At 38.8% G+C, this 57,671-nt stretch carries 55 protein-coding genes, 2 pseudogenes and 2 riboswitches (1 of these 59 only partly in view); of the genes and pseudogenes, 45 read left to right on the top strand and 12 right to left on the bottom strand.

The annotated features are described in order from the left end of the window. Nucleotides 1-65, bottom strand: the beginning of a protein-coding gene (locus tag ACDF53_RS02105; protein WP_370815337.1) for a GTP-binding protein. It extends 805 nt beyond the left edge of the window; only the first 65 of its 870 coding nucleotides appear in the window; the start codon lies at nt 63-65; its stop codon lies beyond the left edge, outside the window. A gap of 426 nt (nt 66-491) precedes the next feature. After that, nucleotides 492-1,940 (bottom strand): aminoacyl-histidine dipeptidase, encoded by a 1,449-nt coding sequence (locus tag ACDF53_RS02100; RefSeq protein ID WP_370815336.1) that lies wholly within the window; start codon nt 1,938-1,940, stop codon nt 492-494. Nucleotides 1,941-2,252: 312 nt separating this feature from the next. Here ACDF53_RS02100 and ACDF53_RS02095 point away from each other — a divergent pair, with 312 nt between their 5' ends. Genes ACDF53_RS02095 through ACDF53_RS02085 form a run of 3 tightly spaced genes read left to right on the top strand, consistent with a single transcriptional unit; the run spans nt 2,253 to nt 5,503 of the window. Next, nucleotides 2,253-3,704, top strand: a complete 1,452-nt coding sequence (locus tag ACDF53_RS02095) for a nicotinate phosphoribosyltransferase (protein WP_370815335.1) — start codon at nt 2,253-2,255, stop codon at nt 3,702-3,704. Nucleotides 3,705-3,712: 8 nt separating this feature from the next. Next, on the top strand, nt 3,713-4,480 hold the full coding sequence (nadE, locus tag ACDF53_RS02090) for an NAD(+) synthase (protein ID WP_370815334.1): 768 nt from the start codon (nt 3,713-3,715) through the stop codon (nt 4,478-4,480). Nucleotides 4,481-4,525: 45 nt separating this feature from the next. Further along, the gene (locus ACDF53_RS02085; protein ID WP_370815333.1) at nt 4,526-5,503 is read left to right on the top strand and encodes an asparaginase; all 978 of its coding nucleotides are present in this window, start codon (nt 4,526-4,528) and stop codon (nt 5,501-5,503) included. 156 nt (nt 5,504-5,659) lie between these two features. On the opposite strand, the gene ACDF53_RS02080 is transcribed toward ACDF53_RS02085, so the two are convergent. Next, nucleotides 5,660-6,436, bottom strand: a complete 777-nt coding sequence (locus tag ACDF53_RS02080; RefSeq protein ID WP_370815332.1) for an adenosylcobinamide amidohydrolase — start codon at nt 6,434-6,436, stop codon at nt 5,660-5,662. 176 nt (nt 6,437-6,612) lie between these two features. Between ACDF53_RS02080 and ACDF53_RS02075 the strand changes: the two genes are divergently transcribed. From ACDF53_RS02075 to yfbR, 3 genes are all read left to right on the top strand, one after another. Beyond that, nucleotides 6,613-7,542 carry a mechanosensitive ion channel family protein gene (locus tag ACDF53_RS02075; protein WP_370815331.1) on the top strand — a complete coding sequence of 310 codons (930 nt, stop codon included), beginning with the start codon at nt 6,613-6,615 and terminating at the stop codon, nt 7,540-7,542. A 24-nt stretch (nt 7,543-7,566) separates the two neighbouring features. Further along, entirely contained in the window at nt 7,567-8,424 is an 858-nt protein-coding gene (locus tag ACDF53_RS02070; protein ID WP_005387733.1) for a D-alanyl-D-alanine carboxypeptidase family protein, read from the top strand. Nucleotides 8,425-8,566: 142 nt separating this feature from the next. Then, complete coding sequence (gene yfbR / locus ACDF53_RS02065) at nt 8,567-9,157, top strand: 5'-deoxynucleotidase (RefSeq protein WP_227721163.1); 591 nt, start codon at nt 8,567-8,569, stop codon at nt 9,155-9,157. A gap of 466 nt (nt 9,158-9,623) precedes the next feature. Here the strand turns inward: yfbR and ACDF53_RS02060 are convergent, their stop codons facing one another. Continuing rightward, nucleotides 9,624-10,499, bottom strand: a complete 876-nt coding sequence (locus ACDF53_RS02060) for an epoxyqueuosine reductase (protein WP_370815330.1) — start codon at nt 10,497-10,499, stop codon at nt 9,624-9,626. 154 nt (nt 10,500-10,653) lie between these two features. Between ACDF53_RS02060 and ACDF53_RS02055 the strand changes: the two genes are divergently transcribed. From ACDF53_RS02055 to glmM, 12 genes and pseudogenes are all read left to right on the top strand, one after another. Beyond that, a complete protein-coding gene (locus ACDF53_RS02055) occupies nt 10,654-11,436 on the top strand; it encodes a xanthine dehydrogenase family protein subunit M (RefSeq protein WP_370815329.1) in 783 nt (260 codons plus the stop codon). Further along, entirely contained in the window at nt 11,436-11,891 is a 456-nt protein-coding gene (locus ACDF53_RS02050; protein WP_370815328.1) for a (2Fe-2S)-binding protein, read from the top strand. The genes ACDF53_RS02055 and ACDF53_RS02050 overlap by 1 nt, the downstream gene beginning before the upstream one ends. Then, a complete protein-coding gene (locus ACDF53_RS02045) occupies nt 11,891-14,185 on the top strand; it encodes a molybdopterin cofactor-binding domain-containing protein (protein WP_325192149.1) in 2,295 nt (764 codons plus the stop codon). Before ACDF53_RS02050 ends, ACDF53_RS02045 begins: the two co-directional genes overlap by 1 nt. A gap of 41 nt (nt 14,186-14,226) precedes the next feature. Next, on the top strand, nt 14,227-14,985 hold the full coding sequence (yqeC, locus tag ACDF53_RS02040; protein WP_298698333.1) for a selenium cofactor biosynthesis protein YqeC: 759 nt from the start codon (nt 14,227-14,229) through the stop codon (nt 14,983-14,985). Nucleotides 14,986-14,991: 6 nt separating this feature from the next. Then, nucleotides 14,992-15,714, top strand: coding sequence for an NTP transferase domain-containing protein (locus tag ACDF53_RS02035; protein ID WP_370815327.1), 723 nt, complete (start codon nt 14,992-14,994; stop codon nt 15,712-15,714). Continuing rightward, nucleotides 15,711-16,523, top strand: a complete 813-nt coding sequence (gene yqeB / locus ACDF53_RS02030) for a selenium-dependent molybdenum cofactor biosynthesis protein YqeB (protein WP_370815326.1) — start codon at nt 15,711-15,713, stop codon at nt 16,521-16,523. Before ACDF53_RS02035 ends, yqeB begins: the two co-directional genes overlap by 4 nt. Further along, nucleotides 16,507-17,235, top strand: a complete 729-nt coding sequence (locus ACDF53_RS02025) for an XdhC family protein (protein ID WP_039969565.1) — start codon at nt 16,507-16,509, stop codon at nt 17,233-17,235. The genes yqeB and ACDF53_RS02025 overlap by 17 nt, the downstream gene beginning before the upstream one ends. Next, nucleotides 17,225-17,539 (top strand): XdhC family protein, encoded by a 315-nt coding sequence (locus tag ACDF53_RS02020; protein ID WP_024066914.1) that lies wholly within the window; start codon nt 17,225-17,227, stop codon nt 17,537-17,539. Before ACDF53_RS02025 ends, ACDF53_RS02020 begins: the two co-directional genes overlap by 11 nt. A gap of 97 nt (nt 17,540-17,636) precedes the next feature. Continuing rightward, nucleotides 17,637-18,449 (top strand): diadenylate cyclase CdaA, encoded by an 813-nt coding sequence (gene cdaA, locus ACDF53_RS02015; RefSeq protein WP_105090135.1) that lies wholly within the window; start codon nt 17,637-17,639, stop codon nt 18,447-18,449. Further along, nucleotides 18,446-19,366, top strand: coding sequence for a YbbR-like domain-containing protein (locus ACDF53_RS02010; RefSeq protein WP_370815325.1), 921 nt, complete (start codon nt 18,446-18,448; stop codon nt 19,364-19,366). Before cdaA ends, ACDF53_RS02010 begins: the two co-directional genes overlap by 4 nt. Before the next feature lie 192 nt (nt 19,367-19,558). Continuing rightward, nucleotides 19,559-21,157, top strand: a pseudogene (locus tag ACDF53_RS02005) (NAD(P)/FAD-dependent oxidoreductase). Between the two features lie 169 nt (nt 21,158-21,326). Continuing rightward, nucleotides 21,327-22,679 carry a phosphoglucosamine mutase gene (gene glmM, locus ACDF53_RS02000; protein ID WP_295869207.1) on the top strand — a complete coding sequence of 451 codons (1,353 nt, stop codon included), beginning with the start codon at nt 21,327-21,329 and terminating at the stop codon, nt 22,677-22,679. 338 nt (nt 22,680-23,017) lie between these two features. On the opposite strand, the gene ACDF53_RS01995 is transcribed toward glmM, so the two are convergent. Continuing rightward, the gene (locus ACDF53_RS01995; RefSeq protein WP_370815324.1) at nt 23,018-24,400 is read right to left on the bottom strand and encodes a DNA cytosine methyltransferase; all 1,383 of its coding nucleotides are present in this window, start codon (nt 24,398-24,400) and stop codon (nt 23,018-23,020) included. A 124-nt stretch (nt 24,401-24,524) separates the two neighbouring features. Between ACDF53_RS01995 and ACDF53_RS01990 the strand changes: the two genes are divergently transcribed. Together ACDF53_RS01990 and ACDF53_RS01985 are read left to right on the top strand one after the other, a co-directional pair. Beyond that, nucleotides 24,525-25,307: a SinI family restriction endonuclease gene (locus tag ACDF53_RS01990; RefSeq protein WP_370815323.1), complete on the top strand. Its 783-nt coding sequence runs from the start codon at nt 24,525-24,527 to the stop codon at nt 25,305-25,307. Nucleotides 25,308-25,578: 271 nt separating this feature from the next. Continuing rightward, nucleotides 25,579-25,797 (top strand): annotated as a pseudogene (locus ACDF53_RS01985) (hypothetical protein); the annotation flags it as partial. 119 nt (nt 25,798-25,916) lie between these two features. On the opposite strand, the gene ACDF53_RS01980 reads toward ACDF53_RS01985, so the two are convergent. Beyond that, complete coding sequence (locus tag ACDF53_RS01980; protein ID WP_370815322.1) at nt 25,917-27,299, bottom strand: hypothetical protein; 1,383 nt, start codon at nt 27,297-27,299, stop codon at nt 25,917-25,919. A gap of 540 nt (nt 27,300-27,839) precedes the next feature. Between ACDF53_RS01980 and glmS the strand changes: the two genes are divergently transcribed. The 9 genes from glmS (at nt 27,840) to ACDF53_RS01935 (ending at nt 36,260) form a co-directional block, all read left to right on the top strand. Then, on the top strand, nt 27,840-29,672 hold the full coding sequence (glmS, locus tag ACDF53_RS01975; RefSeq protein WP_370815321.1) for a glutamine--fructose-6-phosphate transaminase (isomerizing): 1,833 nt from the start codon (nt 27,840-27,842) through the stop codon (nt 29,670-29,672). Between the two features lie 58 nt (nt 29,673-29,730). After that, a complete protein-coding gene (gene trpS / locus ACDF53_RS01970; protein WP_005387758.1) occupies nt 29,731-30,717 on the top strand; it encodes a tryptophan--tRNA ligase in 987 nt (328 codons plus the stop codon). 36 nt (nt 30,718-30,753) lie between these two features. Continuing rightward, nucleotides 30,754-31,230, top strand: a complete 477-nt coding sequence (locus ACDF53_RS01965; protein WP_005387759.1) for a hypothetical protein — start codon at nt 30,754-30,756, stop codon at nt 31,228-31,230. 203 nt (nt 31,231-31,433) lie between these two features. Then, complete coding sequence (locus ACDF53_RS01960) at nt 31,434-32,246, top strand: amino acid ABC transporter substrate-binding protein (protein ID WP_370815320.1); 813 nt, start codon at nt 31,434-31,436, stop codon at nt 32,244-32,246. Nucleotides 32,247-32,369: 123 nt separating this feature from the next. Next, nucleotides 32,370-33,026: an amino acid ABC transporter permease gene (locus tag ACDF53_RS01955; protein ID WP_005387763.1), complete on the top strand. Its 657-nt coding sequence runs from the start codon at nt 32,370-32,372 to the stop codon at nt 33,024-33,026. Between the two features lie 107 nt (nt 33,027-33,133). Then, the gene (locus tag ACDF53_RS01950) at nt 33,134-33,892 is read left to right on the top strand and encodes an amino acid ABC transporter ATP-binding protein (protein WP_005387765.1); all 759 of its coding nucleotides are present in this window, start codon (nt 33,134-33,136) and stop codon (nt 33,890-33,892) included. An 8-nt stretch (nt 33,893-33,900) separates the two neighbouring features. After that, entirely contained in the window at nt 33,901-35,172 is a 1,272-nt protein-coding gene (locus tag ACDF53_RS01945; RefSeq protein WP_105090143.1) for a hypothetical protein, read from the top strand. A gap of 169 nt (nt 35,173-35,341) precedes the next feature. Further along, nucleotides 35,342-35,788 carry a universal stress protein gene (locus tag ACDF53_RS01940; RefSeq protein ID WP_005387768.1) on the top strand — a complete coding sequence of 149 codons (447 nt, stop codon included), beginning with the start codon at nt 35,342-35,344 and terminating at the stop codon, nt 35,786-35,788. A gap of 181 nt (nt 35,789-35,969) precedes the next feature. After that, entirely contained in the window at nt 35,970-36,260 is a 291-nt protein-coding gene (locus tag ACDF53_RS01935) for a metalloregulator ArsR/SmtB family transcription factor (RefSeq protein WP_227721395.1), read from the top strand. Between the two features lie 146 nt (nt 36,261-36,406). On the opposite strand, the gene ACDF53_RS01930 is transcribed toward ACDF53_RS01935, so the two are convergent. Further along, nucleotides 36,407-37,396 (bottom strand): AEC family transporter, encoded by a 990-nt coding sequence (locus ACDF53_RS01930; protein ID WP_370815319.1) that lies wholly within the window; start codon nt 37,394-37,396, stop codon nt 36,407-36,409. Between the two features lie 286 nt (nt 37,397-37,682). Here ACDF53_RS01930 and modA point away from each other — a divergent pair, with 286 nt between their 5' ends. From modA to ACDF53_RS01915, 3 genes are all read left to right on the top strand, one after another. Beyond that, nucleotides 37,683-38,471, top strand: coding sequence for a molybdate ABC transporter substrate-binding protein (modA, locus tag ACDF53_RS01925; protein ID WP_370815318.1), 789 nt, complete (start codon nt 37,683-37,685; stop codon nt 38,469-38,471). Between the two features lie 104 nt (nt 38,472-38,575). Further along, the gene (gene modB / locus ACDF53_RS01920; RefSeq protein ID WP_370815317.1) at nt 38,576-39,244 is read left to right on the top strand and encodes a molybdate ABC transporter permease subunit; all 669 of its coding nucleotides are present in this window, start codon (nt 38,576-38,578) and stop codon (nt 39,242-39,244) included. Nucleotides 39,245-39,252: 8 nt separating this feature from the next. Then, nucleotides 39,253-39,879 (top strand): ATP-binding cassette domain-containing protein, encoded by a 627-nt coding sequence (locus ACDF53_RS01915; protein ID WP_370815316.1) that lies wholly within the window; start codon nt 39,253-39,255, stop codon nt 39,877-39,879. A 54-nt stretch (nt 39,880-39,933) separates the two neighbouring features. On the opposite strand, the gene cytX is transcribed toward ACDF53_RS01915, so the two are convergent. Next, nucleotides 39,934-41,127, bottom strand: a complete 1,194-nt coding sequence (gene cytX / locus ACDF53_RS01910) for a putative hydroxymethylpyrimidine transporter CytX (RefSeq protein WP_370815315.1) — start codon at nt 41,125-41,127, stop codon at nt 39,934-39,936. A gap of 52 nt (nt 41,128-41,179) precedes the next feature. Continuing rightward, nucleotides 41,180-41,285, bottom strand: a riboswitch (TPP riboswitch). A gap of 81 nt (nt 41,286-41,366) precedes the next feature. Next, nucleotides 41,367-41,461, top strand: a riboswitch (TPP riboswitch). Nucleotides 41,462-41,524: 63 nt separating this feature from the next. Here cytX and thiW point away from each other — a divergent pair. Genes thiW through thiM form a run of 3 tightly spaced genes read left to right on the top strand, consistent with a single transcriptional unit; the run spans nt 41,525 to nt 44,371 of the window. Beyond that, a complete protein-coding gene (gene thiW, locus ACDF53_RS01905) occupies nt 41,525-42,004 on the top strand; it encodes an energy coupling factor transporter S component ThiW (protein WP_370815314.1) in 480 nt (159 codons plus the stop codon). Beyond that, the gene (thiD, locus tag ACDF53_RS01900; protein ID WP_370815313.1) at nt 42,004-42,837 is read left to right on the top strand and encodes a bifunctional hydroxymethylpyrimidine kinase/phosphomethylpyrimidine kinase; all 834 of its coding nucleotides are present in this window, start codon (nt 42,004-42,006) and stop codon (nt 42,835-42,837) included. Before thiW ends, thiD begins: the two co-directional genes overlap by 1 nt. A 13-nt stretch (nt 42,838-42,850) precedes the next feature. Then, complete coding sequence (gene thiM, locus ACDF53_RS01895; RefSeq protein WP_370815312.1) at nt 42,851-44,371, top strand: hydroxyethylthiazole kinase; 1,521 nt, start codon at nt 42,851-42,853, stop codon at nt 44,369-44,371. A gap of 159 nt (nt 44,372-44,530) precedes the next feature. On the opposite strand, the gene rbr is transcribed toward thiM, so the two are convergent. Next, the gene (gene rbr / locus ACDF53_RS01890; protein ID WP_325192130.1) at nt 44,531-45,076 is read right to left on the bottom strand and encodes a rubrerythrin; all 546 of its coding nucleotides are present in this window, start codon (nt 45,074-45,076) and stop codon (nt 44,531-44,533) included. 603 nt (nt 45,077-45,679) lie between these two features. On the opposite strand from rbr, the gene ACDF53_RS01885 reads away from it, so the two are divergent. From ACDF53_RS01885 to ACDF53_RS01855, 7 genes are all read left to right on the top strand, one after another. After that, nucleotides 45,680-45,883: a DUF951 domain-containing protein gene (locus ACDF53_RS01885; RefSeq protein WP_005387793.1), complete on the top strand. Its 204-nt coding sequence runs from the start codon at nt 45,680-45,682 to the stop codon at nt 45,881-45,883. Between the two features lie 9 nt (nt 45,884-45,892). After that, nucleotides 45,893-46,924, top strand: coding sequence for a selenide, water dikinase SelD (gene selD / locus ACDF53_RS01880; protein WP_370815311.1), 1,032 nt, complete (start codon nt 45,893-45,895; stop codon nt 46,922-46,924). Nucleotides 46,925-47,043: 119 nt separating this feature from the next. Next, on the top strand, nt 47,044-47,643 hold the full coding sequence (gene yedF / locus ACDF53_RS01875) for a sulfurtransferase-like selenium metabolism protein YedF (RefSeq protein WP_370816183.1): 600 nt from the start codon (nt 47,044-47,046) through the stop codon (nt 47,641-47,643). A gap of 124 nt (nt 47,644-47,767) precedes the next feature. Further along, on the top strand, nt 47,768-48,025 hold the full coding sequence (locus ACDF53_RS01870) for a DUF3343 domain-containing protein (protein WP_296007578.1): 258 nt from the start codon (nt 47,768-47,770) through the stop codon (nt 48,023-48,025). Nucleotides 48,026-48,127: 102 nt separating this feature from the next. Beyond that, nucleotides 48,128-48,838: an NAD(P)H-dependent oxidoreductase gene (locus tag ACDF53_RS01865; RefSeq protein WP_370815310.1), complete on the top strand. Its 711-nt coding sequence runs from the start codon at nt 48,128-48,130 to the stop codon at nt 48,836-48,838. A gap of 153 nt (nt 48,839-48,991) precedes the next feature. Further along, nucleotides 48,992-49,231 (top strand): GlsB/YeaQ/YmgE family stress response membrane protein, encoded by a 240-nt coding sequence (locus tag ACDF53_RS01860; protein ID WP_004693817.1) that lies wholly within the window; start codon nt 48,992-48,994, stop codon nt 49,229-49,231. 64 nt (nt 49,232-49,295) lie between these two features. Continuing rightward, entirely contained in the window at nt 49,296-49,532 is a 237-nt protein-coding gene (locus ACDF53_RS01855; RefSeq protein WP_008715418.1) for a CsbD family protein, read from the top strand. A 78-nt stretch (nt 49,533-49,610) separates the two neighbouring features. On the opposite strand, the gene ychF is transcribed toward ACDF53_RS01855, so the two are convergent. From ychF to ACDF53_RS01840, 3 genes are all read right to left on the bottom strand, one after another. Next, entirely contained in the window at nt 49,611-50,717 is a 1,107-nt protein-coding gene (gene ychF / locus ACDF53_RS01850; RefSeq protein ID WP_370815309.1) for a redox-regulated ATPase YchF, read from the bottom strand. Between the two features lie 191 nt (nt 50,718-50,908). After that, a complete protein-coding gene (locus tag ACDF53_RS01845; protein ID WP_370815308.1) occupies nt 50,909-51,883 on the bottom strand; it encodes a diaminopimelate dehydrogenase in 975 nt (324 codons plus the stop codon). A 262-nt stretch (nt 51,884-52,145) separates the two neighbouring features. Continuing rightward, entirely contained in the window at nt 52,146-53,375 is a 1,230-nt protein-coding gene (locus ACDF53_RS01840; protein ID WP_005387804.1) for an LL-diaminopimelate aminotransferase, read from the bottom strand. 339 nt (nt 53,376-53,714) lie between these two features. Between ACDF53_RS01840 and ACDF53_RS01835 the strand changes: the two genes are divergently transcribed. The 3 genes from ACDF53_RS01835 to ACDF53_RS01825 all read left to right on the top strand — a co-directional run bounded on the left by ACDF53_RS01835 (nt 53,715) and on the right by ACDF53_RS01825 (nt 57,577). After that, entirely contained in the window at nt 53,715-54,749 is a 1,035-nt protein-coding gene (locus tag ACDF53_RS01835) for a hypothetical protein (protein WP_370815307.1), read from the top strand. A 2-nt stretch (nt 54,750-54,751) separates the two neighbouring features. Beyond that, a complete protein-coding gene (locus ACDF53_RS01830) occupies nt 54,752-55,927 on the top strand; it encodes an MBL fold metallo-hydrolase (protein ID WP_370815306.1) in 1,176 nt (391 codons plus the stop codon). Between the two features lie 465 nt (nt 55,928-56,392). Continuing rightward, nucleotides 56,393-57,577, top strand: a complete 1,185-nt coding sequence (locus tag ACDF53_RS01825) for a multidrug effflux MFS transporter (protein WP_370815305.1) — start codon at nt 56,393-56,395, stop codon at nt 57,575-57,577. Nucleotides 57,578-57,671 lie beyond the last annotated feature (94 nt).

The following is a 57,671-nucleotide window of genomic DNA, read 5'->3' as shown; positions in this document are numbered from 1 at the left end:
ATGTGTTGTAAAAATGTTGTTTTTCCAGACCCTAGAAATCCGGATATGATAACAATAGGGATCATACGTACCTCCTGAGTAATGTAAACACAGTATACACCTATAGGATAACACAGAAAATACACCCTAGGGTATATGCATAGTTATGAAAGCTCTCTTTTTCTTAAAATTCTCATTAAATATATTGGTTATATACCATATATGAGTATAGTGACAGATGTATTTAATATTCATAATTAATTGTGAAAAGTATTGTATATATCGATTTACATATATATGAAGAGATACTCCTCTATGAATAAATATTAATTTCAAGTTTTGGGAGAAGAATATAAAAAAATCCCTCCTATAGAAGACTCAGTCGAGGGAGAGTTGACTGAACTCCTTATAGGAGGGTGAGAAGAGAATTCGTAATATAAATCTCTAATTAGATTACCTTTAGTATACCAAATTATACATAAAGTATATAGTTATTATTTACTGTTTTATGTTTATTGTAACTTAGCTAATAAAGCTTTTAGATATACATATACATTTTCAACAGATGGTAAATGAACGCGTTCCATTGGTGTATGTGGACTTACGATAGTAGGACCAAAGCTGATCATTTGTGTATTTGGTAGTACACCTTTTAACAAGCCACATTCGAGACCGGCATGGATTGCGTTGACATTAGCTGGTGTATCAAACATTTCGTTATGCAAGGAAATAGCTTGCTCTTCAAGTTTGGAGCCTTTGTCATATTCCCATGCTGGATAGCCACCAGTGCGTTCTGCAGATACGCCAAGTGTTTTTGCAAGAAGAAGCATTTTCTTTGCTAAGAATTCAAGGCTGTTACTGTTAGAACTACGAATAGAGATGAGTATTTCAATAGTATGTTCATTTTCGCGTACGATTGCGATGTTGTCAGAAGTTTCTACAAGATTTGGGATAGATTTGCTTACAGAATGAACACCATCTTGTGCAAGATAGATGTAAGTAATGAGAGCTTCTGTTGTATCATCTGCATAGACTACATCAGGTGTTGCGACATCTTCTACAACAAATTTAAGACCTGGATCTTGGATACCATATTCATGGAGATATTGTTTTTCTTGGTATGCAATTAATGTTTTAATAGCCTCTACATCTTCAGCGCGTACGGATAATACGGCAACTGCTTTAGAAGGAATGGCATTATGTTTTACACCACCTTCAAAGGATGCTAAGCATACAGGATATTGTTGTTGAATATCATAGAGTACACGTGTTAATACTTGGTTTGCATTTGCGCGTTGTTCGCAAATTTCAATGCCGGAGTGACCACCTTTAAGGCCTGTTACGGTAAGGGATAAGCCTGCATCATAGCCAGGTTGGTTGTTTTCACGCAATAAAGGAATATTTACGTGAACGTGGCAACCGCCAGCACAGCTAACAGTAAAATCGTGTTCTACTTCTGTATCGAGGTTGAGTAAGTAATCACCACTTACTTGGCCTTCTTTAATAGCGAAAGCGCCATCCATACCAGTTTCTTCATTCGTAGTGAACAATAATTGCATAGGGCCATGTTGTTGGCTATCATCTTCAAGAATAGCAAGCATCATAGCACCGCCCATGCCGTTATCTGCACCTAATGTAGTGTGGTCTGCATGCATCCATTCGCCTTCGATGATATTGGCAATTGGGTCTTTAGTGAAGTCATGGTTAGAGTCGTGATCACGAACACATACCATGTCGATATGACCTTGTAAGATGATAGAAGGTCGATTTTCATAACCTGGGGATGCAGGTTTTTTGATGACTACATTATATTGGTCGTCTTTATGGACTTCTAAACCTAAGTTTTTGGCAAAGTTTACGATATAATCGCTAATGCCTTTTTCGTTGCCAGATTCACGAGGAATTTGGCTCATTTCTTTAAATATTTCTAATACGCGTTTTGCTTGAACGATTGATTCCATAATGGTTCCTTTCATTCTGATGTAATAATAGATATATATGTTGATTGATTATACTGAATACGTAGTAATTTTATTAGTATACGAATTGATACTAATAATTGGATTTATTTCAGTGATAACTTTCACCGACATATATATGGAATATATAAATAATTAGTATATATATAGTTATATCACAAGAATGATTATTAGGATAGTTAATGTAAGCATTAGCAAATGTAGAGACTAGCTATATAGGAATAATAATGTATAATGAGGTTATACGATTAACGATTTTACAAATCCATTAGATTTTAGAAGGTTGGTGAACCGATGCAACACGACAGTCGCAATATTAGTATGCTTATGGATTTTTATGAGATGACCATGGCACACGGCTATTTTACGCAACATGAAAACACGGATCGCGTCGCGTTTGATGTATTCTTCAGACGCAATCCAGACAAGGGTGGCTTTGCCATTTTTGGTGGTCTTGAACAAATCGTTGAGTACATTTTGAACTTACACTTTGATGAACGTGATATTGATTTTTTACGGGCTCAAGGTATCTTTAGTGAGGAGTTTTTAGCTTATCTAAAAGATTTCTCCTTTACTGGTGATGTATATGCATTCCCAGAGGGTTCTATTATTTATCCCAATGAACCGGTTATTACTATCGTAGCGCCTCTCATAGATGCACAAATCGTAGAAACTGCAGTGCTAACTATGATGAATCATCAGTCCCTTATCGCTACTAAGGCCAATCGTATCGTTCGCGCTGCGGATGGTCGCGTTGTAGCCGATTTTGGTGCCCGTCGAGCTCATAATGTGGATGCCGCTGTATACGGTGCAAGAGCAGCCTACATCGGTGGGGTGCAGTCTACAGCAACCGTTTTAGCGGGCCAACAATTTGGCATCCCTGTGAGTGGTACGATGGCTCATAGTTGGGTTATGTATCATGATTCTGAATATGAAGCTTTTAAAGCTTATGCTGAAGTCTATCCAGATGGTGCTGTATTCCTCGTTGATACCTACGATGTGTTAAACTCTGGCGTACCTAATGCAATCAAGGTTGCTAAAGATGTATTAGAACCTATGGGGAAACGTTTGAAAGGGATTCGTCTTGATTCTGGCGACCTTGCGTACTTAGCTAAAAAAGCACGTCGCATGCTCGATAAAGCGGGTTTAGAAGATTGTAAAATTATGGCTTCCAACAGTCTCGATGAATATACGATTACATCTTTGTTAATCCAAGGTGGTCCTATCGATATCTTTGGGGTAGGTGAAAGACTGATTACCTCTAAGAGCGACCCTGTATTTGGTGCGGTTTACAAGATTGCTGGGGTTGAAAAAAATGGAGTGTGGGAGCCTCGTATCAAGATTTCCGAATCTGTTGAAAAAATTACGAACCCAGGCTTTAAAAAGGTGTACCGCGTGTACAATGAGAAAGGTCGTGCCATTGCAGATTTATTAACATTGTTAGAAGAGGTACCAGATACAACCGAACCATATCGTTATATTGATCCAGAGCAACCTTGGCGTGAATTGTACTTTGAAAACTGTACCTTTAAAGAGATGAAACAACTCATTATTAAGGATGGAAAATTACTAGTAGAATTACCAACCTTAGATGAGCTTCGTCAATATGTTAAAGATCAATTAGAAACTGAAATTTGGCCTGAAGAGCAACGTTTTGAAAATCCACATCGTCATTACCTTGATATGAGTCCAGGATACTATCAAATGAAAATGGATTTACTAAATCGTATTTTCCGAAAAAAATAGGAGGGCTTATGTTAGACAATCCACAAGCAACAAAAGAGGCTCTCATTCAATGGATTCGAGATTATTTTAATCAAAATGGACCTAGTTGCAGCGCTGTAGTAGGCATTTCAGGTGGCAAGGACTCCACAATCGTGGCTGCCCTTTGTAAAGAAGCCCTTGGAACAGAACGCGTAGTTGGTGTGCTCATGCCTAATGGTATTCAGTCTGATATCGATGATGCCAAGGCTGTAGTGGCACATTTGGGGATTCCACATATCATAGTGAATATTGGAGCTGCCTATGAAGCTTTGACAAACGCTATCATTCAAGGTGAAGGTTATAAAGCAGTTACTGGTAGAGCTGATATATCTAAGGATGCGGCTATCAATACACCGCCACGACTTCGCATGGCAACCTTATATGCTGTTGGTCAAAACTTGCCAAATGGGGCGCGTGTGGCCAATACATGTAACGGCTCTGAAGATTATGTAGGGTACTCTACAAAATATGGCGATAGTGCAGGGGATTTTAGTCCACTTGCCAATCTTGTTGTAGAAGAGGTACGTCAAATTGGTCGACTCCTAGATATCCCTAAATATCTTGTAGATAAAACGCCTAGTGATGGCCTTAGTGGTCAATCTGATGAAGATAAATTAGGTTTTACCTATGCAGTTCTAGATCGCTATATTCGAACTGGTGAAATTGATGATTTAGAAACAAAAGAACGGATTGATCATTTGAATCGTATTAATAAGCATAAACTAGAGTTGATGCCTTCTTTTCAGCCCCAACGTTGATTAACAAATGATTCACTATTTTATGTATTTTATGATGGAGGAAATATGGAGACAAAAATAGCTTTGATTGGTACGGGTGGTACGATTGCTGGACAAGGCGCATCCGATACAGATTTGACTGGCTATACTGCAGGTGTGCTAGGTCTTAATGAAATTCTAGACTCTGTACCTGGCACAGAACCATATGGTCCATATACATATACTCAGTTTAGTAATATTGAAAGTTCCGATATTACTGTACAGCATTGGTTGGATTTGTCTAAGTTAGTGCAAGACTTAGTTGATCAAGAGGATATAGGCGGTGTTGTTATCACTCATGGTACAGATAGCATGGAGGAGACAGCTTATTTCCTTAATCTTACAGTTCATACAGATAAGCCTATCGTTATTACTGGATCTATGCGACCTGCAGGGGCGATCAGTGCAGATGGTCCGATTAATCTATTACAAGCCATTCAAGTGGCGAGAACTCCAGAATCTGTAGGTAAAGGTGTACTTGTTGTACTAAATGGCTATATTGATGGAGCACGGGATGTTTCTAAACGGAATACAACGAATGTAGCGACCTTTGATAGTCCATTAGTAGGTCATCTAGGTATTGTACAAGATGGTGTGGCTCATTACTATAAAGCTTCTACTCGTCGTCATACGAAAGAATCTGTCTTTGATGTACATGATGTAAAAGAATTGCCGCGTGTAGTCATTTTGACTTGCTATGGCGGTATGGATGACATGGTACCAATGAGTGTTGTGGCGACTAATCCTGATGGACTCATCTTGACTGGTTTAGGGCATGGTACAATTCCTCAAAATGTACGTCAAATAACACAAAATACAGTATTCCCAACTGTACGGGCCTCTCGTACAGGGAGTGGCATGGTATCTGCTGTACCACAAGATGCACTAGCAGGCTATCTTGTAAGTGATACATTGAGTCCACAAAAAGCTCGCATTTTATTGATGCTTGGTCTTACAAAAACTAAAAATCTTAAAAAGTTACAACAGTTCTTCTATGAATATTAATTAGAAAAATAAAAAAAGATTTGAGAAAAACTCTCAAATCTTAATTTGATATTCATTTTCAAATATTATACTGTGTGTAACAGTTTTATATGCAATGAACCGCACATCCCGATCGCCTAGGATGTGCGGTTTTTATTTCGCTTAGGATGTGTGTGTTTAATCGGCGCCAATAGCATTTTCTAAGGCCCGTTGTATACCTATATAAACAGATTTAGCTAATGTATCCCCAAATAGGGAGAAGGAGCCTGCATCTGTTAGCACATCACCATTTGTATCGATGGTGAGAATCACACCATCTGTAGATGTACCTGTTGCAGAAGTCTTGCGTTCTTTTGTTATTGCATCAGGGATATCTTCGTTGATAAATGGATAGAGTCGTATACTTTCAACATCCCAATCTTGAAGGGCTGCTGTTTTAGCCTCCGTAATTGTCATGATGGCTTTCACCATAGCACTATCTGTTAAGGCCTTGTTTGTAAAGACAAGAATGTTGATGGTACCAGGTACTATGAAACTGCCATCTCGTTCTTCGTAGCAATAGCCTGTGCCTGCACGATGGGCTGTTTTTTCATAGCCAGCAGTAACGATAGTCTCTACAATCGTATCATGTTCTTCGACCTTAGCGTATGCGTGAAGATTCATTGTGGCAGATGTGAGTAGTGCTGTACTAAAATGAACGGGCGTATCGATATGCTCAAACTCTTGTGCTAAGTAATTAGCTACAGAGCCGCCAGGTAAATCTTTTTCTGTTTCGATTTGATAGGTTAATTGTTGGTTTCGTACGGCCAAGGTATGGTGATACCCGCCATTGAGTTGACCACTAGATAAGGAATAATGGATGTCATCAAAGTGTACTGTAACGGAATTTAACTCTTTCGTTACATGGCCTCCGGTAGCAAGCTCTTGCGGCGCTTCATATGGATTATTAAACATATAAGTCTCCCTAGATTTAGATTGTTATATATGTCATATAACGATATAATAACTTTACTATCATTTTATAAATGCATATGTAAAATTATAGCATATATGTATACTGTTACTATATCTTAATAGTACTTATAGCGTATAGAGCTTTGTTTTATAAAAGTTTACCATGGAGGTTTACTATGGGAAATATTTTAAGTACAATATCTGAGCTGCTCTTTAAAGATGCTAATGTTCTTGTTCAGCTGAGAGATTGGTTTTTTGCACAAGCGGGCAATATATTATTGGCCCTTATTATATTTTGGGTAGGTCGTTATGCCATTAAATGGGTGAAAGCTTTTGCGGTTCGCATTATGACCAAGGCTTCTTATGATACTGCGGCTATGAGCTTTATTACGCAGATCATCAATTATGCATTGCTAGTAGGTTTAATTTTGATTTGTTTAAATCAAGTTGGTGTTCCTACAACATCCTTTGTAGCTGCTTTTGGTGCCTTTGGTTTAGGTATTGGCTTAGCCTTACAAAATAACCTTTCCAACTTGGCATCTGGCTTACTAATTCTTATATTTAAGCCTTTTAGAGCTGGCCATGTTATTCAAGTTGGAGATGTAGTAGGTAGTGTTAAGTCCATTCAATTTATGTATACTGTTATCACTACAAAAGACCAAAAAAATGTGTACATGCCAAATTCCCTTCTTACATCTCAAGCGGTAACTAATATTGCATATACAACTGAGCGTGTGATTCCATTTATGTTTGATATTGGGTATAACAATGATCATCACGAAGCAATCAAAATCTTGAAAAAGATTTTTGCTAATGATAAGAGGGTTCTCAATCCTAAAGATATGGAAATTGGTATTGCTGAATTTGGTGATAACTCTGTGCGCATTGCTGCCTATGCTCGTGTTAAGTCAAAGGATTTCTTAGATGTGCAATATGGTATTATGTCTGATGTGAAAGATGCATTCGATAAATATGGTATCGACATTCCATATCCTCAACGTGTTGTATATCTTCAAAATGTAGATAATTCTACTGGTGAAATTAAAGGGACTAAGAAAAAGGCAAACGCAACGAATGTTGCAATTGATGATAGCCCTGAAAATTAATGTGTAATGTAGAAAGTGAGATAAATGATATCTTTAACAACTAATGTAAATATGATTTTGAAACGACTTATTTTGATGATAGCCTTTATAGGCGCTGTTATTCTCGGTGCCAGTATTTCTCATGCCGCGTATATTGCACCGCCATCTACAGTTGGTGAGGCCGTAGTCCTCATTGATGCGGATACAAAGGAAATTTTATTTGCAAAAAATCCAGATAAATGGATGCATCCTGCGAGTACAACGAAAATGGTTACCTTGTTAACAGCTCTAGAACTCAAAGGCACACAACTTGATGAACTAGCAACTATCAGCAGCTATGCAACAAGTATGGAGGAGTCCAATCTTGGTGTACGCGTTGGTGATCAAATCACTTTGGAAGGTGTTCTTGAAGGTATGATGGTTGCCAGTGGTAATGATGCGGCTGTTGTAGTAGCGGAAAATGTAAGTGGTTCTGTAGAAAACTTTGCGAAGGATATGAATCGCGTTGCTGCCAAAGCGGGAGCCAAGAATAGTGTATTCTTAAATCCTCATGGTTTGACGCAAATGGGGCATCACTCCACGGCTCGTGACTTGGCGATGATTGCAGCATACGGTATGAAATACCAAATGTTCCGTGATAAGGTCGCTAATGATTATTATAAAGTGCCTTACCAAAACCGTACGCCAGAAACAATCCGTACTACAAATCATTTCATTCGCAATAAATATCCTGGTGCAAATGGTTTGAAAACAGGCTTTACGAATGCGGCAGGGGAATGCTTGATTGCATCGGCTACACGTAATGGTCATACTATGATTGTAGTTATGCTTAACGATGATAACCGTTGGGATGAAGCAGTACAGTTCCTTGATTATGGATTTAAACTTCGCGGTGTAATTTAGTGGTGTAATTTAGCGATGTAATCTAATTGAGCATGATTAGAGAATATCTTGAGTAAACCTAATATAATTTAAGTTCCATAGTTAAATGAATAGTATTAAAATAGGTCCTGCCATGCAGGACCTATTATGTAATGGGGGACATATGAGTTCATTTTTTGCATTTTTAAAACGCATGCGCTTTATCAATCGATGGAGTCTCATGCGCAATACAGAAACAGAAAATATTCAAGAACATAGCTTAGAAGTGGCTATGGTGGCACACAATTTGGCAGCTCTTAAAAATGAATATTTTGGTGGCAATGTAGATATTAATAAAGTGGCTGTCATTGCTATGTATCATGAAGTGAGTGAAATCTTTACGGGCGATATGCCAACACCGATTAAATATTTTGATCCAAAACTCCGTGAGCTCTATGGTGAAGTTGAAACGTTGGCACAAGAGAAAATGTTGTCTACCTTGCCAGAACGATTACAAGCTATCTATAAGCCTTTTATTGTAGATGCAGAGGAGAGTCCTGAATGGCCCATCGTTAAGGCAGCAGATACAATTTCAGCGTATATGAAATGTGTGAACGAACTCAAAGCAGGAAACGATGAGTTTAAAGAAGCACATGACTCCATCTTAGCTAAACTAAAAGCACTTAACATGCCAGAAGTAGACATGTTCCTTGAAACCTATATGCCTGCTCTTGGAAAAAGTTTGGATGAACTAAACTACTATGAAATCAAATAATGATTAAAAAGAGACGACTTATAGTCGTCTCTTTTTATTCTGCAAAAATATCAAATCTCCTATATATGTGACTATTAGTGGCATATCAATTAATCATTATACTTCGTAATTTCTTGTATTTATACTTTAGTGTAGGAGGTAGTTAGATGTTGTTCTGCTCATCTCTCTCGTTCGAGGAGGTGAGACTATGAGTGATTTTGAAATATTGTCCCTAGTGGTAAGCATCATCAGCTTATTATTCACTTGTGGATCATTCGTAGTGCTTATTTGCCGTAAAAACGAAAAATAGCCATAACATCTTAATAGACGTCACAGCCATTTTACATCTCAAATAAAGTTTTAGAGATGAGCTGGACGTTCCTAGGCATCTATCTATCTCTGTTATTTTATTATATGTTTTTGCTAAACAGATGTCAAAGCCTGTAAAGCTTGTAAAGGTATTATAAAGTATAAAAAATTATAATATCTATTTACGTTCAATAATATTTTGATTTCTTATTAATATTTTTTTCCCGCGCCACGAGAATGCCCGGTGCCCATATTTAGCTTTGAACTCTTTGTTTGTAAGCATTTCTAGTTCATTAATATCGATGTGTGGTTCGATTTGTTGGAACTCGGGAATTGGTGTTGTGGGAATACCTTGATTATGAGGGCACACCTCTTGGCATACATCGCAGCCAAATACTAATGGGGTTTTAGCGATAATATGTTGTTCTTGGTCGGTGAGTTCTCCTTTTTTCTGGGTTAAGTAGCTTTTACAAGTATCATATTTGAATTCTTCGTGCCCTAAGCATTGACCTAGACAAGCGGTAATACAACGATTACAACCCATGCAAGATTGTTCAAGTGGTGTGTTCGGCTCAAATTCTAAGGTAGTTAAAATTGTTCCTATCATAACATAGGATCCCCATTTAGGACTGATAAAACAATTGTTTTTGCCATAAAAGCCAAGGCCCGCTAAGTATGCCATGTAACGGTCTGCCAAGGGAGAGGTGTCACAATGTATAGAAAACTGAGCTGAAGTATTTATTTTTTGTAATTTTTCAATAAGTTTTTCTAAATATTCATTAATGACCAGGTGATAATCTGTGCCCCATGTATAGCGGGACAGATTGGATGGACCATTATGTTCTACGTAGTATGGAAAGAGACAGACAATAGCACTTTTAGGTGTGAACTCAGTTGTTCCTAGTAGTCGTTCCTCCACATCTGCAGCTGTAAATGGACAGGGATTAGTTTCGTACAAAATGGTTTTTGCATTTTCAGGTAGAGGCCAAGGGGCAATACCAAATTCATAAATATGTAATTCTTTGCAAAATTCTTGTAAATTTATATCTTTCATCGTAGATTTAGTAGCGAATAATTGGTAAAATAAAAGTATAAGAAACGTGAGGAATTCTATAGATTCCTGCTAGGTTTGTAGTTCGGTGATATCTGTATTTTTATGGTTATCATCCAGTACTGTTAGTATTAGTATACCATTGAGAGGACAGATTATGTTAGCATTTATGAAAGTATTACAACCGAAGACGGTGGAAGAGGCTTATGAATTAGCCACAAAAAACAAAACTGCCCCAATGCTAGCTGGCGGCTGTTGGTTGCGTTTAGGTCGACGCACATGGCCTGCAGTGATTGATATGGCTAGTCTTGACTTGCGTTATGTTCGTGAAGAGGATAACGAATTTGCCATTGGTGCTATGGCAACGCAAGGTGATGTGGAACGTTTTGAGCCATTACAACAATTCTGTGGTGGTGCTGTTGTTAAAGGTGTTAAGGAAATTGTTGGCATTCAATTCCGCAACACAGCTACTATGGGTGGATCTGTAGCAAGTAAATTCGGCTTTTCTGATATAATTCCAGCTCTATTGGCAGTACATGCAGACATCGTTACTTTTAAAGGTGGCCGCATGTCCATGCAAGACTATATGAAATATAGAGAACGTGATATCCTCGTAGAAATTCGCATTCCTAAAGTAGAGGTACCTGTAGCTGTTGAGGCTCTTCGTATCTCTCGTGGCGACTTCCCAGTATTAACAGGTGCTATTCGCCGTGATGATAAAGGTGTTGAATTGTATATCGGTACAAGACCTGGCGTGCCTCAATTAGCAGAAAAAGCAAGTGCTTTGCTTTCAGAAAAAGGATTGGCTGCAGCAAAAGAAGCAGGTCAATTAGCATCTGAAGAATTAGTTTACCAATCTAACTCTCATGCGTCTAAAGAATACCGAATGGAAATGGTAAAAGCAATGGTTCAACGCTTGGCTAAGGAGGTGGCACAATAATGGAATTAGTACTTAATATTAATAATAAAAATGTAACTGTTAATGTGCCAACGGATGAAATGTTGTTGGATACATTGCGTAATCTTGGTTACTACAGCGTACGTTGTGGCTGTGACACAACAAACTGTGGTCTTTGCACTGTATGGGTAGATGACGAAATTATCTTGTCTTGTGCATATCCTACATTCCGTGCACCAGGTCACAAAATTACTACATTAGAAGGCTTACAAGAAGAGACTGAATTATTGGCGGATTGTATTGCTAGCGAAGGTGCTGACCAATGTGGTTTCTGCACAACTGGCATGATGATGAGTGCTATCAATTTGAAACGTAAAAATCCAAAGGCTAGTGATGATGAAATCCGCGAGTATCTCATCGGTAACTTGTGCCGTTGTACTGGCTATGAATCACAACTTCGAGGGGTTCGTAAATTCTTAGAAGGAGGCCTGAAATAATGAATAAGCACATCGGTAAGTCCTATGACAAAGTTGACTATAAAGGTATCTTGTCTGGTAAACCATCTTATACAGGTGATTTTGTTCCAAAAGATGCGCTCGTTATTAAGGTACTTCGTAGCCCTCATGCACAGGCGCGCATTAAATCTATCGATACATCTAAAGCTAAATTGATTCCAGGCGTTGAAGCAATCTTCACACATGAAGATGTGCCGAATACCCGCTTTACATTGGCCGGTCAAACATATCCAGAACCATCTGCTTATGATGCTCTCATCTTGGATCCTGTAGTTCGCTATGTAGGCGATGAAGTGGCTCTTGTTGTGGCAAAAGATGAAGCTACAGCACTTAAAGCGATGCCTCTCATCAAGGTTGAATACGAAGTACAAAAACCTGTACTCGATATGCATACGGCTATCGACCATGAAACTGTAGTTCACCCTGAAGATGATATTCACAACAATATCCCTGTAGGTCAAGATTACAAACGCAATATTTGCGTATCTTATCATAAACGAGTTGGTGATATTGAAGCTGAACTTGCAAAATGTGATTATGTAGTAGAAGGTACTTACTTTGACCAAGCGACACGCCAAACAGCGATGGAACCGTTCCAAAGCTTTGGTTATATAGATGCATTGGGCCGCGTAGTTATCGTATCTTCCACGCAAATCGTATTCCATGTACGCCGACATATTGCGCGTGCACTTGGTATTCCTGCCACAAAGATTCGCGTAATCAAACCTCGTATCGGCGGTGGCTTCGGTTCTAAACAAACGGCTTGTACAGAAATCATGACAGCGTTTGTGGCATGGACATTGAAGAAACCTTGCTATCTCTTATACGATCGTACAGAAGCGCAAACTTGCTCTACTACACGTCATGCTCGTGAATGGAAAATCCGCGTAGGTGCTACAAAAGATGGTCTTATCAAGGTAATTGATATGGATTCCATTACTGATGCTGGTGCTCATGCAACTCACTGCTTCACTACAACTACAGCAGGTGAGCATAAGTCCATTCCTTTATACAATAAAGCGACAGCAATTCACTACGGTACAGAAGGCGTATACATGAACCATACACCGGGTGGTGCATTCCGCGGTTATGGTGCTACCGAAGCACTGTGGCCACTAGAGTGTGCAGTTAATAACTTGGCGGACAAAATGGGTGTAGACCCTGCTGAATTGCGTCAAAAGAACTTGATTGCTCAAGGTGAACAAAGCTTGGTATACGCTCCAGATGAATATCTTGATTCTGGTTTGTTCCAAGACACTGTAAATCGCGTAAAAGAAATGGCTCGTTGGGATGAACGTCCTCATTCTTGGGATATTGATGAACGCTATCGTGGCGGCCTTGGTATGGCGTTGGCATTGCAAGGTTCTGGCGTTGCTAATATTGACGTCGCATCTGTAGAAATTCGCCTTGGTGATGATGGTAACTATACATTGTACACTGGCTCTTCCGATATGGGCATGGGTTCTAATACAGTGTTGACTCAAATGGCTTGCGAAGTCATCGGTTGTCCTATGGAATACATGACTGTTGTCGAATCCGATACAGACATCGTACCATTTGACCCAGGTTCCTATGCGTCTAGTACAACATACGTAACTGGTACGGCGGCTAAGATGGCTGCTGAAGAATTACGCACTAAGATTATTGCTAAGTTCGCTCAATTCTTCAATACAGATGTAGAAAACATCGACTTTGATGGCGTTGTGGCTACTACAAAAGATGGTTCTCAAACAATGGATATCCATCAATTGGCTCCAAAATTATTGGTAGGCGTTAATGCTGAACAATTGTCTGGTTTTGCTACATGGGGCAGTCATACATCCCCACCTCCATTCATGGCAACTATTGCAGAGGTGAAAGTAGACAAACAAACTGGTAAGGTTATTCCTCTTCATACATATTCCTGTATCGATTGCGGTACTGTTATTAATCCTAAATTGGCTCGCGTTCAAGTTGAAGGTGGCGTGGTACAAGCTATCGGTATGGCATTATACGAAGATGTGCGTTATTCCAATAATGGTCGCTTAGAGACTAATAATCTTATGACTTATAAAATTCCAACCCGTCAAGATATCGGTGAGTTACATGTAGACTTTGTAGAATCTTACGAACCGACAGGCGGATTTGGTGCTAAATCTATTGGTGAAGTTGTTATTAATACGGCTAGTCCAGCTATTCAACATGCTATTAAAAATGCAGTTGGTGCGGACGTTCGTACATTACCTATGACACCTGAGAAGGTATTTATGGCTATGGACGAGAAATATAAAGTATAGAGGTTTCTATTTACTTTTCCTTTCTAAGGAGGCCTGGTTTTATGACATCACAAACATCCTATTGGAATCGATTGATTCAGCCGGGAGTCGTGGCCCTCGTTGGGGCTGGCGGTAAAACGACTGTGCTTTCAAAATTAGTAGAATATGGACGGCTGAAAGGTCAGCCCATCGTAGTTACGACTACGACTCGACTCTATGAATCTCAAGTGGCTCATTATGAACCGATTTATACTCGAAATATTAATGAAGCTGATGAATATTGTACTGATCGTATTTTGCGTGGATATTGTGGTGCGTGGTTCTCTGGCATTACAGGAACAAAAGTGGACTCCTTAGATTGTGATCTTATCGATGGTTTAGCAAAATTGCATCCGAACTGGCAAATTGTAGTGGAAGCAGATGGGGCAAAGGAAAAATGGCTTAAGGCGCCTAAGACGACTGAACCAGTCATCCCATCTCTCACAAAGACTACGATTGGTCTTGTGAATTTACAAATGTTAGGAGCGCCGCTTGATGATGAGCACGTGCATAACATCGAGCTCGTTCAAGATATTGTGAAACGCGATATGGGTGCCATTGTAACGCCACGCATGTTGGCTGATCTTGTGCTCCATAAACAAGGTTTATTCCAATACAGTAAAGGTAAAAAAATTCTGTTCTGTACTGGTTATGAAACGGTGCAACATCGTATCATTGATGATTTTATAGATCATATTGTAGATAGCGACATTTCCGATATCATCTTAGCTGATGGATACAAAGCAAGTTGTGAAATCCGTCGCATTATTCAATGTCGGTAGGTACTCATGACTTATGTGAAAGCAAAATCTAATACCGCTTTCAGTCCCATGAGAGACCCCATAGACCGTCGTCCTTTGCATATTGGCATTGTCCTCCTCGTAGGAGGTCAATCCAAGCGCATGGGATGTAATAAGCAACTTTTACCTTGGCGTGGTAAAACTGTTTTAGATGCGGTCTGTGGGGCTCTTCATTGTGGATGGAATGATTCGGTAGAACTTACTGAATCCTGTAAACTACCTTTTGTAGCGGTTACTGGTGATGATCATGAAAGATTAGAACCTATAGTTACGAGCTATGGGTTTGAAGTGGTTCAGAATGAACATCCTAATCGTGGACAAGGCCTGTCCATAGCGATAGGAGTACGTCATTTGGTAGAAAACTCACCAATACCGCTAGACGGCATTCTTTGCTCTGTAGGGGATCAACCACTACTGACTGGGAATGTTGTACATCAGGTCATTAGTGCATTTAGTGATAACTTTCATTCGAAAACTATCGTCGTCCCACATTATGGGGCGAATTATCAGTCGGGAAATCCTGTTCTCTTTGGTTCGCATTGGTTTGAACCTTTACAACATATCCAAGGGGACCAAGGGGGCAAGACCATCATTCGTGGTGATGGTAAAGACCATGTTATCAAATTGTGGATTCGTGACGATATTGGATGTGATATTGACACACCCGATGATTTTGAGCGTTTAAAAGAACGTGAAAGTGAGGCATTATGAAACCATTAGTGCTTATGCGTGGAGGCGGAGATATCGCTTCTGGCGCTGTATATAGATTGAAACGTGCAGGCTATCCGGTAGTGATTAACGAAATCGCTATTCCTACCATGATTCGCCGAGAAGTATGTTACGGTAATGCCGTGCATCGTGGGGAAATGATTTTGGAACGCTTTGTAGCTCGTCATGTAACCCTTAGCGAAGTAAAGGATACATTGGCAGAAGGTGTTATTCCTGTAGTAACTAGCTCCTATGAAGAATTATTAGATACATTGAAGCCAGCCATTGTGGTGGATGCTATCTTAAGCAAAAAAAATCTTGGTACCAAACGTGATGATGCAGATCTCGTCATAGGTGTAGGGCCAGGCTTTACTGCTGGGGACGATGTAGATGTGGTTATTGAAACTATGCGTGGTCATTATTTAGGTCGCTGTATCTACGATGGCCCGGCGCAACCTAATACGGGTATTCCTGGTAATGTAGGTGGTTATACTCATGAGCGTGTTATTCACTCTCCAAAGGCTGGTCTATTTACAGCTAAGCGTCATATTGGAGATTCTGTACAAGCCAATGAAGTTATTGGTTATGTAGATGAAGAGCCAGTACGCGCTAAAATTACAGGTATTCTTAGAGGTATTCTTAAGAGCGGACTCATCGTATCTGACCATTTTAAATTGGCCGATGTAGATGCTCGTTGTGAAGAATCTCATTGTTATAGTATTTCAGATAAATCTCTTGCTGTTGGTGGCGGTGTTTTAGAAGCCGTTACTGCATGGGATTATGAAAGGAATCAAGATGGAAACGATCTATGATGTGATGAAAGACCGTCTTCAGCTTACAGAAACTACATTGATGGTTACTGTGTTGTCTGGTCCTCGTCAAGGGGATAAAGCAATTTATGCTGAAGATGGTAGTGTTTTGTATGGCACACCAATCGAAGGCTTTATGGTAGATAAAGCAAAGCTTAATTCTTTGTGTATGGTAGGCGAAGTAGAATGTTTTGTACAACCTGTAGAAAATGATCCGTCTGTTCTCGTATTAGGCGCTGGTCATGTGAGCCGTGCTATTACAGATTTATTACTATTCATTGGGTGTCGTGTTACTGTTGTAGATGACCGCCCAGAATATGTAGTTCCTGAATTCTTTGACGAGCGCGTAACTCGTAAATGCTTGCCCTTAGAAAACTTTAAAAATGATTTACCTCTTGATGAATATAATGGTTTTATCATTGTTACACGTGCTCATGAGTATGACAATGTATGTTTAGAACAATTGCGCGATTACTTGCCAACATATATGGGTGTTATGGGCAGTCAAAAGCGCATTCATTATGCATTTGAAGTGTTGCGTGAACAAGGTTGGACACAAGAAGAATTAGATATGGTATATGCACCAATTGGTCTAGACTTAGGTGCACAAACTCCTGAGGAGATTGCATTATCTATCGTTAGCGAATATTTGGCAGTGGTGCGTGGTAAAAAAGGCGGCTCATTGCGGAAAGGTAGAGTGAGCCATGAATCGTGAGTTTATTGAATATTTAAGTGCTCGTAAAAATGAAACACTAGCTGTAGCTACAATTTTATTTACCCGTGGTTCTACACCACGTAAGGCTGGCACATCTATGGTAGTATTCCCAGATGGATCTATCTTTGGTACTATCGGTGGGGGTCGTGCTGAAAATGAAATTCGCCTAAGTGCTGTTGATTCTTTGAATAAAAAAGAAGCACATCGTCGTATCGAAGTTCTTTTAGATGATGATGTAGCTGTCAAAGAAGGTATGGTGTGCGGTGGACAAATGGATGTGTGGATTGAAACACAAAACATCTAAGTATATTAAATTTACAGTGCTTCTAAAATGAGTTAAAATATAAGGTACAGCCAAGTAGTTGGTTGTACCTTATTATTTTGTATAAGGAGCTATTTTTATGCATATTGACGCACTTATACATACCTTTAGGCTTCTTGATATCGCTGATATCTTAATCGTTGCTGTAGGTATTTATTACTTATATAAATTGCTTAAAGATACACGGGCCGTTTCTCTTTTGAAAGGTCTCGTTATGTTGGCAATTCTAAACTTATTGAGTCATTTGCTAAATCTATATGTTATCAATTGGATTTTGCAACAAAGTATGACTGTTCTTCTCTTCGCATTACCTGTAGTATTCCAACCGGAATTACGCCGTGCTTTAGAACAATTGGGCCGCGGTCGAATTTTTAGCAAGGCACAGAATGTTAATGAAGAGGAAATGGACATGGCCATCAATGAAGTGATGGCGGCAGCTCGCGTTATGTCTCGTGAGCATACAGGGGCTCTTATTGTTTTTGAACGTGAAGTGGGCCTTAATGATTTTGTGGACACAGGCATTTTGATTGATGCTGTGTTAAGCCGTGAATTAATTAAAAATATTTTCGTTCCTAGTACGCCACTTCATGATGGGGCGCTAATCATCCGCGATGGCCGTATTCGTGCAGCTGGTTGTTTGTTGCCACTAACTGAAGACCGTACATTGAGTACTGAACTTGGTACGCGTCACCGTGCAGCCATCGGTTTATCTGAACAAACAGATGCGGTCGTTGTTGTTGTCAGTGAGGAAACGGGGACAATTTCCTATACCTATGGCGGTCATATTTATCGCCATTTACCGGAAGATCAAATTAAAGAAGCATTGCGTACATTTATGGAACGCCCTCGTCAAACCATTACTGGTATGTGGAAATGGGGGGCAAAAAAATGATGATACATTTGAAACGCAATTGGCCAGCTAAGCTGTTATCTTTGTTAGCGGCCATCGTCATGTGGTTCTTTATCATGCGTGACCAGAACCCTGTGATGGAGGTAACCTATACGGTACCTGTACAAGTACAAAATCTTGATTCTAATTACATCGTAGAAGATGCTCCTGATACGGTACGCATTGTATTATCAGGTCCTCGTGACACGATTATTACGATGAAAGCTGATAATCTTCGCGCTTATATTGATGCATCGGGTGTGAAACCAGGTCAAAATAATGTGACAATCGGATTTACACCTCCAGCGGGGATGAGCCTTGTTGAGGTTAAGCCTGATACTATAACAATTAATGTAGACGAATATGCAGAACGAAAAATACCAGTTGAAATTGTTCCAATTGGTAAATTCTCCGACGATGTTGCTCTCAAGTCAGTAACTATTGTACCGAAAGAGGTAACTGTATCTGGCCGTAAACAACAGGTTAATGCTGTGAATAAGGTTGTTATGAAGGTCAATATCGCTGGTCAAACCAAGAACTTTAGTGCTGTTAGTACATTAGAAGCTTGGGATGTATCTGGCAATGTACTAGATGTACATATCAATCCAAACCAAGGTCAGGCACAATATGAACTTAACTTATTGCGTAAAGATAAAGCAGTTCCTATTACAGTACCAACTGCGGGAGCGGTAGCTGATGGATATGAAGTTAAGTCTATATCTGTTACACCAACCCAATTGACTGTAACTGGCCGAGAAGAAATGATTGATTCTGTTACAGAAATTCAAACAGAACCAATTGATCTCACCGGTGCAACGAAGGGAATTCAAGGTAATTACAACTTAGTATTGCCAAGCGGTGTTAATAGTAATGTTACAACAGTACATGTTAAGGTAGATATACAAAAGAAAACAACGTAGCTAAAAAAGACCCTAATAGAGTAGATTATATAACTCTATTAGGGTTTGTTTTTATTATTCATATATTAGCTTTTATGGTAGTGTTGTATAATAAAGATGTATGACCATTTTCTAATAGGTCAGTGATAAAGAATTTAGGTCAAATAATATAGATGTAGTCTATTCTGAAAGGATAGCTTTAATAGGTAACATATGATTAGAATAATAAATCTCCGCGTGGCCGTGACGGTCAAGTCGGATATTAAAGAGATTGTAGAAAAGAAATATCCCCAGCTACGTGGCGCCATTGAAACAATTCATGTTGTGCGACGTGCTGTAGATGCTCGTAAAAAACCTAATATTGTATTTGTATATACTTTGTTTGTTGAGGTTCATAAAGAAGCTCAAATCATGAAAAAACTAGGTAAACAAAAGGATGTATCTGTGTTCACTCCAGAAGATCCGGAACCTATCGTATATGGTAATGTACCTTTAGCACATCGTCCTGTGGTGATGGGATTTGGTCCGGCAGGTATGCTTGCAGCCTTTTACCTAGCTCGTGAAGGGTACCGTCCAATTGTTCTTGAACGAGGCCAAGACGTCGACACTCGTAGCGAAGATGTAGAAACATTTTGGAAAGAGGGCGTATTTAAGCCTGAATCGAATGTACAATTTGGCGAAGGCGGTGCAGGTACCTTCTCAGATGGTAAGTTGACAACTCGCGTTACTCATCCTAGATTGCACGAAATCTCCAAATACTTTGTAGAATTTGGGGCACCTGAAGAAATCTTATATAAACATAAACCTCACGTAGGTACAGATAAGTTGCGCACCATGGTAAAAGCTATGCGTGAACGCATCATTGAGTGGGGCGGTGAAGTTCGCTTTGGTGCCAAAGTAACCGATTTGTTCATTGAAAATGATCATATCGTTGGTGTTGAAGTTAATGGTAAGGAGCGTATCGATACGACGGTTGTGCTTTCTGGTGTAGGCCATAGTGCACGCGATACGTATGAAATGCTACATAAACGTAATGTAGAGATGACGGCGAAACCATTTGCTATTGGTGTTCGTATAGAACATGATCAAGCTGTTATTGACGAGTCCCAATATGGTGTAGAGCCATCTAGCTTGGGCCTTGGTGCCGCAGAATACTCCCTTGTGTATCACGATAAAGAAACAGGCCGTACGGCGTATAGCTTCTGTATGTGCCCAGGTGGTCAAGTTGTGGCCTCTGCATCCGAAAATGGGGGCGTTGTTGTTAATGGCATGAGCTTATACGCTCGTGATAGCGGTGTTGCGAACAGTGCTATCGTAGTTAACGTAGGCCCAGAAGATTTTGGTAATCATCCACTAGATGGTGTAGCATTCCAACGTGAATGGGAGCGCAAAGCTTATGAATTAGGTGGCTCTAACTTCCATGCACCAGCACAAACAGTAGGTCAATTTTTAGGGCTTTCACAAGCACCTACCGTACAAGATAGCACCTATAGCTATGAACCAGGTGTAGTAAATTGCGATTTACATGATTGCTTGCCACCATTCGTAACGTCTGTATTAGAGCGGGCATTGCCATATTGGGGACGACGCATTCATGGATTTGATGATCCTGCAGTATGCATGACGGGCGTTGAAACACGTACCTCTGCACCACTACGCATTGGACGCAATTAAGAGGGAGTTTCTCCAACTGTAGGTGGATTCTACCCAATGGGCGAAGGCGCTGGCTATGCAGGTGGTATTATGAGTGCAGCCCTTGATGGAGCTGAAACGGCTATCTTATGTATGGCAAAATATGCAAAACCTAACTAGTTAGTAGTAGAATATATTGTAAAGGAAACCACAGTATAGGTTCATATTGGTACTGTAAAATAATATATCTGTATAGTATCTATATATGTAGTGTATATATTGTGATATAATACACAACAGTGAATATATGAGGACTTGTGACTTTCACAATCCCTAGAGGAGGATAATTATGGCTCGTTTATTTGGTACAGATGGTGTACGTGGTGTTGTTAATGAATTTTTAACACCTGAATTAGCCTATCATTTAGGCCGTGCTGCGGCTACATATTTTGGCAAGGAAAAAGATCATCCTACATTCTTGATCGGCCGCGATACGCGTATTTCTGGCTCCATGCTTGAAAGTGCGTTAGCAGCAGGCATTTGCTCTGTTGGTGGTAATGTTGTCATTGCCGGTGTTATCCCAACTCCAGCAGTTGCGTACCTAGTACGTCAACAAGGTTTTGATGCGGGTGCTGTTATTTCTGCATCTCACAATCCATATCCAGATAATGGCATTAAATTCTTTGATGGCAATGGCTATAAATTGCCAGATGAAGTAGAAGATGAATTAGAAAAATATGTTCGTCAAAGTGCGGACAATGAATTGGCACGTCCTACAGGTGATGGCATCGGTACAATTGAGTACAATAGCAACTTGGCTCATTTCTATGCTCACTTTGTTCGTCACACCATCGATACATCCCTTGAAGGTTTAACTATCGTATATGATGGTGCGAACGGTGCTGCTTCTAGCGTAGGCCCTGAAATCTTGTCTGGCCTTGGCGCTAAAGTAATCAACATCAATGTTAATCCAGATGGCTTGAATATCAACCATCACTGTGGCTCTACACATATTGAAGGTTTGCAAGTAGCTGTGCAACAACATAATGCAGATCTTGGTATCGCTAACGATGGCGATGCTGACCGTTGCTTATTGGTTGACGAAAAAGGTCAAGTTCTCGATGGGGACCAAATTATGCTATTGTGTGCCCTTAAATTAAAAGAAGAAGGCAAGCTAAAAGGCGATACAGTAGTTGGTACTGTTATGAGTAATATTGGGTTCCATAAGGCAGCCGAAGAACTTGGTATGAAAACAGTTTCTACTGCAGTTGGTGACCGCTATGTATTGGAATACATGCGTGAACATGACCTCTCCGTTGGTGGTGAACAATCTGGTCACGTAATCTTCTTAGATCACAATACAACTGGTGACGGTATGTTAACAGCTGTGCAAGTAGCGGCTCTTATGAAAGAAAAAAATCAACCGCTTTCTGAACTTGCTAGCATCATGACAAAATACCCACAAGTGTTAGTAAACGTTCGCGTTGCTACAAAAACAGGTTGGGAAGACAATGATCTTATCAAAGCTGCTATCGTAACCGCTGAAGGTGAACTTGGTGATGAAGGCCGCGTTCTAGTACGTGCATCTGGTACAGAACCACTCATCCGCGTAATGGCTGAAGGTCCAGACCAAGAAGCGTTACAATCCCTATGCCAAGAAATCGCTGATATTATCGGTAGAGAACAAGGGTTGGCAGAATAAAAGTAGGGTGTGAGGCGGCAGAGGAGCTTGCGACGATGAAGCCCACACATCACTTTGTTCCGAGCGTAAGATTTTGCGAAGCAAAATCCACAGCGAGGAACCATCTTTACTAAGATTAAAATAGTGTTTTTTATTATATAATTTTATATAAATTAGTATAGCCCCTTATATATGCTTTCTAGTACATCTCTTTTGGAGTTTACCATGGACATATATAAGGGGCTATTTATTTTGGTTTTGGTATGTAAATTAAATAGATTTTTAACTGTTATGTAGATATTTGAAAATCAAAATCTTGTTATAGAAAGAATTAAAGGAAGAAACAATCTTTTGATGATTTAGAATAAAGTGTCATTTTGAGAACTTTTATTTAATGATTTTTCTATTAATGGTATTAACTCTATATCGGATGTATTTTTATAACGCGAATATTTAAAGCTAGAAGGAGGCATAATAGGATTATTATTTATATCATTTATTATTACTTGGCCTATTGCTTCACCTAGTTTTATTGGTACGGCATTACCAATTTGTTTATATATTTCGCCTATTTTACCTTTAAATTTCCAAGAGTCTGGAAAGCCTTGGATACGTGCGTACTCTTCAATAGAGAGAGGTCTTAGTTCAGTTGGATGTATTAAATCAGTTGCAGGCATTATTGGTGTTGTTACAAGTGTAGGGCTAGGTTCATCAAAACTTAGCCTTCTAAAAAATCCAGTTTTCCCACCAGACATATAATACTTTTTCCCCATTGCTATTTTTTGATCATCTGGTGATAAGGATTTCCAATTACCGCCCTCTGGAATTTTTTTATACCAATCAACTCGTGTTTTGGGAATATCAATATAATGCATTTGTGTATTTTGAATATCTTGTATTGCACTAGCTAAAGTATTCCATTTAGGAAGGTTATATTCTCCGTGTTCTGAGTTTGTAGGTATCAAGTAGGGAAGTTTTTGATCTCCGTATTTGGCTAAGATTACGTAACGTTCTCTTTTTTGTGGCGCACCAAAATTTGCTGCATTATATAAATTGAATGATACAGAATAACCTAGTTCTCTTAATCGTTTATATGCATAATATAGGGCAGCACCTTTTATTGGACGTCCATTTGATTCCTCTATTATGGATGGGGTTGTTTGTAGTCCTCTTACATTTTCTAGTACAACATATTTAGGCTTTAGTTCTGCTATTATATCTAAATATTTTATAAAAACACTTCCTCTGTCATCATCAAAACCTTTTCTGTTTCCGGCTGTTGAGAATGCCTGACATGGAGGGCCACCAAAAATAATATCTATGGGGGTATCTAATGGCAAATTAGCATATTCATAAACAGTTTTTTTATTACATTCCCAGATATCTCTAATAAGACCGATTTCAGAATCATTTTCTACAATGGTAGCTCTCGCTTCTTTATTAATTTCACATGCCAACAATGGGTGGATACCTACGTTTTTCATTCCAATATCTAACCCCATTCCACCACTAAAAAAAGATAAAGAAACAATATTAGGAATTTTTTGGGATTTACGTACTCTATCTGCTGGATCAATAATAACATCTTGTCTTTGCTTATATAAATCGAGATTTTTTTGTGTAGTTGTCCAAATATTATTTTTTAATATTCCTTCAATCTTATTTTCCTTTAGTAATCGACGTGCATATTGTGGTGAAATATTAAGTTGTGTGGAAATATCATCAATAGTCAAAATACTCATTTTATTACCCTTAAAGAAACAAAAAATAGACCCAATGTAAGTATAACATAATTTTAATAATATATGATAAACTTATAATTGAATTATTTTTACCATATTATATGTATTAAAGGGGATGAGATTGATGCCTAATTTTGATTTGGGAAAAGCTATCAGGGAGGATTATAATTTAAGATTACTTGCTATGCGGACTTTTGAAGAGTTAATTCCAGAATTATTAGAAGCTAATACAGTCTATTATGATAATATACAAAAGCTTTTTGATTATGCGTTAAATCATTTGTATTTATTTCCTAATATTCGATTATCTGATTATGATCATATTGAAGATGCTATTAGGGGCTATTTATATAAATGGATTCAAAAGTATATTGATGGGCATAATCAAAAACCCCTTGAAAGTGAGATTAATAGTATTGGTGAAATAGATGAAGCTCTACTTCAGCACTTAGTAGTATACTTTTCACGTGATTGTGATGATGGCGAATCATTAGCTTTAGATGCATATAAACAGCACTTTATACTGATGGGGTTAGAGAATCTTAATGGAAGAGTATTAGAGGAATATCTAAAAACTATATTAGAACCAATTGGGTGGATTTGGTGTGCAGGAGAGGTCTACAGAGCTGTTGACTTTTGTTACATTCTAGAAGATAAATCTGATATCTTATTACAAGTTAAGAATAAATATAATTCAGAAAATAGCTCTAGTAGCGCCATTCGTGATAGCACTCCAATTACTAAATGGAATAGACTAAATAGACCTCGAAAAAGTAATCCGACAAAACCATTAGATAATTGGCCCGAATTGCAAAAAATTGTAAATTGTGATGATGTGAATGATGCGTTAACTGAAAATAGTTATTTAAAATATATTGATGATAATTCCAATATTGAGTTTAGATAAGATAAAGGTTTAACTGAATAAGCTTATATTGAATAGTAATAGCTAATATGTCGTACCTCCTTATGTTGTTTCATAAGGAGGTACACTTTGAATATATTTTTCATTATAACGAGATTATACATATTCAATTAGATATATATAATACGTTTTGGCTATAAAGTGTGTTTGTTTGAACTCAAAGAATATGAAAAACAAAGACCGTATCTGAAGAATTATTAAAAAGATATGCCAATAGAATATAATTATTACTTTGTATAGCTTCTTAAGTCATGAAGTAGATAAACAACGAACAGAAATACTAGCATGTATTGAAGATGTAAAAATAGATGATGACTTTGAGAGTGAAGAAGAGAGGCAAGAGCATCTCCAATGTTGGGAAGATGATTTAGAAAGCCTAAATATATTAGAACATAAGATTAAATATGAAAACTACAGGCCTGTAGTTGAATTAAAACTATGGCCCATATATGACTGCTACTTGATAGACTAATTCACGCATGAACTTTCAGGATAAATTTTGATATACCTTATGCAGCTTTGTATGGTTCTAAATCGGCATAGAAATAAAAGAGGCAACGTCGTCGACGTTGCCTCTTTTATTTCTTGGTTTTATTTATCAGCTACGACAAGTTTATATCCATTCAAGTGAATGTTACTGTTTGTTGTGTCTTCGTTAGTTAAGGACTTTACATAGCTGTCGCCTGTGAGTGTCCAGGTAGAGTCTTTGCTGAGTTTCATTGTAATTTCTTTAGCGGTGTTATCTGTGTTTATAGCGCCAACTAGGCTGGATCCATTAGTCATGTCCAGTGCGACAGTACTGATGGAGTCGGCTACGATGTTACCGTTAAGTTCTTGGTTAGACGCATGGAGTGTGAGGTGCCCGCCGTTTTCACCATCTTTACCCCAGCGGGAGTCTGCTGCTGCTTTCACGAGTGTCGTAGTATTTGGCATTACAATCGTGTTGCCTGTAAGGTCTACTTCAGCAGTGGTGTTGTTTACATAGATGAATGCACCTGTACCATGAGTTGTGAGTGTGTTATTTTCCGCTTTTAAACGAGCGATACCGCTTTCCGCATCACCTGAGAAGCTTTGGTATAGCATGAAGCCATTATCTTGGTAGCCTGTTACATTAGAGTTTGTAATGGTGATGGAATTTTTACCTTCTACGACGCCTATTTCACTCTTGTTAGCTACGCCATTGATGCTGTTTGCTGTAATGTTGCCAGTGGAGTAGATAACAGGGCTACCCGCACCAGAGGTCGTTAGCTTAGCTGCCTCCGCATTAATGGTACCTTCGCCACGGTCTGTAGCAAGCGTAGCAGAGTGAGCACCTTCAGTGGTGATGGTTAAATTTTTACCGTTTACAGTGCCTTTGTATGTTGCATCTAAGCCGCGAGAGGAATCGCCCTTAGTGTGAATATTTGTATTTTCTACATTAATGATAGAGCCTTCGCCAGTGGCAAATACCGCATTAGAGCCAATGCTATTAGATGTAATATTACTATTTTTAATGCTAGTTTGACTGCCTTCGATGCCGAGCACTACTGCGTTTTGTCCGCGGAAGTTACTGTTGTCATCATTTGTGGTGTTGCCTTGTTTATCAAATACGCTGCTATCGATGGTGATAATGGCTTTGTTTTTTCCAATGAAAGCATTTTGGTCGCTTGTAGTATTGTCGAACCGTTGATGTTCTAATGTTTGATTTTCACTAATAACAGATGTGCCTGTGAAAGTACTAGGATCAGCTTCCTTATGAGGTGTTGGTTCATTAATTTCGCCTGTCTTTACATCATCTGGTCTAGGTACATCATTTTTAGGTGTATCAGTATTAGGTGCATCAGCCTTAGGGGCAGATATGCTTTGTGGTGGAACATTAGAATGTACTGGTTCTGCACCAAAGGTAGGGGCGAATGCGAGTGCTGCGAGGGCGCCGCCCGCTAAAGCTGGAACGATGAAACGTCTTAAAGTTTTATAATTACGTGAATGTGTCATATATAATAACCTCCAAATATTTATTGCACGATAAAATCGAATTGTGTAAAATTAAGATTGTAAGAAGTATAGTAATTATCTGTGAAAATAGTATGAATGATACATGGGATTTATAAACAAATATTAACCGTGATGTTTAGATATGTCGATGAGGATATCTTGCTTTCACCATTACTTATCACGTATAATATAGATTGGTATATGATGTATACTGTTAAGATCTGCCGTATCTTATAGAAAGGAGTTCCCTAATTCGTAAAGGCGAATAGCGCAAGTACCCGCGAAGGCAGTCGTTAGGGTAGACGAGGTGAAGAGTAATCGAATCATCAGCGGATGCTCTTCCGGCATATTCATGTCGTAACAGATACTAAAAAGCCCATCGGTAACGATGGGGACAAAGTGTATCTGAATGAATTGTATTCAAATACTATTTGATACATAATTTGAACATTAACTTAGATTGTTAAGTTAGAATAGTAATTTGTTAGCCTTAGTTTTTGGCTGGGGCTAGAATGCCCCCAGTTATAGGAGGATATACTTATGTGCGGTATCGTAGGATACATTGGCTTTAATCAAGCATCTGATTTCTTGTTGGACGGTATGGCGAAGTTAGAATACCGTGGTTATGACTCTGCAGGTATTGCTGTTATCGGCTCTGAAAATGTTATTAAAATTCAAAAGAAGGTTGGCCGTCTTGCTAATCTTGAGGCGATTGTAAAAGCAGATCCTAATGAAGGGACTATAGGTATTGGTCATACTCGTTGGGCTACTCATGGTCGTCCATCCGATATGAACGCCCATCCTCATGCATCTGAAGATGGTAAATTTGCTGTTGTACACAACGGTATTATTGAAAATTACATGCCTTTAAAAGAAGAGCTCATTGCAAAAGGGTACCATTTCAAATCTGAAACTGATACAGAAGTAGTAGCTCATTTATTAGAAGATATGTACGATGGCGATTTCGTAGGCACAGTACGTCGCATGCTAGCTCGTGTTGATGGTGCGTATGCTCTTGAAATCATCTGTGCTGATGAGCCAGATAAAATCATCTGTACTAAAAAAGAAAACCCATTGGTTATCGGTCTTGGCAAAGGTGAAAACTTTGTAGCATCCGATATTCCAGCTATCATTAACTACACACGCGATACATACATTTTGAGCGATGGTGAATTAGCTATCGTAACTCGTGATAATGTATCCGTATTCGACCGTGAAGGCAACCCTGTTGATAAAGAAGTATTCCATGTTAACTGGAATGCGGAAGCAGCAGAAAAAGGCGGTTATGAACACTTCATGTTGAAAGAAATTCATGACCAACCTAAAGCTGTACGCGATACTTTCGGTACACATATCTCTGAAGATGGTAAAACAGCTATCTTTGATGAATTGAATTGGACTGCTGAAGATGTAGCAGCTTTCAATAAAATCTTCATCGTTGCATGTGGTACAGCATACCATGCTGGTCTTGTAACAAAACAATATATTGAAAACTTGGCGCGTATTCCTGTAAGTGTGGAAATCGCATCCGAGTACCGTTACAGCAATCCATTGACTGATGACAAAACATTATGTATCGTTATCAGCCAATCTGGTGAAACATCTGATACATTGGCTGCGTTGAAAGAGGCAAAACGCCTTGGTGCTAAATCCTTGGCGATTACTAACGTAGTAGGTTCCAGTATCTCCCGTGAAGCAGACAACACTGTTTACACATGGGCAGGCCCTGAAATCTCTGTAGCATCTACAAAAGCTTACACTACTCAATTAGTAGCTGGCTTGTTGTTCGCTGTATACCTTGGTCAATTAAATGGCAAAATGAATCCAGCTTTAGGTGAAGAAATCCTTAGCGGTGTTAAAAACTTGCCTACATTGATTCATGAAATCTTTGAAGTAGACGAAGATATGAAAGCCTTTGCTAAGCATTACGGCTTCAAATCTGATGCGTTCTTCTTGGGCCGTGCTATCGACTATGCAGTAGCAATGGAAGGTGCTTTGAAATTGAAAGAAATTTCTTACATCCATGCTGAAGCATATGCTGGTGGCGAATTGAAACATGGTACATTAGCTCTTATTGAAGAAGGCGTACCTGTTATCGCATTGGCTACACAAGAGGATGTATACGATAAGATGATCAGCAACATCCGCGAAGTAAAAGCTCGTGAAGCTGTTGTAATCGGTATTGGCATGAAAGGTGACGAAGAATTATCTAAACACGTAGACCATACAATCTATGTTCCTCGTGCGAATAAATTCATCGCTCCAATCCTTGCGGTTGTACCATTGCAATTATTAGCGTACTATGCAGCGATTACACGCGGCGCAGATGTAGATAAACCACGTAACTTGGCTAAATCTGTAACCGTAGAATAATATATATAACCAACAGTGCTTCGGCACTGTTGGTTTATTTCAATATAGGGAGACTATTATGGCAGTTATATTTTCCGGCATCCAACCAAGTGGTGAGTTAACACTTGGTAACTATTTGGGGGCTTTACGTAATTTCTTAGACTATCAAGATACTGACGAATGTTATTATTGTATCGTTAACCAACATGCGATTACTGTACCGCAAGATCCAAAAGAGTTATTCCAAAATACTCGTAATTTGGCTGCGTTGTACCTAGCGGTTGGCCTCGATCCTAAAAAGGTAACATTGTTCGTACAATCCGAAGTACCTGAGCATGTTAAACTCGGTTGGGTTATGCAATCTATTAGCTATGTTGGCGAATTAGAGCGCATGACGCAGTACAAAGATAAGTCTCAAAAGCAAGGTGACTCTATTCCTACCGCATTGCTTACGTACCCACCATTGATGGCGGCAGATATCTTGTTATATGGTACAAACTATGTTCCTGTAGGTGAGGACCAAAAGCAACATCTTGAGTTGACTCGTAATTTGGCAGAGCGTTTTAACCGTAGGTTCGGTGAAACTTTCGTAGTGCCTGATATCAAGGTAGGCGAAGGTGGTGCTCGCGTTATGAGCTTACAAGAACCAACTAAGAAAATGAGTAAATCTGATGATAACCAAAATGCTACCATTCGCCTTTTGGATGCACCAGATTTGATCGTGAAAAAATTGAAACGTGCTCAAACTGACTCTGATAATGCAGTGCGTTACGATAAAGAAAACAAACCGGGCATTTCTAACTTGATGGGCATTTACCGTGCTATCACAAAAGACAGCTATGAAGCCATCGAAGAAATGTATGCTGGTAAAGGTTATGGCGTATTCAAATCCGATATTGCCGATCTTTTGGTGGCAACTCTTGAGCCAATCCAACAACGTTACAATGAATTGATTACAAGCCCTGAACTCGATGTCATTCTCGATGAAGGTGCTGCTAAGGCTCATGCTAAAGCGAGCCAAATGTACCGTAAAGTTGAGCAAGCTATGGGCTTGTGCCGTAAATAAAATCATATAGTAGACTTTCAATTTGTGAGGTAAGCCATGACGAAACAAGAGGCAATGGAACGCTTTTCATCAGGTGCCGTACAACAGAGCTTAGAAATACATCGTGGAATCCAGTGGACTGGACGTATCGTCGGTCTATTGGTGTGCGTGTTAATTGTGAAATATTTGCCGTCCGATTGGGCTGAGCGTATATTGTATTATCTGTTGTTACTTCTTATATTGTGGACCCTTCATAGATTAGGTGAGAGTCAAGCTTTTATCTGTGAAAAGGGCCTCGTGTTAAAACGTAGGCCTTTTTCTTTTATAGAATACTTTCACAGTCTCTTTCATGGGGATGAATATTTTGTCTTTGTCGATTATGAGCATATTATTGGATTTACCGAGGGGTGGCGTGAATTGCAGGCCATGAATGGTCATGGTGGGATTTATGTCATACCCTTAGATCTTGCACAGGTAGGGTATAAAGATAAAATGGCTATGATTGAGGCTATTCATAAGCATTCAGAGCTTTAAAGTATAAGTATATACAAAGGCTTTTGAGCTATAAAACATAGTATGTAGCATGGATTAATTAAGAAAATTCAAAAAATTCATCAAATTAGCTATTTACAACTTTAACGAACTAAAGTATAATACAATCATCGGGTACAGAGGTGTGTTCTGTACAGCATATAATAGCAAGTAGTTAAAGGTGTAATACACCGTGGAGGATAGTTATGAATTGGAAAAAAATGATGGCCGTTGGCCTTGCAGCAGTATCTATGATGGTATTTGTAACGGGTTGTGGTAGCGATACTAAAACCGCTAATACAGAATTGCCTAAAAAAATCGTTATCGGCTTAGATGATAGCTTCCCTCCAATGGGCTTTAAAGATGATAAAGGCGAAATCGTTGGTTTAGATATTGATATGGCTAAAGAAGCGGCTAAACGCGCTGGCATGGAAGTAGAGTTCAAAGCTATCGACTGGTCCAGTAAAGAAGCTGAGTTGAAATCTAAAAAAATCGACGCTTTATGGAATGGCTTAACAGTATCTCCTGAACGTGAGAAAAATATTTTGTTCTCCAACACATACATGAAGGATAAACAATACATCGTTGTTCGTAATGATGATGACTCCATCAAATCCAAAGCTGATTTAGCAGGTAAAGTAGTAGGTGTTCAACAAGCTAGTACTGGTGAATCTGCATTGCAAAATGATCCAAGCGGTAAAACTGTAAAAGAAACAAAATCCTATGCTGATTTCGTAAGTGCTTTCATGGATCTTGGTATTGGTCGTGTTGATGCCGTTATCGCTGATGGTGTTATCGCTCGTTACCTCATGACAAAAGAACCTGGTAAATACAAAATCGTAGACGGTACTGATTACGGTGTTGATAACTTCGCTGTTGGCTTCCGTAAAGATGACACTGCATTACGTGATAAAATCAATGGTATCTTAGCGGACATGAAAAAAGATGGTACTGCTGATAAAATCGTTGAAAAATGGTTGGGCTCTAGTGCAGACCTAGATAAGAGCGATGCTAAATAGTACAATTCGTGATATACTAATAGTACTATGGTCAGTATGTACAACAGATAATTAAAGAACGAAATGTACACTAGAGAAGAGGCCAGATGCCTCTTCTCTAGTCGTGTTTTGAAGGAGTATTCCATGTTAGATTATTTATTGCAGATTATCCCAACCATCGCTGATGGTTTAAAGGTAACCGTATCGCTCTTCTGTATTGTATGGATTTTATCCATTCCTGGCGGTATCTTACTTGCTTTGGTACGTCTATCTAAATTTACAGTGCTCGACAAAATTGTTGAAGCTTTCGTATATTTGATGCGCGGCACACCATTAATGCTACAAATTTTATTCGTTTACTATGCATTGCCTATCATTACAGATGGTGCGGTACAAATGGATGATGCTACAGCCGCTGTTCTTACATTCGTATTAAACTACGCCGCTTATTTATGTGAAATTTTCCGCGGTGGTATTCAATCCATTTCTCGTGGTCAGTACGAAGGGGCAAAGGTTCTTGGTTTTACCTATGCTCAAACAATGCGTAAAATCATCTTACCTCAAATGTTTAAACGCGTATTGCCTCCACTTGCGAACGAAACAATTAACTTGTTGAAAGATACGTCTCTTGTATACGTATTGGCTATGAATGATATCTTGCGTATTACAAAATCTATCGTACAACGTGACTTTGATATCTCTGCCTTTTTAGTGGCAGCTTTATTCTACTTGATCTTTACCTTTATTTTGACAAATATCTTCAACTACTTAGAAAGACGATTTGCTGTATATGAAGATTAATCTATTCTGTAGTAGTGTGTCGTAGATATAGATGTAGTTGTTTGAGGGGCTATAGCACTATTTAAGACTACAACTATTTAGTTAATACGACGATGTAAGAGGTACTTATGACATTTGTAAACATGGAGCGTATTGAAAAACGCTTTAACAATCAAACTGTATTGCGCGATGTATCGCTCAAAATGGATAGAGGGGAAATCGTTTCTATTATCGGCCCATCTGGCTCTGGTAAATCTACATTCTTGCGCTGCTTAGGTCAATTGGAGACCATTGATGGTGGCTCTATTACTGTAGATGGTACAGTTCTTGCTAGTACAGATGCTAATGGCACTGTAAACTATGCTAGCCAAGAAACACAACATGATTTGCTATTACGCATGGGCATGGTTTTCCAATCTTTCAATTTATTCCCTCATATGACGGTTCTTGATAATATTATGATCGCACCGCGCATGGTAAAAGGTATGAAAGATGATGAGATTTTACCAATAGCAGAGCGATTACTCAATAAAGTTGGTCTATGGGAAAAGCGCGATATGTATCCATCCCGTTTGTCCGGGGGTCAACAACAACGTGTGGCCATTGCTCGTGCATTGGCGATGAACCCAGAAATCATGCTATTTGATGAGCCTACATCAGCCCTTGACCCAGAATTAACAGGTGAGGTTCTTAAGACCATAAAACAGTTGGCTGATGATCATATGACGATGATTATCGTAACCCATGAAATGAACTTTGCTCGTGAAGTATCTGATCGTGTCATCTTCATGGCAGATGGTGTTATCCAAGAGGAAGGTACACCAGAACAAATTTTCAACAATCCACAGAACGATAGAACGAAAGCGTTCTTGGAGAACATGTTATAGGAGGTCTTATGAAGTTACGTTTTATGGCTGCAACATTGGCTGTCATGGCTATGAGCACGACCTCTATTATGGCAGAAGGTTTACAAGGCACACCTGGAACTCCGATGGCTATCGTAGATTCCCAAAAAGACTCTGCCTCTATTTTGCCAGAGCAGTATAAATCGTATGCAACTACGATGAATACGGTGGTCAAGGACTATAAAAATGGCTATACCTTTACGATTCCATGGCGTGTAGCTGATGGTGTTAAGATAGATATGGATGTGCGTAGTGAAAGTGAGCATATTCAAGGCTATTCTTTCAACCTAGCGGGTCCAACGCAAGATGATTCCTATACTGTATCTTTCACAAAACGCAATAATACACCGCAAGACGGGGTATCTCAAAAGGAATGGAATACGACTTGGTATGGTGTGCCAATCAAGGGTATGTCTGATGAAGAGTACTTGAGCATCTGGCGTCAGCATAGTAATGTCTTTGAAAACAACGATATCGTTGGGGGCTTCTTCACAAAGAAAGGGGCTACATCAGCGCGTTGGGATAAAACAACACCAAAATCGTATGCTGAAATGACATCTACAGAGCCTGTTCAATCTGTATTTGAAGCGGAATTTATCATGGATAAGGATCCAACACATCGCTATAATTTGGTGAGTACCTATGCACCTATTCAAGGGGAATTCATGGAACAAGGCTTGATGGAGCATACAATTCCATCCTTTGAATTACTAAATAAATCTGGTTCTAGTACAATCAAAGGTGTTAAGCAGTTTATTTCTGGCACAAGTGATATCAGTGTAGCTGAAGGCATTAAATTTACCTATCCAAAAGGCTTTACCCGTCTAAATGAAAAGGGTAAAATTGCTTTCGCTAAGCATAATGTTCGCCTCGATATTGAATCCTTTACAATACCAGTACAAGCGGTTAGCACAGGTATGCCTACCATGATGGGCAAACAAATGCTAGGTGATTATTACCTTAAACAATTGGTTGAGGTAAATAAGGCAACGATTACACGTTATGAAACACATATTATCGATGGTAATGTAATGTTCTACTTGGCAGGTCATATGAAGAACCCGAATACGGCTGATACATCTGTAGCAGCACCGGTATCTTTTGCTGCTACTATTATCTTAGGTAATGAAGGCAATGTAGCTGTGGCTCGTATGATTGGTCCTGCAGGTACTAGCCTTACTACACCTGAGCTTATCGATGTGCTCGATGGATTTAAATTGACCACTACATTGAATACTAACCAGTCATCACAAGTTTTATAATATACACATAATATTCTTTTATTTGTATAAATCTGTATAATTTGTGCTATAATAAAAGAAATCCTCTAGAAAAAGAGGAGTTTTCCTTGATGGTCTAGAATATAATACTATAGGCTAAACGATCTTTGATCATATCCCCTTTGAGGGATTAGAAATAGGAGGGGTTATTATGGTTACCTACAAAACTATTGTCGTACCTACTGATGGTTCTGAAAATGCTAAACGTGCGTTGGAACATGCTCTCGCTGTAGCGGACCGCAACCATGCTGAATTGATTGTTGTTCATGTTGCAAACATCGTGTCTGCTATTTCCAATTTCGATCAAACACCAATTTCCGGTGGTTACGTATCTGAACAAATTGCAGAAGATATGGAAGAAACTGGTAAAGAAATCCTTAACGATGTAGTAAAAGAAATTCCTACAGGCGTAAAAGTTAAAAGCGTATTCGAAGTTGGTTCCCCTGGTCCTGCATTATTAGCAGTAGCTAAAAAATACAATGCTGACCTTATCGTAATGGGTAGCCGTGGCCTTGGTCCATTGAAAGGCTTATTCATGGGTAGCGTAAGTAGCTATGTAACTAGTCACTCCACTTGCCCTGTATTGATCATTAAATAATTCATATCCTGTACAGATATGATACAAAAAGAGACTTTGTTATAACAAAGTCTCTTTTTTATAGCTCAAAAATGATATAATATTTATATGTATGCCGTTTAGGTTTACAAATAAGAACGAAATTACGTTACATGAGAATGATAAATAAACATAGATAATAGTTTATAATATGGGGGACTATATGAGCGACAAACAAGAATCATTGCTAAAGCTAGCAGAACTGTTTAAAATCTTGGGTGACCCTACACGCCTTAAAATAGTAGAATTATTATTAGAAAACGAAATGTGTGTAAATCACATTGCAGAAACAATGGGTATGGGACAATCTGCCATTTCTCACCAATTGCGTGTATTGCGTCAAGCACGTCTTGTGACCTATCGCAAGGATGGGAAAACTGCATACTACTCTCTAAACGATGATCATGTGGAAGGTCTCGTAAGAATGGGGATGGAACACGTATCTCATCAATAGTTATATATTCTTACTGTATACCACTTGTCTAGTTTGATTAGGAATGTATAAAATATATATGATATATAACCTCTAACGATTTATACTATAAAAACATAAGAAAAGGAGCCGTTTATACGGCTCCTTTTTGTATAGGCATACTAGTATTAATATAATGGGAAGAGGTAATAGGCTATAGTAATGAATAGTGGCATCGTCACTGCTGATAATATAGTTGTACCCATTACAATTTGTGTAGCGTACTCCGGATTGTTTTTCATTTCAATAGCGATGAGAGCCATATTGATGGCTGTCGGTACACTATAGGTAATGACAATCGTTTGAGCTGCAATCGGATGCATAGGACCATAGAACATTATGAATAATATAGTAATGACTGCAGCAATGAGAGGACTTACAACGAGTCGTAAGGATGTAGCAAGCATAACATCCGACTTAAAGAAGTTTAATGGCGTTCTGTTAATCTGCACCCCTAAAGCAATCATGGCAACGCCTACAAAGGCATTAGCAAAGATTTTAAGAGGGGCAAAGAAGAATAGACCGTGTAAATCAAATGGTAAGAGCTGGCAAAGTAATGCAAGCGGTATAGCATATACCATAGGCATATGGAATACTACGCTTAACGCATCCTTTGTGCTCAATCGTCCAGCCCCAGCTTGGTAGAAGCCATAGGTATTACTCGTGATGGTTTGTATAATCATAATGGATACGACGCTGACGAGACCTAAATCAGCATAGGGGGTTGCGCCATCTATAACGTAAGGCACATTGGTAAATACAAAGATGGCAAGGGCAATGCCCATATTGCCGACATTGTTAAACATAACGCAGTTCTTTAATGTGGCAATTTTTGCTACATCATAACCTTGTATTTTGCCGACCACACCTGAAAGTATAGAGTTTAGTATGAGTACAATTAGTGCACAAAATACAATTTCTAACGTACCCGATGTAAATTTAGCTTCATACATGGCCCTAAATACAAAGGTAGGTAATAATATGTAGAAGTTTAGTTTACTCAGCGTATATAAATCTAGTTTAAATTTTCTATCCAATATAAACCCTACACCTATCAGTATAAAGATAGGAATCATAGAGTTCATAAATATATGTCCTATTAGCTCGAATATATTCATTATCTCACCTAGAGTTTCTCATTAATTCAGTACGGATTTAATGTATAGTATTATCATACCATAGTATGTATTGTTTGAGACTTAAAAGTTTTATCCATTATGATTACTAATCATAATCATCAGAAATATCTATGAAAGATGTGACTTTTGGTATACGACTAAATATGTCGATTTATAGTATAATGTGAATATATTGTATATTTTAGTTTGTTCTTTGAACGTGTCTCTACGGTGAGTAACCATGGCTTTTACAGTGTGGAGTCCAAAGGGATGCACAGGAGGAATTATGAAACGAATTTTATTAGTATTAATGAGCGTTTTCATGCTAGCCTTGTTAGTGGGTTGTGGTAGTGACACAAACAAAGCAGTAGATTCTGCTAAACCAAGCACATCTGAAAAGATTACTGTACAAGCAGCAGCGAGCTTGAAAGGTGCTCTTACTGAATTAGCAGATTCTTACAAAAAGAGCCATAACTTAGCAGATGACCAAATTGCTATTAACTTTGCTGGTTCTGGTACATTGCGCCAACAAATTGAACAAGGTGCACCAGCCAGCTTATTCATCTCTGCTGACGAAAAGAATATGAAAATGTTGCAAGAAAAAGACCTTGTAACAGATGTTAAACCATTTGTAACTAATGAATTAGTTCTCGTAGTTCCAAAAGGCCAACCTAAAGTTGAATTAAATCAAATTGCTTCTGTTAAACGTATCGTATTAGGTAACCCTGAAACAGTACCTGCTGGTAATTATGGTAAACAAGTATTAACAAAATTAGGCGTATGGGATCAAGTTGAGCCAAACGTTGTATATGCTAAAGACGTTAAAGCTGTAACAGCATCTATTAGCCAAGGTGCTGGTGATGCGGGCTTTATCTATAAAACAGATGCTATTGCTGCAGGCGATGCAGTTCAAATCTCTGCTGTAACACCGGCGGATTCCCATGATCCAGTCATCTATCCAATCGGTATCATAAAAAAATATGACAACGCATTGGCAAAAGATTTCTACCAATACGTAATGAGCCCAGAAGGCCAAAAAGTATTAGAGAAATACGGTTTCTCCCCATCTAAATAAGAGTAAGGCGCTAGCTCTAAAGGCTAGCGCTTTCTTATGATACAATATAGATATTCTTAATACTACTAAGTTTTATTGCATTATATAGAGAAAGGGGGCGTGACATGAGCCCGTTTTGGCTATCATTATGGGTGGCAAGTATTGCCCTTGTCATTGTTATTTTAAGTGGTTTAGCTGCTTGTTATTGGATGAATCGTTGTAAATGGAGCGGTATAGCTATTCTTGATGCGCTCATTACATTACCGCTTGTGTTACCACCTGTAGTTGTGGGCTTTGCTCTTCTCATGGTGTTTACGCCAGGTTATGCTTTTGGTGCGTGGCTTGAAGCACATGGAATGAGCGTTGTCTTCGCCGCCTCTGGTGCAGTCGTAGCATCTTCTGTTATTGCGTTTCCATTATTTTATCAAACGGTACGCTCTGCGTTGCAGTCCGTCGATCATAATATGGAGGATGTAGCACGTACATTGGGCGCGTCAGAATTGCGTATATTCTTTACCATATCTGTGCCTCTTGCATGGAAAGGTATTTTAACAGGTAGCATCTTAGCGTTCTGCCGTGCCATGGGGGAATTTGGTGCTACCATCTTAATCGCTGGTAATATTCCGAAGGTAACGCGCACCATGCCGTTAGCTATTTACTCCTACGTAGAGGCCGGGCAGTACATGGATGCCTTCGAGCTTGTTGTTTATATTTGTGTCCTTACATTGGCATTGTTGAGCGGTATTCACCTCATTACAAAAGGTTCCTTGTTCCGCCATACAGAGAATAATTAGGAGGTTCTATGATTACATTTTCCTTTACTGTAGTTAGACCTTCTGTGACTGTGAAAGCTGAGGGGGCATTGTCTTCTGGCATTACTGTGTTAACCGGTCAGTCTGGTAGTGGTAAAAGTACCTTTATTAAATGCATTGCAGGGCTCGTAAAACCCACCACTGGCAGTATTCAATACGATGAAACGACGTGGGTAGATCGAGACAAAAAGATATGGGTGCCCGCTCAAAAACGGCAAGTAGGCTATATGCCACAAGGCAATATTGTATTTCCTCACTTGTCGGTAGAACATAATATTACCTATAGCAAACGAGGCACACCTGACATGTGTGATACATTGTTACAACGTTTGGGCTTAGAGAAATATCGTAATACCAAGGCTGGTAGTTTATCTGGCGGTGAGCAACAAAGGGTTGCACTGGGCCGCGCGCTCTACTCAAAACCGACTATTTTGCTCCTTGATGAGCCTTTATCTGCACTCGATTGGAATTTACGAAAACAAGTGCGTGAAGATCTTGTTTCTATCATTCGTGAATGGGATGTACCTTGCGTATGGGTGACTCATGATGAAAGCGAAGTAGAAGCTGTAGGCGATAGACATTGGATATGTGAAAATGGGCAAATCACTATCCCTTAATAGTAAAATACCTTCATAAGCATGATCGCTTATGAAGGTATTTTTGTTTTACTGTTATTTTATTTCCACGGATGAATTCACTGTTTTACTTATATATCCAACGATAGCGGTTACTATGAAGGCCATAGCAAAAGATGGCAATGTAGCACCTATCGTGCTTTCACTATGTAACATATAGTGATATAAGCCAACGGATACAGCCCAAATGAGACCTCTTACGAGATAAGCCGATAGTGTTTGTACTTGTTGATGATTAATGAAATAGTCGGCCAATAGAATGGCTATCATCGGTGCAAATACAGAGCCAATGAGGTATAGGAAGTCTGTAATATCATCCATTGGATATAGGATAGCCGCAATAGTTCCGACGATTGTAACGATAACGGCGATGCCTTTACTGGAGGCTCCGCTATAGATGGTCGTACTAGATACGCCTGCAGAGTATGCGTCCATAAAGGTTGTAGTTACGGTAGAGAAGATGATAACGATGAGGCCAGCTAGACCTAGGCCTGCATTCATCATGATGGTAATGATAGAGTCGCCACCGCCAAAGATAGCGGCGCTAAGACCTAAGGTGTACATAACAATACTTGTTATAGTGTAGACTGTTGCACTTGTCAGTGATGCGGAGAAAGGCTGTTTACTTTCACGAGTATAATCGCTGATGAGAGGTAACCAAGATAATGGCATAGCAATAGATAGTTCAAGAGCTGTCATAAAATTCATATTTCCGCTAGTGACAAGGCTACTTTCACTAGGCCATTGAGCTATCATGTGAGCGCCCATGTAGATGGTGAGACCTAGTAGTAGAACAGAGACGATGGCTTGAATATAGCCAGTATTGTGGAGGCCGATGAAAAGCCACAGGATGACGAGGGCCCCTATAGCTGTGGTCCAAATCATAGGGGATAGAGGTGCTAGCTCTTGTAAGGCGAGCATCGCATCGTAAATCATGATGCTCGTCCAACCGATGAGTTGCAGCATATTTAAAAAGGCAAAGCCCTTAGCCCCTAGGGATCCAAAACTAAAGGCGGTAGTATTCATACTGCCTTGTCGCAATCGCCCACCGATGAGACCAGCTCCAAAGAGTAATATACCGCCGATGATATGCCCCAGTATGATAGCATATAGTCCTTGGGTGAGACCTAAGGGGGCCAGATAGGTTCCCGTCATAATTTCCGCTATGGATAGCGCGGCACCGAACCATATCATGGCGAACTGTGGTTGTGTAATGTGTGTGTCTTTCATACGTCCTCCTAGCCAGGAAGTCATAGAAAAAGCCGAGCTCAAAGGAACTCGGCTATTAATCCTCTATGTTCCCTACGTTGGCATTATCCAAATCAGGTTATGGGTTAAAGCATTAGCTTACTCTCAGCCCACTCGTGTGAGCACCCCGTTATGGCTTCATTATAGGCGGTTAATAGGAAACAGTCAAATCTTTTGTTGCATAGATTGTATAATAATGTTATAACTAGAGTATAAAAATATATTGCCACTAGGGGTGCTTTTGCTGAGATTGACCATTCAAAACCCTAGACCTGATCCAGATAATACTGGCGTAGGGAAGTGGAGTGAAACATAATACTAAACTATTACGAGACCATTCCATTTGGAGTGGTCTTGTTTTTATATATTTGGAGGTATTATGAAAAAACTGATTATTGCTAGTATATGTGTGGCCTTAGGTGTGGTATTGTCAACAACATCTATTCCTGTTGGGCCGGCTCGTATCTTTCCGTTTCAACATATGATTAATGTAATTTTAGCCGTTATAGTTGGCGCAAGATTCTCTGTAGGTGCCGCATTTAGTACATCTTATTTACGCAATGTATTGGCACTAGGTTCTCCATTGGCCTTTCCTGGTAGCATGATTGGCGCCTGGCTATCTGCGTATTTATATAAAAAATACAATGCCATCTGGGCGGCAGCTTTAGGTGAAATCATCGGTACAGGCCTCCTTGGTGCTCTTGTGAGCTATCCTATTGCTCATTTCCTATTAGGCAAACCATTAGCGTTGTTGACCTTGATTACATCCTTCTCCATGAGCTCTATAGCAGGGGCTTGCATTGGATTTATTGTGTTACAAATCCTATCTCGTCGTCATCTATTACACAAGGAGGCATAATGAAATTACATACTGCACTAACAATTGCTGGTACTGACCCAAGCGGCGGTGCTGGTATTATGGCCGATTTGAAATCATTCCAAAGCCGAAATGTATACGGCATGGCTGTCGTTACCTCTGTAGTGGCCCAAAATACTACGGGTGTACATCATGTAGAACATCTATCCTTAGAAAGCATAGAGAAACAGTTACACGATGTGTACTCAGATATTGCGCCCCAAGCCGTTAAGACAGGCATGATTGCTTTACCGGAAATGATGGACCTCATCTATCCTTATGTGAGCAAGGATATTCCGTACGTAATGGATCCTGTTATGATTGCTACCAGCGGTGACCGACTCGTATCAGATGAGGCGGTGAATTTCTTAAAATCTAAACTCATTCCTACTGCCACAGTTATCACCCCTAATCGTAGTGAGGCTGAGGTCTTAGCTGACATGGCTATTGATTGTGAAAGCGATATAACAACGGCGGCTCATCGTATCTTACAGGACTTAGGTCCTAAAGTGGTAATCATTAAGGGCGGTCACATCGGCGAAGATGCAACGGATTATGCTTTCACCAAAGATGGTAGCGTACGCACTTGGTCTAGTCCTAAATATGATACGGTGCACACACATGGTACGGGCTGTACCTTCTCTGCAGTTATTACGGCAGAACTTGCTAAAGGGCGTGACGTAATTGACGCCATCGGTATTGCTAAGGACTATATCGCTCTTGCTATTAAGCATAACCCAGCGCTAGGCCATGGCTGTGGTCCTGTTAACCATATGGCTTATGGACTACTAGCTAATGGACCTGAGACAATGGATGAGCTCTTGAAAGATGACTAGAGGAGATACTGATATGAACCATGAAAATCCATATATGAAAGGTCAAACTTGGCCTAATCTAAATATATTAGAGACATTGCGTCAGAGAAATCCTCTTGTTATTTGCATTACTAATGATGTGGTACGTACCTTTACGGCCAATGGTTTACTAGCCATTGGTGCATCGCCTGTGATGAGCGAATGCAGTGAAGATTTAAAAGACCTCATCGTTCATGCATCGGCTTTACTCATCAATATTGGAACGCTTACGCCAGATAAAGCTGCTTACTACAAGGAGGCTATAGCACTGGCAAAGAAACATGAGGTTCCTATCGTGTTAGATCCAGTAGGCTGTCATGCGGGAGCTTACCGATTGTCGGTAGTCTTAGATTTAATTAAGACTGGTAATATCTCTCTATTACGAGGTAATCAAAGCGAAATCAAAGCTATTTATGATACTTTAAGTCTCAATGATACGGCTAATAATTCTACTGCAGGCAAAGGTGTAGATGGGGCACAAGTCGAGGATAGTGCTGTTATTGCCTATCGTTTGACACGTCTTATCAACTGTCCTGTGGTAGCAACGGGGGAAGAGGATTATGTTTCCGATGGAACTCGCGTATTTGCAGTACCACATGGACACCCTATTATGACATCTGTAACGGGTACGGGCTGTTTATTAGGAGCCGTATTAGCAGCCTTCTTTAGCGCTTATTATCCATGTAAAGATAGAGTATCTATCGGTGAATTTCTCGCCTATGTACTGGCTTACTATGGCTTGGCCGGTGAAAGTGCGGTACAGGTGAGCGGTGTAAAACCTGGTAGCTTTAGTGTAGCCTTTATGGATGCTTTATACATGCTTGATGATGCGGTGCTTATATCTGAAAATCATATACGTCCTATAGTTGTACCTGATCAATTACAAGTATATTTCATTGGTGGCACTCAAGATGTAGGTCTTAATGAAAATCGCTTGCTAAGTGTCGTAGAAGAGGCTTGTCGAGGTGGTGTGACTTGTTTCCAATTTAGAGAAAAGGGAATGGGCACTTTAGAGGGACAACAGAAATTAGAATTAGCCCAACAATTACAACAAATCTGTGCGAAGTACAATGTACTCTATATTATCAATGATGATGTAGACTTAGCAGTGGCCGTTAATGCCGATGGCGTTCACGTAGGACAGGAGGATATGTGCCTAGAAGAGGTACGCCATCTTGTAGGCCATAAGGTAGTTGGTATTTCCATTCACTCCGTGGAGGAATTACATAAGACAGATGTAGTCTATGCTGATTGTGTAGGTGTAGGGCCTATGTATGCTACAAGTAGTAAACCTGATGCACAAGAACCATGCGGACCAAATCGAATTAGTGAACTTCAAGCAGAAGGTTTAACACTACCATGTGTTGGCATTGGAGGAATTACCTTAGATAATGCGGTACCTATTATACAAGGAGGTGCCTGTGGTATTGCCATCATATCCGCTATAGCTCATGCAGATAATCCTTATGAAGCAGCCCAACAGTTTAAGCATTTAGTAGATAGTGCACAACCTTAAAAGCAAATAGAACACAAAAAAAGACGATGACCAAAGTCATCGTCTTTTTTGTTAAGGAAGTTGTTAGTACTTACTGTAAGAATATATTGTACTTACAGGTATGTTTAATATAAATCTGTACTTACAGGTTGTTAGTTTAGTTAGTGTCGTACTTACAGATTAGATGGATTCCACGAAACGGTGGAAGAATGCTTGTGGGTGAGCACATACTGGGCAAAGTTTTGGAGCTTCTTCACCAACATGTACGTAACCGCAGTTAGCGCAGATCCAAGCAACTGGTTCGTCGTTGTGGAATACTTTGTTACCGGATACTTGAGCTGCTAATGCAAGGTAACGAGCTTCATGACGAGCTTCGATTTTACCAACTTCGCGCATTTGGTAAGCGATTTTAGCAAAACCTTCTTTTTCAGCTTCGTCAGCAAATTCTTTGTACATTGTAGTGTGTTCGTAGTTTTCACCAGCTGCTGCATCACGAAGGTTAGCTTCGATATCGGAAGATACATCGCCACCATGAAGAGCTTTGAACCACAATTTAGCATGTGCAGATTCGTTGTGAGCTGTTTCTTCGAAATAATCAGCGATTTCGTTCATGCCAGCTTTACGAGCTGCTGCTGCGTAGAAAGTATATTTTTGGAATGCTTGGGATTCGCCAGCGAATGCTGCTTGAAGATTTTTTTCAGTGTTAGAACCTTTTAATTCTGCCATTTTAATACTCCTTTGTACTTACGATAATTTTCAAATTTGTTACTTAACTTATATATTCATAACCACTTGGTTGTGAATGCAAATAATAGAATACTTATTCTACAATTTTTATGGGCGACTTCGCCTTAGTAAGAAAACTTATTCTTAGATTAAATAGACACTTGCCTAATTCTTAAAATAGTACTTACTGATTTGTGTTTTTCGGCACTTGCCGTCTTAACAGTTTTATATACAATGTGTTATCCGTATACTTAACGAATAATCATTGTTGACTATATTGTAACATACTAAATGAGAAATGCAAGTGTTTTTGTAAAATTTATTTCGAAAATTTTCTAAATGATAAATATTATCAATGTAGTAAAAATGCGGTTTCTTAAAGACTGAATAGTATAGGATTTATAAAAAATGCTGATTTTGATATTGAGAATGATAACTAAATGAAAAATCATTATTGATTAGTAATTAATAATCTTTTCGTTAAATGTACTAATAACTACCCATAAAATGACTATATAACTATAGAATTATGATATGTTTATAGAACTCTGTATTTCTTGTATAATAAGTATATAAATACTGAACGTTGTAGAAGGAGGCGCTATGGCATTTGTTAGATATTACGTAGGCGATGTGGTGAAGATGAAAAAGTCACATCCCTGCGGCAGTGATGAATGGGAAGTCAAACGGATTGGCACAGATTTCCTCATTGTATGTAATGGCTGTGGTCATCAACTGTTGATGCCGCGCCCGAAATTTGAAAAGGCAGTTAAGAAAATTATATCTAGATTGCCAGAGAATGAATAAGGGGGACATATGGTACGACTCACTGATTACGTAACAAGTGGGGGGTGTGCATGTAAGATTGGGCCTCATATATTAAATCGCGTATTAAAAGCGGTGAATCCTGTTACTAATGAACATGTATTAGCAGATATGACAGGTGCCGATGACGCAGGCGTATATAAACTTTCAGATACACTAGCATTAGTACAAACATTGGATTTCTTTACGCCTATGGTTAATGATCCTGTATTATTTGGTAAAATTGCAGCGGCTAATGCGTTGAGTGATGTGTATGCTATGGGCGGAACACCATTAACGGCTATGAACATTGTGGGGTTCCCTGTGCCTCTTGTTGAACAAGGTGTATTAACAGATGTATTAAATGGGGCTGGATCCATTGTGGCTGAATCTGGTGCTGCTATCGTTGGCGGCCACAGCATTGAAAATAAAGAGCCTATCTTTGGTATGTCTGTAACAGGACAAGTGCATCCATATCGAATTTGGAAAAATAAAGGCGCCCAAGTAGGAGATGTACTGGTATTAACTAAGCGAATTGGTACAGGCATTATGAATAATGCTCTAAAAGGTGATTTGTTCCCTGTAGGTACCGAGCAAGCTGTGACTAGTATGAGTACGTTGAACAGAGTAGGAGCAGAGGTAGCACATAACTTTACCGTTCATGCATGTACAGATGTGACGGGCTTTAGCCTTATGGGGCACTCTGTAGAAATGGCTAGTGCTTCCGATGTTACTATTCATATTAAGGCTTACGACATTCCGCTCTTTGATGATGTTATCGAAGCGGCTCAAATGGGATTGGTGCCTGCTGCATCCTATGGTAATCGCAAGGCCATAACCGATGTACAAGTTGACGAGTCCTTAGATCCAGTGTGGACAGATATTCTCTTTGATCCACAAACCTCTGGGGGCTTACTGTTCTCCGTTCCTGCTAGCGAAGGTGATCAACTGGTTGAGGCTTTACATGAGGCTGGCATTGACTGTGCTGCTATTATTGGTGCTGTTGAAAGTTTCAGCGGTCTGGCTGTACGCGTTACAGAATAAAATCATAAATAATAATTTCGCTACTATTGGCATAGATATAGAATTAAACTATTAATAGCTATTAGCTATTAGCTGATACTTTCACAAGATTTATAATGTATATAATATAGAGGTATATGATGAGTAATACAAATGAATTAACTGTAGACGTACGTGGTAGCTTATGTCCAAAACCTGTAATTGAAACTAAGAAGGTTAGTGATGCTAATCCAAATGCTGTTATTACGACGATTGTAGATAATGAAGTGAGTCGTGATAATGTGGAAAAGTTTGGTAAGTCTCGAGGCTATGGTGTGGCTATTCGCCAAGACGGTAAGGATTTCTATCTCACTATGACGCCAAATGCAAATCCCGTGACAGAAGCGAGTTGCGAACCGATGAACTATGGTAACCGCGTCATCTTGATGACAAAAGATTATCTTGGTGAAGGTAGCGAAGAGCTCGGTAGAAATTTGATGAAAACCTTCTGGGTGTGTATGGTAGAAGCAGATGTGAAACCATCTAAGATCTATTTCATTAATAGCAGTGTCAAGATGGTAACTAACGATTCTGTTCATTTGGAAAATATTAAAAAGCTAGCTGACGCAGGTGTGGAAATTGCAGCTTGTGGGATTTGCCTCGATTTCTATGGTGTGAAAGAAAACGTTGGTGTCGGTAGTATTACGAACATGTATGCTATTACAGATGCTATCCTTGGTGACAATATTGTTAAGCTATAATGTTAGCAGCTTATTTTGATATATTGATTTAGAGTTATTGGTTTAGATTAGATTTTTTATTTCGAGCATTAATAGTTTAGGTGAACGAAATCTAATCGTATCGATTGTGTTAGGAGGTGAGGCATTGGAAAATAAAAAATTACTTGTCGTTTTTACATCCTATTATTTTGGTGATAAAGCAGATAAGTTATTAACAGAATTAGAGGTGCCTCATCAATTGATGGCCACACCTCCCGAGCTGTACGATATGTGTGGTTTATCGGTGCAAATAGATCCGAGTATTGTTGAGCAGGTTCAGATTATTTTAAAAGAACATAAGATTAGTACGTCAGGCCTCTTTTGGTATGAAAAAGGAGAGCTGGCTGTACCATATAAAGACTAGACTATGTCTAGTCTTTTGTGTTTATTGATGCATTTCATATGATTAGTATGGATATTATGGTAGTATAAGCATATGATATTTTTATCACTTATGGAGGTATATATGAGCAAATATGAAATAGAAAATGTAAAATTAACGGCTCCTAAATTGGATCGTAAAGATTTAGAATATGCTATGACATATCGTTATGCATGTAAAAAATTTGATAGTACTAAAAAGATTTCTGATGAAGATTGGAATGCAATTTTAACAGCAGCTCGCTTGGCTCCAACATCCCTTGGTTTCGAGCCTTATGAGTTGTTAGTGATCCAAAATCCTGAAATTCGTGAAAAAATGAAAGCTCATGGCTGGGGTATTCAAGCAGGCCTTGAAGCAAGTCATTTTGTAGTGTTCTTAACACGCAAAAAGATAGACTTGGAATTCGATTCCCCTTATGTTCGTTATATTCAAGAGGAAGTTAAACAATTACCTGCAGAAATTGATGCAGCATATCGTGAAAAATATGCCCAATTCACTACAAGCGATTATAAAACATTTGAATCTGAACGAGCTGCTTTTGACTGGGCTTCTAAACAAGCATATATCGTTATGGCAAATATGATGACAATGGCTGCTTATGAAGGTTTAGATTCTTGTCCGTTAGAAGGTTTCAATCAAGATGATATGACAGCACTTCTTGGTGACGAACTCGGTCTCTTCGATACGAAACATTTCGGCATCTCCGTAATGGCTGCCTTTGGCTACCGTGATGAAGAACCACATCGCAATAAAACACGTCGTACATTAGATGAAATTGTAACCGTAGTTGAATAAATCGTTATCTTTAGAACTAAATCGAAATTCTTCATTTAATCTTTAGAGTTGAATGATATATTATAAATATACAAGAATTCTAAAATATTTATAAATACTGTATTATTTGATCGGGTTTATAAATATTTTGATTGAATAGGAAGGAGTGATTGTATGTTATGGTCAATTATTGTTGGTGGTTTTATCGGATTCCTAGCAGGTGCCATCACTAACAAAGGTGGAGCAATGGGCGTTATTGCCAATGTTGTTGCTGGTTTAGTTGGTTCGTCTGTGGGGCAAGCAATATTTGGCACATGGGGTCCTAGCTTAGCTGGCATGGCATTAATTCCTTCTGTTCTTGGTGCTGTAATTGTTGTTGCTGTTGTTTCGTTTTTCTTCGGGAAAAAGGGATAGTAATCTATTTTTAAAAGTATAGCTAACATAGCTATAAATGATTTTATATGAAAGGATCATAATTATGGCTTTAGAAGATAAATTAAATCAAGCTAAAGGTGCATTAAAAGAAAATGCCGGTAAATTAACTGATAACAAAGAATTGCAAGCAGAAGGTGCTGTAGAAAATACAGCTGCAAAAGTTAAAGAGGCTGCACATGATGTTGCTGAAGATCTCAAAAAAGCAGCTGAAGATGTTAAAGATGCTGTAGATGGTGCGATTAGTGGCGTCAAAAATGTTCTTCATAAAGACGATAAATAATATTATATAAAGGTTATAATTAGTAATAAAAAAACCAGTAAATCCTGAGATTTACTGGTTTTTGTTATATAAGTTTGTTTATACATTGAAGCGGAAATGGGTTACATCGCCGTCTTTCATAACGTAGTCTTTACCTTCAAGGCGTACAAGGCCTTTTTCTTTAGCCGCGTTTTGGCTGCCGCAAGCTTGTAAGTCATCGAAGGATACGATTTCGGCACGGATAAAGCCTTTTTCGATATCGGAGTGAATCTTACCAGCTGCTTGAGGTGCTTTTGTGCCATTTACAATTGTCCAAGCACGAGCTTCCATTTCGCCAGCTGTGAAGTAGTTGATAAGACCTAAGAGTGCGTAGCTTGCTTTGATAAGTTTAGTTAAGCCAGATTCTTCAAGGCCTAGATCTTCGAGGAATGCAGCGGATTCTTCTTCGGATAACTCTGCAATTTCGGACTCGATACGAGCAGACACAACAACGATGCCAGCGCCTTCGTTTTTGGCATATTCTTCTACGCGTTTTACATATTCGTTGGCAGAATAATCAGATACTTCATCTTCAGAAATGTTAGCTACATAAAGAGATGGTTTTGCTGTAAGCAATGTTAACTCTTTAATCATTTCTAATTCTTCTTCTTCAAGACCTTGGGCACGAACAGGTTTAGCTTCGCCAAGACCTTCGATGATGCGTTCTAGCAATGGTAATTCAGTACGTGCATCTTTATCGCCAGATTTAGCGATTTTTTCGATACGTTGTTTGCGTTTTTCAACGGATTCAAGGTCAGCGAGGCAAAGCTCAGTGTTGATGATTTCGATGTCACGGATTGGATCGATAGAGCCAGAAACGTGTGTGATGTTAGGGTCATCGAAACAACGAATAACTTGTGCAATCGCATCTACTTGGCGGATGTGGCTAAGGAATTTATTGCCTAAACCTTCACCTTTAGATGCACCTTCTACGAGGCCAGCGATATCTACGAAGCGCATAGCAGCAGGGAGGATGCGTTTAGAACCAAACATTTCAGCCAATACAGCTAAACGATTATCTGGAACATCAACAACACCTACGTTTGGCTCGATTGTACAGAATGGATAGTTGGCAGCTTCAGCGCCTGCTTTAGTAATGGCGTTGAATAATGTACTTTTACCAACATTTGGAAGGCCTACGATGCCTACTTCTAAATTTGTGCTCATGGTACCACCTTTTATTAAAACATTGATTTCGTTCTTTGTGAAAGTTTCCATAGAAACTCTATCAAATAAATATTATATCATATAGCCGATATAAATTTGTACTAAAAAAGTGACACTATTAGTCACATAGGTGATTAGTAGTGTCACTAAACAAAAATCCCACACTGATGTGTGGGATTTTATTTTGTATCTTATAGAGAGTGAGCTCGTAATTCTTCAGCAGAATGTGTGGAAATCCAAGCTGGTGGAATATCGAATACAGTGTAGCAACCTGTGCCGCCATGTTTAGCAAGGCGGTAGATACCACGAGCATAAGCAACAAGTGCAGAGCCAGTGAATTCAGGGTTGGAGTCAAGTTTCAAGGAATACTCGATAACGTGACGAGTGCCATCTGTACTTTCACCAGAGCGAAGAACGAAGCCACCATGTGGAATGCCTTTGTGGTTGCGATCAAGTTCTTCTTGAGAAATGAAGTTTACTACAGTTTCATAACCTACGAAGTAGTTTTCCATAGTTTTGATTTCGTTTTCAATTTTAGCTTTATCAGCATCAGGAGCAGCTACTACATAGCACTCACGAAGGTGACCTTTGTAGCCATCAACGTCTGGAGTTTCACCATTACGGATGGCTTCAAGGTATTGTTCTTTAGGAACAGTGTATTGACGAGCGTCAAGAACGCCATCGATACGACGGATAGCATCGGAGTGACCTTGGGAAACGCCACGGCCCCAGAATGTATAAGATTTACCTTGAGGCAAGATGCTTTCAGCATATACACGTTGTAAAGAGAACATGCCTGGGTCCCAACCGCAGGAAATCAATGTAGCAGTTTTAGCTTCTTTAGCTACTTTGTCTACGTTAGCGAAATGTTCAGGGATACGTGCATGTGTATCGAAGGAATCGATACAGTTGAAGTATTTTGTTACCATTGGAGTTTGTTCGATAAGGTCTGTTGCAGAACCACCGCAAAGAACCATAACATCGATTTTACCTTTGAAGTTTGGTAGATCTTCCATAGTATATGTAGGAACACCAGATACTGTTTCTAAACCTTTACGGCGAGAGAATACACCAACAAGCTCCATATCAGGTTGTAATTTTACGGATGCTTCAACGCCACGGCCTAAGTTGCCGTAGCCAACGATACCAATACGAATTTTGCTCATATTAGCCTCCTATATAAATCGAGAAATTTAATAATTAACATAATCATTATAGCATAAAATGATAGTTATTAATATTTTTCTATAGAATCAAATAAAAATAAATATATAATCCTATCTATCATATTGATGCTGAGATAAATCATAACATTTAACTAACGTAAAAAGGACCGATTATACTCCTAATATAGGTGTACAATCGGTCTTTTTGTCTTTATAGGTTTTTTAGTTTCTATAGGGAATAAGCTTTGTGCTAATTCTCCTATTAGAATTTTAATGTTTTAATTCTTTCAACGGCGCGAATTGTATTTTCACGGCTACCGAAAGCTGTTAAACGAAGGTAACCTTCACCGTGAGGACCAAAGCCAGAGCCTGGTGTAGATACGATTTGAACTTGTTCGAGTAAGATGTCGAATAATTCCCAGCTAGTCATGTTGCCAGGAGTTTTTAGCCAAATGTATGGAGCGTCAACGCCACCGTATACAGTAAGACCAATAGATTCAAGGCCTTCTTTGATGATGCGAGCGTTTTCTTTGTAGTATGCAATGTTAGCGCGAGTTTGTTCGCGACCTTCTTTTGTGTATACTGCTTCAGCACCGCGTTGGATGATGTAAGGCACACCATTGAATTTAGTGCATTGGCGACGGTTCCACATAGGGTTTAGCGCTTGACGTTCGCCGGATTTAGTTTTGCCAGTCACTTCTTTAGGCACAACTGCGTAAGCACAACGAGTACCAGTGAAACCAGCAGTTTTGGAGAAGGAACGGAACTCGATAGCTACTTCACGAGCGCCTTCGATTTCGTAGATGGATTTTACAGTATCTTCTGTGCTAATGAAAGCTTCATAAGCGGAGTCGAACATTAAAATCGCATCATTATCTTTACACCATTTGATCCATTCTGCTAAACGAGCACGGCTCAAAACAGTACCAGTTGGATTGTTAGGGGAGCAAAGATATACGATATCTACACGTTCAGAAGGGAATTCTGGAGAGAAGTTATTTTCTGCGTAAGTAGGGAGGTATACAACCTTTTGGAAGATACCATCTACTGCTTCGCCAGTACGACCACCCATTACGTTAGAATCTAAGTATACTGGGTATACTGGATCAGTGATAGCAATGATGTTATCTTCGCTGAATAACTCTTGGATGTTACCAACATCAGATTTTGCACCATCGGAAACGAATACTTCGTCAATAGCGATATCTACGCCTAATGGTTTGTAATCGCCATCAACAATAGCTTGACGTAAGAAGTCGTAACCTTGTTCAGGGCCGTAACCGCGGAACGTTTCAGCTTTACCCATTTCTTGAACTGCTTTGCTCATAGCATCGATAATTGCAGGAACAAGTGGTAATGTAACATCGCCGATACCAAGACGAATGATGTCTGCATCTGGATGAGCTGCTTGATAATCTGCAACCTTTTTAGCGATATTAGCAAATAAATAAGAACCTTGTAGGTTTAAATAGTTTTCATTAATATTAGCCATGATGACTCCTTTTTATAATCAGATTTCTCTATATATAGTAAATTATATAGAATAATGACGCAAGGATTTTCTATAGAATTTCTGGTTTATGTAAATTTTGTTTAGGCCCATTACTATAAAAGATTGAATTATGCGGAATTTATTACTCGTCATCTATATTAAAATAGAAATATAAGAAGATATTATCTATAGTTAATTTAAATTCTTCATTGTTTACTCATAAAACGACCATTGATATAATGGAATTATGATTAATTACATTGATTGTTTGTATGTGATGAGAGCTAAATTATTGGCTATGTTAAGGGGCGTAAATTGCTTTTAGGGAGGCATATCATTATGGTAGATTGTAAGATGTCTATTAAGAAAATTTTTGACCGGATTAAGCGAGTTGATAAGTTTGATGAGTTTATAACGACCTATGGCTTAACTGCTTCTGATGAAAAGGGGGGGACGAAATTTGCAGCAAATTTTTATAAGTCATCTGTTGTAAATTACAAAGGCTGTGTAAAAGACTATAAGAACCTTTATAGTGAAGTTATTGCCGAAACCCTTGTTAATGATAATTTTATAAAGGACTGGTTAAATTTAATACCAGTAAGACCAGAACATTTTAAGATAAATCATCCGAATAAAGATGAATGTCTAGAGAGCATAAAAATTACAAATCGAAAAGAAGAAATATTAGCAAAGTTATTATTTTATCAAAGTAACATTGATGGGCTAGGATATATCTTTGATTATCAAACACCATTAAAAAAGACAAAAAATGATTCGTATGGGAAAATAGATTTATTGGGCTATAACGTAGATGATAAATGTTATTCTGTCATTGAATTAAAATATCGTCCTTCTGGTAGTGAGGAAACTTTACTACGATGTGTTTTAGAGGCTTATACATATTATAAGCTGCTTGATTTAAAACAGATTAAGGCTGATGTAGCTCACGAGGGTATAAATAACTTAAAGAAATTATCTGAATATAAACATACGGATGAAGCCGAGTTAGTTGTTTTGTTTGACGAAAAGTCTTGTACAAAAGAAGATGGTGGGGATAAAACAAATTTGATGCTTCGTATCGATTCAAGTGAACCTAACAAAGTTAATGAACCTAACTATCCATCTAAAACTGTTGTGTCACAACAGTATAAAGAGTGCCAGGAATTAATTAATCCAAGTAAAAGAAAAGCATTACGAGCTTTATGTGAGGCTATATTAAAACAAGAATCTAAACTGAAACAAATTCGATTTGTTGTCCTAAGAACAGAGGATATAGATAAAGCTGTCCCTTTAAAAAATGTGCAAAAGTGGTCTTCAGAATTAGATCGCTCTTATCGAGCAGAGACGCTACTAACGATTCCTAGTAAAGGTTAAGTATGAATATAGTTATACATCGTGGCACTCATCAGATTGGTGGTAGTGCTATAGAAATTAGTACAGCATCTACTTGCATTATGTTAGATTTTGGTAATGAATTAAGTTTAGATGAAAAGTACATGCCTATAAATCTAGATATAGATGGTATTACAAAAGGGATACCTAATTGCGATGGTATTGTGATTTCTCATTATCATATGGATCATTTAGGCCAACTAACCTCTGCACTATCAGAAATTCCATTATATATGGGTGAATTAAGTAAGGAAATCGCGCTAATAGGTGCTGATTATCAAGATAGAGGTCTATACTTGCGCTTATTAGGTGCTAATACATTTCGGGGTGGAGATGCCTTTTCTATTGGTGATATATGTATCAGACCTTTAGTTATCGATCATAGTGCTGCGGATAGTTATATGTTTGTCATTGAAGCAGAAGGTAAACGTGTCTTATATACAGGTGATTTTCGGATGCATGGGTTGCGCCATCACGTATTAGACAAATTAGTTAACACCTATATAGGTGAGGTTGATGTATTAATTACAGAGGGCACCTCATTGTCTAGAGACGCAGATGATTGTATATCTGAAGCCACAGTATTAGACGATATTTCTTCATATATTCAAGATGGGAAATATGTTTTTGTTATGTGTTCCTCTACGAATATTGACCGTATTATGGGGATTTGGCAGAATATGCCAACGGATAAAGTACTCATTTGTGATGCTTATCAGAAAAGAATATTAGATACTGTGATTAATAATGTATATTATGAAAGTTCTTTGTATCGTAAACATGATAGCCCATTAGTTATTGATAAAGGAAGGTATCCTAAATACTATATGGAAGATGGATTTGTATCTTTAGTAAGAGGGACAGAAAATTTTATTTCTAAAATTAAAGAGTTCCCTAAAGATGATGTACGTATTATATATTCCATGTGGACAGGATATATTGAGGAGAATTTAGCATTGAAAGAATTGTTAGATACATATACATCTTATATATGTCATGCCAGTGGTCATGTCTCAAAGGACGATTTAGTTCAGTTCATAGAAATGGTTGATCCTGATATTGTTATTCCGGTTCATACTGATATCCCTGAAAAACTAAAGAGAATACTACCTGATAGAAATGTTTATGTCGTTAATGATAAAGAGCCGTTTATCATATAATTCCTTTAAGAAATTCTATTTATGTTGTATAATAAATAAAAAGGGAGCCATCAACGTGTGGTGGCGTTAGGCTCATCTTATAAATACTTTTTAAGGATTGCCTAGCGTGCGAGTATTTTGAATACTCTGTTGCGTTAGGCTTTTGTCTTTACTCTATTTGAATAGTGCAAAGAGTGATATTGCTATGGAAATTACAAAAAGAATTAAGTAGTACTTTTCAAATTTACTCATAGTATCACCACCTTTCGGTGATGAGCCTAACTCACGTGATGACTCTTAGTATTAGTATAGCAATGTGATTAAAAGAAAAATAGAATTGACATTTGGCTATAGATCAATTTTTGCGTAGTATTTTACTACGCTTTTTTATTGAAAAATATCAAAACTATATAGGATTAACTTTGTTTTTGATATAATTTAAATACATACATATTATAGTCGATTTTACATGAAAGTGGTGTCTTTATGCTGACGATTAGCAATAAGGGATGGCTTTTTACTTCTATATTAAGTGCTTTGATGGCGTTTACGTCGTTATCGACGGATATTTATTTGCCTGCCATGCCAGAGATGGGGCGTGATCTCCATGGTGATGCAGAGTTAACGTTGACTGGTTTCTTAATAGGTTTTGCGCTAGCTCAGCTTTTTTGGGGCGCTGTTAGCGATAAAATTGGTCGTAAGAAGCCGCTTATTATGGGGATAGTCTTATTTATCATAGGCTCAGTAGGCTGTGCCTTGAGTTCATCTATGCTAGAATTACTAGCTTGGCGCGTGTTCCAAGCATTTGGAGCCTGCGTAGGGCCTATGTTATCACGGGCTATGATTCGTGACTTATATGGTCGGACTGAGGCGGCAAAAATGTTATCTACATTAGCTATTGTTATGGCCATAGCTCCCATAGCTGGGCCGATGCTCGCTGGGCATCTACTCGTGTGGTATACTTGGCATTCAATCTTTTGGTTATTAGTTGCTATTGGTATTTTGATGCTCGTTGCCGTATTAGTTATTCCTGAAACACATCCTGTAGAGAAGCGCAGTAAAAAATCTATAAGCCATACCTATAATAATTATTGGATTTTATTACGTAACAAAGGCTTTATGAAGTATACGCTATGTGTTAGTTCCTTTTATATTGCTATCTATGCGTTTTTAACAGGCTCGCCTTATGTATATATTGATGTCTATGAGGTGCCAAAAGAGTATTTTGGTTATCTATTTTCTGTTAATATTATTGGTGTCATGTTACTGAGCGCAATCAATCGTCGTATTGTAAGTGCTATACGCCTTGATAGATTATTGCGATATGCCACATTATTTGCAGCTATTTGTGTATCCGTTGTAATGGGCTTGATGGTTTTAGGTTACCATTCACTGTGGTTAATCGTTATTGGCTGCTTCTTATTCTTCTCCATGAATGGTATCATTGCAGCTGTAACAAATGCATTAGCATTAGATAGAGCAGGTAGAATGGCTGGGTCTGGGGCGGCATTACTAGGGGCTATGCAATATGGTAGTGGTATTGTATCATCGTTGATGCTTACCTTCTTACCAAACGATACTGCAGATCCTATGATGGGGGTCATTACATTATTTGTTATTATTTGTGCCATTATCGCCTTTCCTGAAGATGAAAAATATAATCGTATATAATATTGGTGAAAGCAAGGGCTTAAATTTGAGCTCTTGCTTTCATTCTTTTTTTAGGTTATAATAGTAAGGCTTATTGATGGTAAGCACTTCCTAC

Source organism: Veillonella sp. (assembly GCF_041333735.1).
Lineage (GTDB): Bacteria > Bacillota > Negativicutes > Veillonellales > Veillonellaceae > Veillonella.
This window is presented reverse-complemented; position numbering and strand designations above follow the sequence as displayed.

Coding starts and splice junctions, on each gene's coding strand:
- yedF (WP_370816183.1), top strand. CDS start 47,044: ATGAGTAATACAAATGAATTAACTGTAGACGTACGTGGTAGCTTATGT.
- ACDF53_RS01860 (WP_004693817.1), top strand. CDS start 48,992: ATGTTATGGTCAATTATTGTTGGTGGTTTTATCGGATTCCTAGCAGGT.
- ACDF53_RS02085 (WP_370815333.1), top strand. CDS start 4,526: ATGGAGACAAAAATAGCTTTGATTGGTACGGGTGGTACGATTGCTGGA.
- ACDF53_RS01865 (WP_370815310.1), top strand. CDS start 48,128: ATGAGCAAATATGAAATAGAAAATGTAAAATTAACGGCTCCTAAATTG.
- thiW (WP_370815314.1), top strand. CDS start 41,525: ATGAAAAAACTGATTATTGCTAGTATATGTGTGGCCTTAGGTGTGGTA.
- rbr (WP_325192130.1), bottom strand. CDS start 45,076: ATGGCAGAATTAAAAGGTTCTAACACTGAAAAAAATCTTCAAGCAGCA.
- ACDF53_RS02055 (WP_370815329.1), top strand. CDS start 10,654: ATGTTAGCATTTATGAAAGTATTACAACCGAAGACGGTGGAAGAGGCT.
- yqeC (WP_298698333.1), top strand. CDS start 14,227: ATGACATCACAAACATCCTATTGGAATCGATTGATTCAGCCGGGAGTC.
- cdaA (WP_105090135.1), top strand. CDS start 17,637: ATGCATATTGACGCACTTATACATACCTTTAGGCTTCTTGATATCGCT.
- ACDF53_RS02080 (WP_370815332.1), bottom strand. CDS start 6,436: ATGTTTAATAATCCATATGAAGCGCCGCAAGAGCTTGCTACCGGAGGC.
- ACDF53_RS02100 (WP_370815336.1), bottom strand. CDS start 1,940: ATGGAATCAATCGTTCAAGCAAAACGCGTATTAGAAATATTTAAAGAA.
- ACDF53_RS02020 (WP_024066914.1), top strand. CDS start 17,225: ATGAATCGTGAGTTTATTGAATATTTAAGTGCTCGTAAAAATGAAACA.
- nadE (WP_370815334.1), top strand. CDS start 3,713: ATGTTAGACAATCCACAAGCAACAAAAGAGGCTCTCATTCAATGGATT.
- thiM (WP_370815312.1), top strand. CDS start 42,851: ATGAACCATGAAAATCCATATATGAAAGGTCAAACTTGGCCTAATCTA.
- ACDF53_RS01930 (WP_370815319.1), bottom strand. CDS start 37,396: ATGAATATATTCGAGCTAATAGGACATATATTTATGAACTCTATGATT.
- trpS (WP_005387758.1), top strand. CDS start 29,731: ATGGCAGTTATATTTTCCGGCATCCAACCAAGTGGTGAGTTAACACTT.
- ACDF53_RS01885 (WP_005387793.1), top strand. CDS start 45,680: ATGGCATTTGTTAGATATTACGTAGGCGATGTGGTGAAGATGAAAAAG.
- ACDF53_RS01950 (WP_005387765.1), top strand. CDS start 33,134: ATGACATTTGTAAACATGGAGCGTATTGAAAAACGCTTTAACAATCAA.
- ACDF53_RS02075 (WP_370815331.1), top strand. CDS start 6,613: ATGGGAAATATTTTAAGTACAATATCTGAGCTGCTCTTTAAAGATGCT.
- yfbR (WP_227721163.1), top strand. CDS start 8,567: ATGAGTTCATTTTTTGCATTTTTAAAACGCATGCGCTTTATCAATCGA.
- ACDF53_RS01915 (WP_370815316.1), top strand. CDS start 39,253: ATGATTACATTTTCCTTTACTGTAGTTAGACCTTCTGTGACTGTGAAA.
- ACDF53_RS01835 (WP_370815307.1), top strand. CDS start 53,715: ATGGTAGATTGTAAGATGTCTATTAAGAAAATTTTTGACCGGATTAAG.
- ACDF53_RS01945 (WP_105090143.1), top strand. CDS start 33,901: ATGAAGTTACGTTTTATGGCTGCAACATTGGCTGTCATGGCTATGAGC.
- ACDF53_RS02060 (WP_370815330.1), bottom strand. CDS start 10,499: ATGAAAGATATAAATTTACAAGAATTTTGCAAAGAATTACATATTTAT.
- cytX (WP_370815315.1), bottom strand. CDS start 41,127: ATGAAAGACACACACATTACACAACCACAGTTCGCCATGATATGGTTC.
- ACDF53_RS01830 (WP_370815306.1), top strand. CDS start 54,752: ATGAATATAGTTATACATCGTGGCACTCATCAGATTGGTGGTAGTGCT.
- ACDF53_RS02010 (WP_370815325.1), top strand. CDS start 18,446: ATGATGATACATTTGAAACGCAATTGGCCAGCTAAGCTGTTATCTTTG.
- selD (WP_370815311.1), top strand. CDS start 45,893: ATGGTACGACTCACTGATTACGTAACAAGTGGGGGGTGTGCATGTAAG.
- ACDF53_RS01960 (WP_370815320.1), top strand. CDS start 31,434: ATGAATTGGAAAAAAATGATGGCCGTTGGCCTTGCAGCAGTATCTATG.
- ACDF53_RS01940 (WP_005387768.1), top strand. CDS start 35,342: ATGGTTACCTACAAAACTATTGTCGTACCTACTGATGGTTCTGAAAAT.
- ACDF53_RS02050 (WP_370815328.1), top strand. CDS start 11,436: ATGGAATTAGTACTTAATATTAATAATAAAAATGTAACTGTTAATGTG.
- ACDF53_RS01995 (WP_370815324.1), bottom strand. CDS start 24,400: ATGAGTATTTTGACTATTGATGATATTTCCACACAACTTAATATTTCA.
- ACDF53_RS01955 (WP_005387763.1), top strand. CDS start 32,370: ATGTTAGATTATTTATTGCAGATTATCCCAACCATCGCTGATGGTTTA.
- ACDF53_RS01825 (WP_370815305.1), top strand. CDS start 56,393: ATGCTGACGATTAGCAATAAGGGATGGCTTTTTACTTCTATATTAAGT.
- glmS (WP_370815321.1), top strand. CDS start 27,840: ATGTGCGGTATCGTAGGATACATTGGCTTTAATCAAGCATCTGATTTC.
- ACDF53_RS02070 (WP_005387733.1), top strand. CDS start 7,567: ATGATATCTTTAACAACTAATGTAAATATGATTTTGAAACGACTTATT.
- ACDF53_RS01840 (WP_005387804.1), bottom strand. CDS start 53,375: ATGGCTAATATTAATGAAAACTATTTAAACCTACAAGGTTCTTATTTA.
- modB (WP_370815317.1), top strand. CDS start 38,576: ATGAGCCCGTTTTGGCTATCATTATGGGTGGCAAGTATTGCCCTTGTC.
- ACDF53_RS01980 (WP_370815322.1), bottom strand. CDS start 27,299: ATGACACATTCACGTAATTATAAAACTTTAAGACGTTTCATCGTTCCA.
- ACDF53_RS01965 (WP_005387759.1), top strand. CDS start 30,754: ATGACGAAACAAGAGGCAATGGAACGCTTTTCATCAGGTGCCGTACAA.
- ACDF53_RS02025 (WP_039969565.1), top strand. CDS start 16,507: ATGGAAACGATCTATGATGTGATGAAAGACCGTCTTCAGCTTACAGAA.
- yqeB (WP_370815326.1), top strand. CDS start 15,711: ATGAAACCATTAGTGCTTATGCGTGGAGGCGGAGATATCGCTTCTGGC.
- ACDF53_RS01845 (WP_370815308.1), bottom strand. CDS start 51,883: ATGAGCAAAATTCGTATTGGTATCGTTGGCTACGGCAACTTAGGCCGT.
- ACDF53_RS01990 (WP_370815323.1), top strand. CDS start 24,525: ATGCCTAATTTTGATTTGGGAAAAGCTATCAGGGAGGATTATAATTTA.
- ychF (WP_370815309.1), bottom strand. CDS start 50,717: ATGAGCACAAATTTAGAAGTAGGCATCGTAGGCCTTCCAAATGTTGGT.
- ACDF53_RS01935 (WP_227721395.1), top strand. CDS start 35,970: ATGAGCGACAAACAAGAATCATTGCTAAAGCTAGCAGAACTGTTTAAA.
- ACDF53_RS02095 (WP_370815335.1), top strand. CDS start 2,253: ATGCAACACGACAGTCGCAATATTAGTATGCTTATGGATTTTTATGAG.
- ACDF53_RS01855 (WP_008715418.1), top strand. CDS start 49,296: ATGGCTTTAGAAGATAAATTAAATCAAGCTAAAGGTGCATTAAAAGAA.
- ACDF53_RS02035 (WP_370815327.1), top strand. CDS start 14,992: ATGACTTATGTGAAAGCAAAATCTAATACCGCTTTCAGTCCCATGAGA.
- ACDF53_RS02045 (WP_325192149.1), top strand. CDS start 11,891: ATGAATAAGCACATCGGTAAGTCCTATGACAAAGTTGACTATAAAGGT.
- glmM (WP_295869207.1), top strand. CDS start 21,327: ATGGCTCGTTTATTTGGTACAGATGGTGTACGTGGTGTTGTTAATGAA.
- thiD (WP_370815313.1), top strand. CDS start 42,004: ATGAAATTACATACTGCACTAACAATTGCTGGTACTGACCCAAGCGGC.
- modA (WP_370815318.1), top strand. CDS start 37,683: ATGAAACGAATTTTATTAGTATTAATGAGCGTTTTCATGCTAGCCTTG.